Annotated in this window: 50 protein-coding genes and 3 riboswitches (1 of these 53 running past the window's edge); of the genes, 15 read left to right on the top strand and 35 right to left on the bottom strand. The window is 67.2% G+C overall.

Features of this window, described 5'->3' with window-relative positions; genetic code table 11:
* The 10 genes from ACFRAH_RS02055 to ACFRAH_RS02010 form a co-directional block, all read right to left on the bottom strand.
* Positions 1-2,834 carry the 5' portion of an alpha-mannosidase gene (locus ACFRAH_RS02055; protein WP_377989252.1) on the bottom strand. 193 nt of this gene lie to the left of the window's left edge, so the window shows 2,834 of its 3,027 coding nt (coding positions 1-2,834); its start codon is at positions 2,832-2,834; its stop codon lies beyond the left edge, outside the window.
* Between the two features lie 174 nt (positions 2,835-3,008).
* Entirely contained in the window at positions 3,009-3,881 is an 873-nt protein-coding gene (gene fdhD / locus ACFRAH_RS02050; protein WP_377989251.1) for a formate dehydrogenase accessory sulfurtransferase FdhD, read from the bottom strand.
* Between the two features lie 94 nt (positions 3,882-3,975).
* Positions 3,976-5,547: a molybdopterin molybdotransferase MoeA gene (locus ACFRAH_RS02045; RefSeq protein ID WP_377989250.1), complete on the bottom strand. Its 1,572-nt coding sequence runs from the start codon at positions 5,545-5,547 to the stop codon at positions 3,976-3,978.
* Positions 5,544-5,891, bottom strand: a complete 348-nt coding sequence (locus ACFRAH_RS02040; protein ID WP_377989249.1) for a DUF6457 domain-containing protein — start codon at positions 5,889-5,891, stop codon at positions 5,544-5,546. The genes ACFRAH_RS02045 and ACFRAH_RS02040 overlap by 4 nt, the downstream gene beginning before the upstream one ends.
* A gap of 35 nt (positions 5,892-5,926) precedes the next feature.
* Positions 5,927-6,520 (bottom strand): molybdenum cofactor guanylyltransferase, encoded by a 594-nt coding sequence (locus ACFRAH_RS02035; protein WP_377989248.1) that lies wholly within the window; start codon positions 6,518-6,520, stop codon positions 5,927-5,929.
* A gap of 24 nt (positions 6,521-6,544) precedes the next feature.
* Positions 6,545-7,045, bottom strand: coding sequence for an HNH endonuclease (locus tag ACFRAH_RS02030; protein WP_377989247.1), 501 nt, complete (start codon positions 7,043-7,045; stop codon positions 6,545-6,547).
* Positions 7,046-7,268: 223 nt separating this feature from the next.
* Positions 7,269-8,045 carry an NlpC/P60 family protein gene (locus ACFRAH_RS02025; protein WP_377989246.1) on the bottom strand — a complete coding sequence of 259 codons (777 nt, stop codon included), beginning with the start codon at positions 8,043-8,045 and terminating at the stop codon, positions 7,269-7,271.
* Between the two features lie 102 nt (positions 8,046-8,147).
* A complete protein-coding gene (locus ACFRAH_RS02020; protein WP_377989245.1) occupies positions 8,148-8,858 on the bottom strand; it encodes a C40 family peptidase in 711 nt (236 codons plus the stop codon).
* Positions 8,859-8,910: 52 nt separating this feature from the next.
* A riboswitch (cyclic di-AMP (ydaO/yuaA leader) is annotated at positions 8,911-9,104 on the bottom strand.
* 112 nt (positions 9,105-9,216) lie between these two features.
* On the bottom strand, positions 9,217-10,038 hold the full coding sequence (locus ACFRAH_RS02015; protein ID WP_377989505.1) for a M23 family metallopeptidase: 822 nt from the start codon (positions 10,036-10,038) through the stop codon (positions 9,217-9,219).
* A gap of 11 nt (positions 10,039-10,049) precedes the next feature.
* Positions 10,050-10,294, bottom strand: a riboswitch (cyclic di-AMP (ydaO/yuaA leader).
* A gap of 151 nt (positions 10,295-10,445) precedes the next feature.
* A complete protein-coding gene (locus tag ACFRAH_RS02010) occupies positions 10,446-11,141 on the bottom strand; it encodes a metal-dependent transcriptional regulator (RefSeq protein WP_377989244.1) in 696 nt (231 codons plus the stop codon).
* Positions 11,142-11,489: 348 nt separating this feature from the next.
* On the opposite strand from ACFRAH_RS02010, the gene serC reads away from it, so the two are divergent.
* A complete protein-coding gene (serC, locus tag ACFRAH_RS02005) occupies positions 11,490-12,620 on the top strand; it encodes a phosphoserine transaminase (protein WP_377989243.1) in 1,131 nt (376 codons plus the stop codon).
* Between the two features lie 210 nt (positions 12,621-12,830).
* Here serC and ACFRAH_RS02000 read toward each other — a convergent pair whose 3' ends face one another.
* Together ACFRAH_RS02000 and ACFRAH_RS01995 are read right to left on the bottom strand one after the other, a co-directional pair.
* Entirely contained in the window at positions 12,831-13,358 is a 528-nt protein-coding gene (locus tag ACFRAH_RS02000; RefSeq protein WP_377989242.1) for a DUF3027 domain-containing protein, read from the bottom strand.
* Between the two features lie 8 nt (positions 13,359-13,366).
* Entirely contained in the window at positions 13,367-13,750 is a 384-nt protein-coding gene (locus ACFRAH_RS01995; protein WP_377989241.1) for a cold-shock protein, read from the bottom strand.
* Positions 13,751-13,933: 183 nt separating this feature from the next.
* Here ACFRAH_RS01995 and ACFRAH_RS01990 point away from each other — a divergent pair, with 183 nt between their 5' ends.
* The 6 genes from ACFRAH_RS01990 to ACFRAH_RS01965 all read left to right on the top strand — a co-directional run bounded on the left by ACFRAH_RS01990 (position 13,934) and on the right by ACFRAH_RS01965 (position 21,185).
* Positions 13,934-14,167 carry a hypothetical protein gene (locus tag ACFRAH_RS01990; RefSeq protein WP_377989240.1) on the top strand — a complete coding sequence of 78 codons (234 nt, stop codon included), beginning with the start codon at positions 13,934-13,936 and terminating at the stop codon, positions 14,165-14,167.
* A gap of 10 nt (positions 14,168-14,177) precedes the next feature.
* A complete protein-coding gene (locus tag ACFRAH_RS01985; RefSeq protein WP_377989239.1) occupies positions 14,178-16,670 on the top strand; it encodes a helicase-associated domain-containing protein in 2,493 nt (830 codons plus the stop codon).
* A gap of 13 nt (positions 16,671-16,683) precedes the next feature.
* On the top strand, positions 16,684-18,327 hold the full coding sequence (locus ACFRAH_RS01980) for a DNA repair helicase XPB (protein ID WP_377989238.1): 1,644 nt from the start codon (positions 16,684-16,686) through the stop codon (positions 18,325-18,327).
* Between the two features lie 61 nt (positions 18,328-18,388).
* Positions 18,389-19,102 (top strand): response regulator transcription factor, encoded by a 714-nt coding sequence (locus ACFRAH_RS01975; protein ID WP_214847153.1) that lies wholly within the window; start codon positions 18,389-18,391, stop codon positions 19,100-19,102.
* Positions 19,103-19,104: 2 nt separating this feature from the next.
* Positions 19,105-20,769, top strand: coding sequence for an ATP-binding protein (locus ACFRAH_RS01970; RefSeq protein ID WP_377989237.1), 1,665 nt, complete (start codon positions 19,105-19,107; stop codon positions 20,767-20,769).
* Positions 20,770-20,897: 128 nt separating this feature from the next.
* The gene (locus tag ACFRAH_RS01965) at positions 20,898-21,185 is read left to right on the top strand and encodes a WXG100 family type VII secretion target (RefSeq protein ID WP_377962360.1); all 288 of its coding nucleotides are present in this window, start codon (positions 20,898-20,900) and stop codon (positions 21,183-21,185) included.
* A gap of 27 nt (positions 21,186-21,212) precedes the next feature.
* On the opposite strand, the gene ACFRAH_RS01960 is transcribed toward ACFRAH_RS01965, so the two are convergent.
* From ACFRAH_RS01960 to ACFRAH_RS01935, 6 genes are all read right to left on the bottom strand, one after another.
* Positions 21,213-22,199 (bottom strand): RNase H family protein, encoded by a 987-nt coding sequence (locus ACFRAH_RS01960; protein WP_377989236.1) that lies wholly within the window; start codon positions 22,197-22,199, stop codon positions 21,213-21,215.
* Positions 22,200-22,303: 104 nt separating this feature from the next.
* Complete coding sequence (gene groL / locus ACFRAH_RS01955; RefSeq protein ID WP_377989235.1) at positions 22,304-23,932, bottom strand: chaperonin GroEL; 1,629 nt, start codon at positions 23,930-23,932, stop codon at positions 22,304-22,306.
* Between the two features lie 290 nt (positions 23,933-24,222).
* A complete protein-coding gene (locus ACFRAH_RS01950) occupies positions 24,223-25,497 on the bottom strand; it encodes an ABC transporter substrate-binding protein (RefSeq protein ID WP_377989234.1) in 1,275 nt (424 codons plus the stop codon).
* Complete coding sequence (locus tag ACFRAH_RS01945; protein WP_377989233.1) at positions 25,497-25,700, bottom strand: cold-shock protein; 204 nt, start codon at positions 25,698-25,700, stop codon at positions 25,497-25,499. The genes ACFRAH_RS01950 and ACFRAH_RS01945 overlap by 1 nt, the downstream gene beginning before the upstream one ends.
* Positions 25,701-25,858: 158 nt before the next feature.
* Positions 25,859-26,494, bottom strand: a complete 636-nt coding sequence (locus ACFRAH_RS01940; RefSeq protein ID WP_377989232.1) for a LytR C-terminal domain-containing protein — start codon at positions 26,492-26,494, stop codon at positions 25,859-25,861.
* 49 nt (positions 26,495-26,543) lie between these two features.
* Positions 26,544-26,918, bottom strand: a complete 375-nt coding sequence (locus tag ACFRAH_RS01935) for a DUF3263 domain-containing protein (protein ID WP_377989231.1) — start codon at positions 26,916-26,918, stop codon at positions 26,544-26,546.
* A 151-nt stretch (positions 26,919-27,069) separates the two neighbouring features.
* On the opposite strand from ACFRAH_RS01935, the gene ACFRAH_RS01930 reads away from it, so the two are divergent.
* Together ACFRAH_RS01930 and ACFRAH_RS01925 are read left to right on the top strand one after the other, a co-directional pair.
* A complete protein-coding gene (locus tag ACFRAH_RS01930) occupies positions 27,070-27,852 on the top strand; it encodes a uracil-DNA glycosylase (protein WP_377989230.1) in 783 nt (260 codons plus the stop codon).
* A 10-nt stretch (positions 27,853-27,862) separates the two neighbouring features.
* Positions 27,863-28,702, top strand: a complete 840-nt coding sequence (locus tag ACFRAH_RS01925; RefSeq protein ID WP_377989229.1) for a siderophore-interacting protein — start codon at positions 27,863-27,865, stop codon at positions 28,700-28,702.
* A gap of 39 nt (positions 28,703-28,741) precedes the next feature.
* Here ACFRAH_RS01925 and ACFRAH_RS01920 read toward each other — a convergent pair whose 3' ends face one another.
* From ACFRAH_RS01920 to ACFRAH_RS01910, 3 genes are all read right to left on the bottom strand, one after another.
* On the bottom strand, positions 28,742-30,238 hold the full coding sequence (locus ACFRAH_RS01920) for a threonine/serine exporter ThrE family protein (RefSeq protein ID WP_377989228.1): 1,497 nt from the start codon (positions 30,236-30,238) through the stop codon (positions 28,742-28,744).
* 60 nt (positions 30,239-30,298) lie between these two features.
* Positions 30,299-31,372: a lipid II:glycine glycyltransferase FemX gene (locus tag ACFRAH_RS01915; RefSeq protein ID WP_377989227.1), complete on the bottom strand. Its 1,074-nt coding sequence runs from the start codon at positions 31,370-31,372 to the stop codon at positions 30,299-30,301.
* Between the two features lie 108 nt (positions 31,373-31,480).
* Entirely contained in the window at positions 31,481-32,302 is an 822-nt protein-coding gene (locus ACFRAH_RS01910) for a DNA/RNA non-specific endonuclease (RefSeq protein ID WP_377989504.1), read from the bottom strand.
* 80 nt (positions 32,303-32,382) lie between these two features.
* Here ACFRAH_RS01910 and ACFRAH_RS01905 point away from each other — a divergent pair, with 80 nt between their 5' ends.
* Positions 32,383-32,973, top strand: coding sequence for a TspO/MBR family protein (locus ACFRAH_RS01905; protein ID WP_377989226.1), 591 nt, complete (start codon positions 32,383-32,385; stop codon positions 32,971-32,973).
* Positions 32,974-32,997: 24 nt separating this feature from the next.
* Here the strand turns inward: ACFRAH_RS01905 and ACFRAH_RS01900 are convergent, their stop codons facing one another.
* From ACFRAH_RS01900 to ACFRAH_RS01875, 6 genes are all read right to left on the bottom strand, one after another.
* Positions 32,998-34,410, bottom strand: a complete 1,413-nt coding sequence (locus ACFRAH_RS01900; protein ID WP_377989225.1) for an L-serine ammonia-lyase — start codon at positions 34,408-34,410, stop codon at positions 32,998-33,000.
* A 113-nt stretch (positions 34,411-34,523) separates the two neighbouring features.
* Positions 34,524-35,849 carry a serine hydroxymethyltransferase gene (glyA, locus tag ACFRAH_RS01895; protein WP_377989224.1) on the bottom strand — a complete coding sequence of 442 codons (1,326 nt, stop codon included), beginning with the start codon at positions 35,847-35,849 and terminating at the stop codon, positions 34,524-34,526.
* Positions 35,846-36,229 carry a glycine cleavage system protein GcvH gene (gene gcvH, locus ACFRAH_RS01890; RefSeq protein ID WP_377989223.1) on the bottom strand — a complete coding sequence of 128 codons (384 nt, stop codon included), beginning with the start codon at positions 36,227-36,229 and terminating at the stop codon, positions 35,846-35,848. The genes glyA and gcvH overlap by 4 nt, the downstream gene beginning before the upstream one ends.
* A gap of 598 nt (positions 36,230-36,827) precedes the next feature.
* Positions 36,828-37,988, bottom strand: coding sequence for a glycine cleavage system aminomethyltransferase GcvT (gcvT, locus tag ACFRAH_RS01885; protein ID WP_377989222.1), 1,161 nt, complete (start codon positions 37,986-37,988; stop codon positions 36,828-36,830).
* Positions 37,989-38,060: 72 nt separating this feature from the next.
* Positions 38,061-40,919 (bottom strand): aminomethyl-transferring glycine dehydrogenase, encoded by a 2,859-nt coding sequence (gcvP, locus tag ACFRAH_RS01880; protein ID WP_377989221.1) that lies wholly within the window; start codon positions 40,917-40,919, stop codon positions 38,061-38,063.
* Between the two features lie 189 nt (positions 40,920-41,108).
* A riboswitch (glycine riboswitch) is annotated at positions 41,109-41,207 on the bottom strand.
* A 241-nt stretch (positions 41,208-41,448) separates the two neighbouring features.
* Positions 41,449-41,988 (bottom strand): TetR/AcrR family transcriptional regulator, encoded by a 540-nt coding sequence (locus ACFRAH_RS01875; protein ID WP_377989220.1) that lies wholly within the window; start codon positions 41,986-41,988, stop codon positions 41,449-41,451.
* 67 nt (positions 41,989-42,055) lie between these two features.
* Here ACFRAH_RS01875 and ACFRAH_RS01870 point away from each other — a divergent pair, with 67 nt between their 5' ends.
* Positions 42,056-43,612 carry an MFS transporter gene (locus ACFRAH_RS01870; RefSeq protein WP_377989219.1) on the top strand — a complete coding sequence of 519 codons (1,557 nt, stop codon included), beginning with the start codon at positions 42,056-42,058 and terminating at the stop codon, positions 43,610-43,612.
* Between the two features lie 80 nt (positions 43,613-43,692).
* On the opposite strand, the gene ACFRAH_RS01865 is transcribed toward ACFRAH_RS01870, so the two are convergent.
* Positions 43,693-44,172, bottom strand: a complete 480-nt coding sequence (locus ACFRAH_RS01865; protein ID WP_377989218.1) for a Dps family protein — start codon at positions 44,170-44,172, stop codon at positions 43,693-43,695.
* Between the two features lie 245 nt (positions 44,173-44,417).
* Between ACFRAH_RS01865 and ACFRAH_RS01860 the strand changes: the two genes are divergently transcribed.
* From ACFRAH_RS01860 to ACFRAH_RS01850, 3 genes are read left to right on the top strand one after another with little or no spacing between them, the layout of a single operon-like run.
* Positions 44,418-45,467, top strand: a complete 1,050-nt coding sequence (locus tag ACFRAH_RS01860; RefSeq protein WP_377989217.1) for a nitrilase-related carbon-nitrogen hydrolase — start codon at positions 44,418-44,420, stop codon at positions 45,465-45,467.
* Positions 45,468-45,478: 11 nt separating this feature from the next.
* Complete coding sequence (locus ACFRAH_RS01855) at positions 45,479-46,489, top strand: agmatine/peptidylarginine deiminase (protein WP_377989503.1); 1,011 nt, start codon at positions 45,479-45,481, stop codon at positions 46,487-46,489.
* A gap of 12 nt (positions 46,490-46,501) precedes the next feature.
* Entirely contained in the window at positions 46,502-48,070 is a 1,569-nt protein-coding gene (locus ACFRAH_RS01850; protein ID WP_377989216.1) for an APC family permease, read from the top strand.
* A gap of 101 nt (positions 48,071-48,171) precedes the next feature.
* Here the strand turns inward: ACFRAH_RS01850 and ACFRAH_RS01845 are convergent, their stop codons facing one another.
* The 3 genes from ACFRAH_RS01845 to ACFRAH_RS01835 form a co-directional block, all read right to left on the bottom strand.
* A complete protein-coding gene (locus ACFRAH_RS01845) occupies positions 48,172-48,720 on the bottom strand; it encodes a hypothetical protein (RefSeq protein WP_377989215.1) in 549 nt (182 codons plus the stop codon).
* A gap of 312 nt (positions 48,721-49,032) precedes the next feature.
* Positions 49,033-49,335, bottom strand: a complete 303-nt coding sequence (locus ACFRAH_RS01840) for a DUF4193 domain-containing protein (RefSeq protein WP_377989214.1) — start codon at positions 49,333-49,335, stop codon at positions 49,033-49,035.
* 103 nt (positions 49,336-49,438) lie between these two features.
* Positions 49,439-49,666 (bottom strand): hypothetical protein, encoded by a 228-nt coding sequence (locus ACFRAH_RS01835; protein WP_377989213.1) that lies wholly within the window; start codon positions 49,664-49,666, stop codon positions 49,439-49,441.
* A 190-nt stretch (positions 49,667-49,856) separates the two neighbouring features.
* On the opposite strand from ACFRAH_RS01835, the gene ACFRAH_RS01830 reads away from it, so the two are divergent.
* Complete coding sequence (locus tag ACFRAH_RS01830) at positions 49,857-50,204, top strand: hypothetical protein (protein ID WP_377989212.1); 348 nt, start codon at positions 49,857-49,859, stop codon at positions 50,202-50,204.
* A 75-nt stretch (positions 50,205-50,279) separates the two neighbouring features.
* Here the strand turns inward: ACFRAH_RS01830 and ACFRAH_RS01825 are convergent, their stop codons facing one another.
* From ACFRAH_RS01825 to ACFRAH_RS01810, 4 genes are all read right to left on the bottom strand, one after another.
* The gene (locus ACFRAH_RS01825) at positions 50,280-51,773 is read right to left on the bottom strand and encodes an aldehyde dehydrogenase family protein (protein WP_377989211.1); all 1,494 of its coding nucleotides are present in this window, start codon (positions 51,771-51,773) and stop codon (positions 50,280-50,282) included.
* Positions 51,774-51,821: 48 nt separating this feature from the next.
* Positions 51,822-53,306 carry an alanine/glycine:cation symporter family protein gene (locus tag ACFRAH_RS01820; protein ID WP_377989210.1) on the bottom strand — a complete coding sequence of 495 codons (1,485 nt, stop codon included), beginning with the start codon at positions 53,304-53,306 and terminating at the stop codon, positions 51,822-51,824.
* A 3-nt stretch (positions 53,307-53,309) separates the two neighbouring features.
* A complete protein-coding gene (gene dapA, locus ACFRAH_RS01815) occupies positions 53,310-54,203 on the bottom strand; it encodes a 4-hydroxy-tetrahydrodipicolinate synthase (RefSeq protein WP_377989209.1) in 894 nt (297 codons plus the stop codon).
* Between the two features lie 64 nt (positions 54,204-54,267).
* Complete coding sequence (locus ACFRAH_RS01810) at positions 54,268-55,653, bottom strand: protoporphyrinogen/coproporphyrinogen oxidase (RefSeq protein WP_377989208.1); 1,386 nt, start codon at positions 55,651-55,653, stop codon at positions 54,268-54,270.
* Between the last annotated feature and the right edge of the window lie 359 nt (positions 55,654-56,012).

The raw sequence follows: 56,012 nt of genomic DNA, 5'->3' as shown, positions 1-56,012 counted from the left end.
ACGTCGCCGGAGCCATCTTCGGCCAGCTTCACCGCTTCAATGACCAGGGCAGGGTTGTCCACGGAGACCAGCGCCTCGGCGGGGTGCGCGCCGCGGACCGTCCTCAGTGCGAGGTTGGCGCGGTAGCCCTCCTCCACAGCCTCGGCGATTCCCGCTGCCGGCCTGACCCAGACGTCCAGAACGTGCAGTCCCCGGTCGGCCTCGGGGTCGGGGAACTTGGCCGCGCGCAGCAGGGAGAGCCGGACGGTGGTGGTGGTCCCGCCGTCGTCCCGGACAGACCGGGCGACGTCGTGCCCGTACGTGGAAGCGTTGGCGATGGCCACGCCGTATCCGGGTTCGGCGACGTGGATCCAGCGGTGCGCGCAGATCTCGAACTTCGCCGCCTCCCATGAGGTGTTCACGTGGGTGGGCCGGAAGACGTGGCCGAACTGGGTCTCCGCCGCAGACCGGTCAGCCCGCAGGTCCAGCGGGAAGCCCAGCTTGAGCAGCTTCTCGCGTTCCTGCCAATCCACCTCGGTGGAGATTCCCAGGGACGGGCTGCCAGCGGCCAGCGTGATGCGCTGGGTGATGCGGGAAACGCCGGTGAGCCGTTCCACCACGACGACGGCATCCCCGCCGTGCCGCTCCAGCCTCACCTCTGCGGCATCGACCAGCGAGACGACGTTCCGGCGGTAGAACTCGTCGATGTCCCAGGCATCCCATTCGTTGGGGGTGTCCCGGTGCAGTTCCAGGTGGTTTCCGAACTCGCCGGGGGCGATGGCCTCGCGGCCTGTCCCGTGATCCCGCAGGGAGGTCAGCAGGCCGTTGCTGTCCAGCACCGCACGGATGACGCCGTTGTCCAGCACAAAGCCGCCGTCGAGCGGAGTGGCCTGCACCCCATCCCGGGTTGGCACAGCGGCCGCGGCTGCGAGCGCCGGGACTCCGAGCCGGGCATGGGGGCCGGCATTCAGCAGAAATTCCTGTGTTCCCTCGCCCAGGAGGGCCGCCGCCGCCTCGCCGATGAGCGTTTCCAGTCCCTTGGCCACTGCCGCGTAGTTCCGTTCGGCGTCCTGGTGGACCCAGGCGATGGCGCTGCCGGGCAGGATGTCGTGGAACTGCTGCAGGAGAACGAGCTGCCACAGCCGTTTCAGCTCGGTCGCGGGGTAAGCGTACTCCCCGCCGGACCGTACGGCGGCGGTGGCGCACCAGAGCTCCGCTTCGCGCAGGAGGTGCTCGGACCGGCGGTTGCCCTGCTTGGTCCTGGCCTGGCTGGTGTAGGTGCCGCGGTGCAGCTCCAGGTACATCTCGCCCACCCAGACCGGCAGCGCGGTGTATTCGGCCTCGGCCTGCTCAAAGAAGCCGCGCGGCGTTCCGATCCGGACTTTCGGCGAGCCTTCCAGGTCGGCCGCGCGGTGCGCGGCGGCGAGCATTTCCCGCGTCGGTCCGCCGCCGCCGTCGCCATAGCCGAATGGGACGAGCGAGGTGGTGCCGTATCCGTGGTCCCGGTAGTTGCGCTCGGCGTGCGCCAGATCCCGGGCGCTGAGTTCGGAGTTGTACGTGTCCACCGGCGGGAAGTGCGTGAAGAGGCGGGTGCCGTCAATGCCCTCCCAGTTGAAGGTGTGGTGCGGCATCCGGTTGATCTGGTTCCAGGAGATTTTCTGTGTCAGGAACCAGCGGCTGCCGGCGGCCTTGACGATCTGCGGCAGGGCCGCGGAGTACCCGAAGGAATCCGGCAGCCAGGCTTCCCTGCACTCTACGTCGAACTCCTTGAGGAAGAAGCTCTTGCCTTCCACGAACTGCCGGGCCATGGCCTCGCCGCCGGGCATGTTGGTGTCCGATTCCACCCACATGCCGCCCACGGGAATGAACTGGCCGGACTTCACCTTTTCACGGATGCGGCCGAAGAGCTCGGGGTAGAACTCCTTGATCCAGGCGAGCTGCTGGGCCGAGGAGCAGGAGAACACGAAGTCCGGGTCCTCGTCCATCAGGGCCACAACGTTGGAAAACGTCCGGGCACACTTTCGCATGGTCTCCCGAACCGGCCACAGCCAGGCCGAATCGATGTGCGCGTGCCCGGTGGCGAGCAGCCGGTGCGCGGAAGCGTACGCGGGCCTGGCCAGCACCTCGGCCAGCGCCGCCCGCCCGGCGGCCGCCGTGCCGGCGACGTCGTCCGGGTCCATGGTGTCCATCATGCGTTCCAGGGCACGGAGGATCTCGTGCCGGCGCGGCAGTTCGGTGGGCAGTTCATGCATCAGGCCGCTGAGCATCAGCACGTCCTGCTGGAGTTCCCACACTGCGCGGTTCAGCTCGGCGATGGCGATGCTGCCCAGGCGGTACTGCGGTTCGCTGCCCGCGGTGGCCTTGTCCCCGTAGGGAGTGGGCGCGAAGCTCCAGCCTTGGGCAACGTCCGGATTGGCTGCAGCCTCGACGTAGAAGTCAACAGCGAGTCCGCTCCCCAGCAGCTTCAGCGGGATGTGCTGGTTGCGGGGGGAGATGGCCTTGATGATGCTGCCGTCCGGGCGCCACGCGATCCCCTCGCACTGGAAGCCGGGGATTTCCGTGGTGAAGCCGAGATCCACGACGATCTCCACTTCGGTGTCCGGCGCGGTTCCCCAGGCGTCCGGCACATCGCCCTGCAGCCGCAGCCATTTTGTGCTCCACGGGCGCCCCCAGGCGGCACCGTGTTCCTGCGGCACGAACTCCTGGCGCAGGGCTTCCAGTACCGGGACGGGTTCATCCGGAACGTCCCAGCTGCTGAGCTCCAGCGGCACGCTGCGCCCGTAGATGGCAGGGGTGATCCGTTCGCGGAGAAAGCGGTCCAGGCGGACTTCCGTGATCCGGCGGTCGTCGTGCAATGTGTACCTCTTCAGTACGTGAAAGCGGAAGCGGCTGTGCTGGCTTTCGTGCGGGCATGGGCGTCGCGGTCAGCTTGGGTCCGGGCACGTCAGCTGCGGCGCAGGCGGATCAATGCTTCCATTCGATGGATAAAATCTACTGCTTTGGCGTCCCGCCGCCAAGGGGCCACGCCCCTACCGCGCCACCGGGGCAGGAGTGGAAATGCGCCCGCGACCTGCGTAGACGTTCAGGCTGGTTCCGCGGCTGAACCCGGCAAGGGTGAGTCCCGTGGACTCGGCCAGCTCCACGGCCAGGCTTGAGGGGGCACTGACCGCGGCGAGCACCGGGATCCCGGCCAGCGCTGCCTTCTGGACGAGCTCGAAGGAGGCCCGCCCGGATACCTGGAGCACGGTGTTGGCCAGCGGCAGCCGCCGTTCGCGCAGTGCCCAGCCAACCACCTTGTCCACTGCGTTGTGCCGGCCCACGTCCTCCCGCAGGCACAGCAGCTCCGCACCGCCGTCGTCGTCGATCCTGAACAGCCCGGCAGCGTGCACTCCGCCGGTCACCTCGAACACGGCCTGGGCTTCCCGCAGCCGGTCCGGCAGGGAGGCAAGCGTTTCGACCGGAACGGTGAGCCGGTCCGCGGCGGGGTTGAAGTGCGAGGACTTCGTTACCGCTTCAATGGAATCGGTGCCGCAGATCCCGCAGGAGCTGGACGTGTAGACGTGCCGGCCGGTGTCCGGCAGCGGCACATCAGGCCGCAGCTGGGCCTCCACCACGTTGAATGTCTGGACGCCGTTCTCGTCCTCGCCGGCGCAGAACCTCAGCGAGATCAGCTGGTCGGCATCCCAGATGACACCCTCGGAGACGAGGAAGCCTGCGACCAGGTCAAAGTCGTCGCCAGGCGTGCGCATGGTGACCGAGTAGGAAAGGTTGCCCAGCCGGATCTCCAGCGGCTCCTCTACGGCGAGCACGTCCTCACGGTGCCGGACCGGGAACTCCAGGGCCGCGGCCGAACCGTCCAGGACGTAGCGGTGCACCTTGCGTCGTTGCGTTACACGGCCCATGCGGTACTCCGCGCTGAGTGGCTGTTCATGACTCCATCATTGCAAGCCGGTCCGGTGTACACCAACGCCTGTCCCACGGCCGGACCATGTCCCCTCAGTCGAGCAGGGCGCTCCAGTCCACCGGCCCGCTTTGGGCTGCCTGCTTGGAGGTGCGGGAAGCGGGCTTCCGCCCCGGGCTCTTGGGTTTGGACTCGGCTGCCTTTGGTTCGGGGATGGCCGGGCCCCAGGGCAGCGCGAAAGCCGGCACCGTCTCCCCCAGCTGCACGCCGTGCGGCGGCACCACCAGGACACCGTCGGCCGACGCCAGCCCCCGCATCATGCCCGGGCCGGTGTGCTGCGCCGGCGAGGCCATGCCGTAGAGGAGCCGGAAGGGCATCAGCCGCGTGCGGCCGGGCTCGGGTTCGAGCACGGTGCCGCAGGGGACTTCCCGGACCGGCGGCAGCTGGCCGTGTCCGAGGGCGGCCAGGAGCGGTGCGCCTACCGTGGAGAGGGCCATCATGGCGGCCAGCGGGTTGCCGGGCAGCCCGAGCACGAAGCGCCCGTCCGGCAATTCGGCGAGGACGGCGGGGTGCCCCGGCCGCATTGCCACGCCGTCGATGATCAGCCGTCCGCCCAGCTCAGCCACTGCACGCCGGAAGTGATCGGTTCCCGAGACACCCGTTCCGCCGGTGGTGATGACGACGTCGGCCGGCAGGTTTTGTGCCTCGGGGATGCCCGAGTCCTCGAGCCCCTCCAGCCATTCCGTGTAGCCGTCCCCGATGCGGAGCTGTTCACGGCACAGGCCGCCGAGCATCTCCACCACGGTTGCCAGCTGCGGTCCGAACGTGTCACGCACCCGCCCGGGCTCGGGAAGTCCCTGCTCCACCACCTCGGAGCCTGTCAGCAGCAGCTTCACCACCGGCTTGCCCAGGACCTCAACCTCGTCGTGCCCGGCCAGCGCGGCGAGCGCCACATGGGCGGGATTTAGCACGACGCCGGCCCTGACCAGGACGTCCCCGGCCGTTGCCTCCTCAGCAGCCTTCCGGATGTGCTGGCCGTTACGGGGCTCGCCGGGACGGGCAGTGCCGCCCAGCGCCAGGACAGGCAGCCCGTCGTCGTCCTCGGCGATCACGCCGCTCTCTTTGCGCAGCACTGCCTTGGCACCTGGCGGAATGAGTCCGCCCGTCACGATCACGCTCGCCTGGTGCGGGGCCAGCCGCTGCCCCGGTTCGGCCAGGATCCAGGGACCCGCTCCGTTAACGGCCCAGCCGTCCATGGCAGAGGACGCATAGTGCGGCATGTCCTGGCGGGCGGTGATGTCCGTCGCCAGCGTCCGGCCGACGGCGTCGCGCAGGGGCACAGGCGCCGCCGGGATCGGCGTGGCACAGTCGAAGGCCGCCTGCCGGGCCTCCTCCCAGGTGTGCGCCAGGTGCTTGGCATGCCCGTCACGCTCCGCTGCGGCGACGGGTTCAGCTTCGGCTTCTGGTTCAGTCTCGGCTTCGGGTTCAGCCTCGGCGGCAGACTCGCCGTCCGGGGAGGGGTCGGCGTCCGGGTCCGGCTCAGCGTCGGGGAAGGTTCCGTCCCCGGCGGCAGGGCTGGCGTCCCCCGCGGGGCTAACCTCTCCTGCGGAGCTTGGGGTGGCAAAGGAGCCGAGATCGTCGGAGCGGTGCTCGGGCGCGGCTGTCATTCCCCCGGTGTCCCGGTGGGCACCGAAGCTCCGGCGGAGCCCACGACCGGGGAACCTGCCGCAGCCTGCGCCTCGTCGGCCGCATAGGCCTTGGCCACAGAACGCGCCACGTCCATGGCGTTCTGCATGGATGAGGCATCCGGCGCGTGGCCCGGACCGGAGGCCAGTCCGACGGCGAGACCGGCTATGAAGGTGGTCAGCGGCGCCGCGGGACGCACCACGGAGTGCGCGGCAACTCCTGCTACGGACAACACCTCGTTGATGTCCACGTCCACATCCTCGAGCTCAAAGGCCCGCAGCAGCAGACGGCACCATTCCTCAAGCGTCTCGTCCTGGCTTTTCATGCCTGCCTCCAATTCACGGCGGCCCGGAATGCGGCTCATTGCTCCCGGACAGCTACTCCCAACGCGGCCGCATCATCCCAGGTGTCCACGTCGTCCGTGGAACCGGCAGGGACAGTTACAGCCTGCACGTCAAGACTAGCAAGGAGGGCGAACACCGAGCCGTGCACCAAGGCGTTGCGCGCGGCGGCATCCTGCACCGCGCGTTCCAGCACAGCTGTGCCATAAAAACCGGCGAGCGGCTGGAGGCGCCCATCCGCCGATGCCGCCATGACGCCGTCGGCGCCCGCACCGGGGAGAGCATCCCGGAGGGCCCGGACGGCATCCGCAGCCCGCGGCATGTCGCAGGCGAGGACCATTACCATGTCCGCCGGACCCGCACCGCGGAGGGCGTCAAGGCCGGCGGCGATGGCCGCAGCCGGGCCCGCGAAGGGCGGATCCTCTCGGCAGGTGAGCACACCGGCGGGGAGGCCCGCGGCCTCAGGCCCCACCACGACGGTGCGGCGGGCACCAGCGGCTGCCGCGAGCGACCGCTCGAGGAGGGTGGCGCCGTCGAACATCAGGGCAGACTTGGGCGAGCCGCCCAGCCGCGACGAGCGGCCACCGGCCAGGATTATTGCGTCAAAGTCCACACACCCAGCGTAATGCTGGATGGGTCAGGCTGCTCTTTCCGGAAGCAGGAACGGATCCCACGCCGGTGTGGGCTTCTCCAGTTCCTTGATCTGCCACATGGTGCCCACCGGAGGAGCCGGATCGAACCTGAGCTTCCAGCCCATCTCACCGGGCGTGTGGTCACCTTTGACGTTGTTGCAGCGCAGGCAGGCCGCAACCAGGTTCTCCCAGGAGTCAGCACCGCCCCGGGATTTAGGCTGGACATGGTCTATGGTGTGGGCTGCCTTGCCGCAGTAGGCGCACCGGTGGCCGTCGCGGCGAAGTACGCCCCGCCTGCTCACCGCGGTGACCATGTTGTACCGGGGGCGGATGTAGCGGTTAAGGAGAATCACGGACGGACGGCCCATGATGTCCTGCGGCCCGACGACAGGATCGTCGCCTTCGGCCACCACGCTTGCTTTTCCGGTGAGCACAAGGACCAGCGCCCGGCGGAAGGTCACTACCGCCAGCGGTTCATATCCAGCATTCAGAACGAGTGTGCGCATGCACATACCTCTTCACGGCCGCACCCGGCAGAGGCGCGAGGGCCGGCTGCCCTCTGCATGTCCGGGCTATGGATCGACACCATAAGAGTAAACACTCACTAGGCAGATGAGCGAATCGAACACAAGCTTCGTCATGGCGTGTCACCAAAAATTCATGCGCGCGCAAGGCAAAAAAGGACCCCCGCCAGGCGGCGGGGGTCCTTCTGTGATGCTTCGGGGTGTCTTAGCCGCCGACGCGGATGAAGACCGGGCCGGAGCCGACGTTCACGCTGAACAGTGCGGTGGTTCCGCCGTTCCAGCCGCCGTGGACAGCCATGCCGTTGCCGACGTACACAGCGATGTGGGCCAGGCCCATGCCGCCGTTCTGGTAGTAGGCGAGGTCGCCCGGCTGAGCTTCAGCAGCGCTGACGGTGCGGCCCAGGGACAGGTAGCCGGCCGGCCAGCCGTGGTAGTGGATACCCACAGCGGCGAGTGCATTGGTGGCCAGTGCGGTGCAGTCCTGCGAGACACCGAGCTGCGCGTAGGCGGCAGCAGCAATCGCAGCACCCTTGCCGCTGGCGGCAGCGGTCTTCGGAGCAGCAGTCTCGACGGAGGCGGTGGCCTGGACAGCCGGAGCGGTCTCAGTAGCCGGAGCCTCAACGGCGGGGGCGGATTCCTGGACCTTGACGACAGGCTTGGGTGCCTCGACGACGGGGGCCGGGGTGGTGGAGACAGCAGGCTTCTCGTAGGAGATGGCAATGCTGGAAGCTGCGGAGATGTTGGCCGGGGCAGCGGACTGGACTTCCAGCGTGGAAGCCGGAGCGGATTCGCGCTGGACGTTGGTCTCGGCGGCGTTGGCGGCGATGCCGCTGGTCAGGACGAGACCGGAAGCCGCTGCGATAACTGCAGCCTGGCGGCCCATGCCACCGGCGTTGTCGCCGACGGCCTTGGCAATGACAGCCAGCGAGCTGGTCTTGGTGACCTCGGCGCGGTGCCGTGCAATAGTCGCACGTGTAGTCATTAAAGTTTCTCTCTTTCGTGTTCCACGGACCGCGGTAGCAGGACGTGGGTTATCGACGCGCCGGCATCTTGGGGGTAAGCCGGCCCGCCTCGAATCGGATTCTTAGCGAAGGGTGTAGAAAGCAGACGTGCCCGTTGCGGACACCGCGTGCAGGAGAGTGCCGTCGGCAGGGTTCAGCGCGCTGATCATCATGCCGTTGCCGACGTAGATGCCCACGTGGGCGCCGCCGTTCTGCATGACCAGGTCGCCGGGGGCAGGCGTGGAAGTGGGCTTCATGGCGTTCCACGCGTTGACGCGGGGAATGCTGATGCCAGCCTGGGCATAAACCCACTGGGTGAAGCCCGAGCAGTCCCAGCCGTTGGGGGTGGTGCCGCCCCAGACGTACGGGTGGCCGATACCGGTGTACGCGATTGCAGCCAGCCCGGACGCCGCGGCGGAGGCCGCACCATCAGTGGCCTTTGCGGTGACGGCCAGGGCCGCACCGGTGCTCTCGTCGCCGGCCTGGCCTGCGTCGGCCGCCTTGCCCTCATCGTTCGACTGCGGAGCGATGGTTTCGGCGACCGGGGCTGCCACCGTGGTGACGGCAGGACGCTCGAAGGAGACGGTAGCGGTGGGCGCGGCGGTCACAGCAAGCTGTGCGGCCTGGGATCCGGTCTCCGAGGAGGCGGAAACACCAATATTGGCGTCGGCTGCGTTAGCCGGCAGGCCAACGCTCAGGATGAGTCCTGAAGCAACTGCGATAACAGCTGCCTGGCGACCTACTGTGCCGGCATTGGCGCTAACCGCCTTGGACACGGAGTCCAACGGGTTCATACGAACCGTCTGCGCGCGGTGGCGCGCGGCATTGTGGCGTGAAGACACGAAGGTAGCCTCTCCCAATGCCTACGAGGTGAGCTGTCGGATTCGGATGGGAGTCACCCGGCCGCGCTGCTTCCTGGGAAGCTTTGCGACTTAACCCCAAGGCCTTCTTGCGAAGACCAAAATTGGTTCCCCCGCCCCTGCCAGACGATGTAATGCGAACGGACCTTGAGCGGTGGCAGAGTTAGGCAATCCACTCAAGAGCGTCAACTTCGGCGAAGTTGACGCGGTTTAGACGGTACAGCAGTTCGGAGCGAAAGTCACATTCAGGTCACGGCGTGTCACAGGAATGAGAGTGCTCACTCGGCTTGGCTCAGAGCCAGCCCATGGGATCAACGACTTCCCCGTTGACCATCACCTCGAAGTGGAGGTGGCAGCCGGTTGAGGCGCCGGTGGTCCCGCTGAGGGCGATTATTTCGCCCCGGGTGACCTTCTGGCCAACCTGGACGCTGGAGGACGACAGGTGGTTGTACGTGGTTTCCAGGCCGTTGCCGTGGTCGATGACCACGCGGTTGCCTCCCCCGTACGGGTGCCACCCCGAGAACGTGACTGTGCCGCTGGCCGCAGCAAGGACCTCCGTGCCGCACTGGGCGGCAAAGTCCTGGCCGCGGTGGAACTCACCGGCACCGCCGGTGATCGGGCTGACCCGGTAACCGAACGGCGAAGACTTGACCAGCGTGGTCAGTGGCCCACCCAGGGTGCCGGCCGAAGCCGCACGGCTGATGCTGCCGGCCGACTGGGCACTGAGGAGCTGCTTGAGCTTTCCGTCCGGGTCTCCGGTGGTGGAGACGGACGTGCGGCTGAAATCGATCTTGGCTGCCGCTTCCGCCGAGACCTTCGGCTGGGCCGGTGAGGCTGCAGAAGCGGATGCCCCTCCCTGCTGCTCTCCGGCAGCCAGTACAGGGCCGGTGGCAGGGACGGTAACAGTCAGCAGCAGGCCGGTGGCCGCAAGGGCAACGCCGGCTTTCTGCCCGACGCCACTGGCCGAAGCGAAATCCGTAACCTGCCGGAACGGACCCCGGCGGCGGCGCGCTTCACGCTGGGCGTCCCGGGGACGGTCCGCGGCAATGGCCTCCGCGGGGCGCGGCTCCGGAGCGGGACCGGACGCGCGGCGGCGGCCCCGGGCATTCTGCATGGACAAGTACTGCTTCCTCTCTGGATAGCCTGCGAAGTTAGCTGTCGGATTCGGGTCAGAGAGTGCATAGACCCGGTCCGCCGTGACAGGCCCCATCCGGCACAGGGGTATCCAGGGAGGATTCCTTCTGCGGAAAAGACTTGCTGCTGCGGACTTCACCCCAAGGCTGCTGAAACAGCCGGTTGTGGTTCCCCCGCCCCTGCCAGTGGGTGACTCGCGCTACTGATCTGCTGGCAGGGTTCGGCTCCAGATCAGGTAACGCTTTTGTATCGGCGCTGCCGTTTAACTATAGGCGATTAAAGAACGCAGTAATAATTCCGTTATATTCACTGTGCAAAAGTGGTAGGTCATCCTGCCTGCAGATGTCTGACAAGAAGCGACGCCCGCCCCGAAGGGGCAATTTGAAGTCAGTCCACGCGGACGAACACGTGCGCCGCGACTTCCGGCGGCAGCTCGAGAGCGCCCTCGAAGCCGGGAACGCGGACGGAGATGTACTCCCCCACGCGTTCCAGCGACACGGCAGCGCCGGGCCGGATCCCGCCCTCATCCAGCTGGACGAGCAGTTCCGGCTCCACCTGGATGGGTTCTGCCAGGCGGCTGACGGTGACCTTGGAGGCGGGGCCGTAGCCGGTCATGGCATCGAGCAGGTTCAGCACACCGTCCGCGAACGGCCGGGCCGGCTGGCCGCCGAGTGCCGCGAGGCCGGGAATCGGGTTGCCGTAGGGCGACTCGGTGGGGTGGTCGAGCATTTCGTAGATCCGGCGCTCCACCCGTTCGCTCATGACGTGCTCCCAGCGGCAGGCCTCGTCATGGACGTACGCCCAGTCGAGTCCGATCACGTCGGCAAGGAGGCGCTCCGCGAGCCGGTGCTTGCGCATCACCTCGGTGGCGCGTTTGCGGCCCACTTCGGTCAGTTCGAGGTGGCGGTCGCCGGAGACGACGACGAGGCCGTCGCGCTCCATCCGGCCGATGGTCTGCGAAACGGTGGGGCCCGAATGGCGGAGGCGTTCGGCGATGCGTGCCCGAAGCGCCACGATGTTCTCTTCCTCCAGCTCCAGGATGGTGCGAAGGTACATCTCCGTGGTGTCGATCAGATCCGTCATTCAGCTCAGCTCCTCGAGCACAGTATGTGTGTCCGTCCCACCGTACCGCGGGCCCGCCGCACCGGGAGCCGGCTGGCTGCAGCGGCGGTCGCAATAACCGACGGCGGCGCAGCACCGGCTGTCTGCCCGTACGTCCACTGCAAGCTTAGCCTATTTTGAATTAGTCCGAATAATTCGCAGGTCCTGTGACGGGCACAATCTCAATGACTGGACTATGACGGAGGCATGTACCCGACGTATCCGCGCTTCGGGCAGAATAAGGAGGGTCTTCGTGGCGGTCACGGTTGCCTGCCGGCCCCCGCCCCGACCCAGCCGAACCGCACTTCCATGCCGAAAATTGGAGCCATTGTGAGCGACACCAGCATCACTATCCCCGCAAACCTCCTGCCCAAGGACGGACGGTTCGGCGCCGGCCCCTCCAAGGTCAGGCCGGAGCAGATCGAGGCGCTCTCCGCAGCCGCCACCACGCTCCTGGGCACGTCCCACCGCCAGGCTCCGGTGAAAAACCTCGTGGGCTCCGTCCGCGAAGGCCTCAGCACCTTCTTCCGCGCCCCCGAGGGCTACGAGGTGGTTCTCGGCGTCGGCGGCTCCACCGCCTTCTGGGACGTCGCCAGCTTCGGCCTGGTGGAGGAGAAGGCACAGCACCTGTCCTTCGGCGAGTTCGGCTCCAAGTTTGCCGCTGCCACAAACAAGGCACCATTCCTTGCGGAATCCAGCATCATCAAGTCCGAGCCCGGCACCTGCCCCGCACCCAGGGCCGAGGCAGGCGTTGACGTCTACGCCTGGCCGCAGAACGAGACCTCCACAGGCGTTGCCGCCCCCGTCCAGCGCGTGAACGGCGCCGACGAGGGCGCGCTGGTTCTCGTGGACGCAACCTCCGCTGCCGGCGGGCTGGACGTCGACGTCGCCCAGACGGACGTCTACTACTTCGCGCCGCAGAAAAACTTCGCCTCCGACGGCGGGCTGTGGCTGGGCCTCTTCTCCCCGGCCGCGCTTGAGCGGGCCGAGCGCGTCAAGGCCAGCGGACGCTGGATCCCGGACTTCCTGGACCTGAAGACCGCCATCGACAACTCCAAGCTCAACCAGACGTACAACACCCCGTCCCTGTCCACGCTCGTCACGCTGGATGCCCAGGTGCAGTGGCTCAACGCAAACGGCGGCCTGGACTTCGCGGCCGGACGCACGGCCGACTCGGCCGGTCGCATCTACAAGTGGGCCGAAGCCTCCGAGTTCGCCACGCCGTTCGTCGCCAACGCCGCCGAGCGCTCCAACGTCATCGCCACCATCGACTTCGATGACTCGATCGACGCCGCCGCCATCGCCAAGGTGCTCCGCGCCAACGGCATCGTGGACACCGAGCCCTACCGGAAGCTGGGACGCAACCAGCTGCGCATCGCCACCTTCGTGGCGATCGAGCCGTCCGATGTCTCCGCCCTGCTGGACTGCATCGACTACGTGGTGGGCGAGCTGAAGAAGTAGCCCGCCGGCGTGGATTTTTTGTCCAGATAATCGGGGTTCGACGGCCGTCAAGCCCCATTATCTGTACAAAAACTCTTCACCTGATGTTCGACGGCGTCGTCCGGGCTTGTGTCCCGGCCGGCGCCGTCCGCCGTTTAAGCCTTAAAGGAATTTGCCCCGCGTTCGAAAACGCGGGGCAATTGAATATTCGGACCGGGTGGATCCGGCGGGTCAGCCGTGCTCCTGGCCGGCGGATGTTGATTCGCTGTCGGCAGCAGTTTCAGCGTCAGGCTCCGTGCCGGCGTCGGACTCTTCTTCGGTGGCCGCCGCAGCGGCGCCTTCCGAGCCTTCGTCCTGGGCTTCGTCGTCCTGGGCGTCTTCCGGTCGCACGCGCTCGGCCCACGGCACCCATTCCGGGGCGAGGATCGAGTCTTCGGACGGCAGCAGGCCAAGCTCGTTGACCGTGATCACCTTGGAGCGGGAATTGCGGGTCAGCACCGCGTACCACTGCCAGCCGAGGTACCCCGGCAGGCGTGATTCGAAGAGGTGCGTCACCACGCGGTCACCCTCGGTGCGGGCGGCGAGGTGGTCGCCGATTTCGGATGCCTTCGCAATGCCTTCGACGGCGGTCCGTGCGGTGTCCACGGCAGCGGCCAGCACGGCGTCGGGCTTCCCCGTCCGCCACACCGGGACCCCGGCGCGCCTCTTGGCGGCCTTGGGTTCAGCCTTGGATTCAGCCTGTTCAGGTTCCGGGTTCATGGGCAGGCCTAGGCGTCCAGCTCGTCGGCAACCTTACGCAGGGCAGCGGCAATGGCCTTGCCCTTGTTGCTGTCCGGGTACTTGCCGGAGGACAGCGTCCCGGACAGGTTGTCCAGGACCGTCACCAGGTCCTGCACCAGCGGGGCAAGATCCCTCGCGCTGGGTCGCTTCGCCTTGGCGATGGACGGTGTCTTTTCGAGGACGCGCAGGCCGAGGGCCTGGGCACCCTTGCGCCCGTCGGCGACGCCGAACTCAACCCGGGTGCCGGCCTTCAGTTCCGATACTCCGGCGGGCAGCGCGGACTTGGGAAGGAACACTTCCTGCCCGTCCTCGCCCGCGAGGAAACCGAAACCTTTGTCCTTGTCGTACCACTTGACCTTGCCGGTAGGCACCTAATCAACCTTCTTCGTTCTGACGTTCTGGGACATGGCCGGCCGCCACCGCATCCGCACTGATGTGCGGGTTCAGGGTATGACTGCCTGGTCCATGTTGGTCTGCTCCTTCAAGGTTATCCTGACTGGCAGGCTAATCCCGCTTTGAGGCGCCGCCGCGGCGCTGCTGTTAGCGTTACGTTTATGACATCCGCGCGTATCCGGCGGCCGCTGATGGCCGCCGCAGTGCTTCTTGCAGTTTTGTCCGTCGCCGCCGTCGGCGCGGTCATGGCCTTGGCCGCTGCGGGCCATGCTGCGCCGCAGTGGGTGACGTCAACAGCGCTCTATGGCCTTCCGGCGGCCTTCCTGCTGATGCTCGTGCCGGTGGTCGACGGCGTTGCCGCCCGCCGCCGGGCAGGAACCTCCGGCGGGCGGTAACGTTGGACTGATGTCCCTCATTCGTGCGCTCAGCAAGGAACTGGAGGCACGCAGCGACGAGTCGCTGCGGGCTCTGTTCGCTGCGCGGCCGGACCTGATCTCCCCAGGCGTTCCGGACTTCCCGGCCCTGGCCGCCCGCGCCAGCGCGCGGGTGAGCGTGCAGCGCGCCCTGGAGCGCCTGAACCGTCCCCAGATGCAGGTCCTGGAAACCCTGCACCTGTGCACCAACACCGACAACGGGCACAGCGCCTCCGCTGCGGTGCTGAAGAAGGCGATCGCAGGCTCAACGGTGGCTGCCATCGAGCAGCTCCTGCAGTCGCTGCACGACCTCGCCCTGATCCAGCGCGCGGAGCCGCCGCACGGCGCCGGCCCCGGCGCCCAGCGGCAGCGCTTCTACCTTCCGGTAAGCAGCCTGAAGGACGTCGTCGGAATCTACCCGGCCGGACTGGGCCGCAGCTACACCGAGCTGGTCAGGCTGCAGCCGGCATTCGCACAGCGCGTCGTCCAGCTTGTCGGGGAGCTGCACCGCAGCGGTGCCGCCGTACGGGCGGCGACCACCCCGATGGAGGCAGCACTGGCGCTCCAGCAGTGGACGTCCTCCCCGGAGGGACTTCACGCGCTCCTCGCCACCGCCCCGGAACGGACCACGGCACTGCTTGCCCGGTTCAGCAACTGGGCCATGGGTGCTGTACCCCCGGCCCAACGGAAGGCTTCCGTTACTGCTGAAGGTCACGACGTCGGGCCTGTCGACTGGCTGCTGGCCCGGGGCCTGCTGGTTCCGCTGGACGCCGCCCACGTCGAACTTCCGCACAGCGTGGGCATCTCATTGCGCGGCGGCGCCATCATCGACAACTTCTCCCTGACTCCCCCGGCACCGACGCTCGGCGTCACCACCGCCGCCCTCCGCCGCAACGCCGCGCTCGGCGCCATCGCCGAGAGTCTGCGCCTTACGGGTGAGGTGCTCCATGCGGTCAGGGACCAGCCCCTGGCCACCCTGCGGAGCGGGGGCGTGGGCATCCGCGAAATGCGCCGGCTGTCCGAGGCCCTCCGCGTGGACCACCGCACCACCGCCGTGCTGCTGGAGCTGTGCGCCCTGTCCGGCCTGATCCGGCTGGACGTGGACAGGTCGTGCTGGGTGCAGCCGCCCCAGCTGGAGTGGCTCGGACTGCCGCGGCAGGAGCAGTGGCTGTGGCTCGTCAACGCCTGGCTGGCCAGCGAGCGCGCCCCGTCGCTCGTGGGGCAGCCCATCAACGGCCAGCCTGCGGGGCCCGCCAACCACCGTGCCCCCGCTGTGGCCACCGTCAACGCCCTGTCCGCCGAAGCACAGCGGTCCGACGCGCCCGTCGTCCGCAAGCGGATCCTGGAAATCCTGCGGGAGCTGACGCTGGAGGCGGAAATGCCCGACGGCGCCGCACCGGTGCTCAACGCGGAGGCCGTGCTGCAGCGTGCCGAGTGGTCGCAGCCCCGCATGGCGCGGCGGTTCAGTTCCCTGATCAGCGGCGTCCTCGCCGAGGCCGAGCTGCTGGGGCTGATCGGGTCCGGCGCACTGAGCCAGCTGGGTGCCGCCATCGCCGCGGACGCGCCCGACGACGCCATGGACCTCCTCGGCGAACACCTGCCCGCGGCACTCAACCACGTGCTCCTGCAGGCAGACCTGACCGCCGTCGCGCCGGGATACCTGGCTCCCGACCTGGCCGAGCAGCTCCTGCGGATGGCCGACGCCGAAGGGCAGGGCCCGGCCACGACATACCGGTTCTCCGTGGAGTCCATCCGGCGCGCCCTGGACTCCGGCCAGGATGCCGCAGCCATCCTCGACTTCCTGCGCCGCCACTCCGCCACCGCCGTGCCGCAGCCGCTGCAGTACCTCGTGGAGGACACTGCAGCCAGGCATGGCAAGCTGCGGGTCGGGGCCGCCGCCAGCTTCATCCAGAGCGACGACGAAGCCGCGCTCAGTGAGCTCTGCCGGGAGGCTGCGGCCTCGTCGCTGGCCCTGGTCCGGATCGCCCCTACCGTCCTGGTCTCCATGGCCTCGCCCCGGCAGACGGCCCTGGTCCTGCGCGGGCTGGGACTGTCACCCGCCGTCGAAGAGGCCGGATCCGCCGTCGTCCGCCTTAACCGCACCCCGCCGCTTCCGGGCAGCGGGCGCCCCGTCTACAGCGCACCGCGCACCGCCCTTCCCGACGCCGACGTGACCGCCCAGCTGGCCGTCCTGCGCAGCCATGCTCCGGCCGGCATGAGCCCCAACGGCTCCCGCCCGGCCGCCGCCGGCAGCGAGGAGGCAACCCAGCTGGGGCTGGAGACCCTGCACAAGGCCATCCGGCTCCGGCAGAAAGTCGTCATGAACGTCGTGGACAGCATGGGGAATGCGAAACTGGAAACGGTTGTTCCGGTCTCCGTGGCGGGCGGACGCGTCCGCGTGTTCGACCCCGCGAAGGACACGGAACGGGTGCTTTCCATCCACCGGATCATCGACATCGAGGCAGCAGAGGAAATGCAGCAGTGAAGGTTGTACCTGCGTGAATGACGGCCCGCTGATTGTCCAGAGCGACAAAACCATCCTCCTCGAGGTGGACCACGAGCAGGCGACGGAGGCCCGGCACGCCATCGCGCCCTTCGCCGAACTGGAGCGCGCACCCGAGCACATGCACAGCTACAGGCTCACGCCGCTGGGGCTTTGGAATGCCCGGGCCGCGGGGCTCGACGCCGAGAAGGTGCTGGATACGCTGCTGAAGTACTCCCGGTTCCCCGTGCCGCACTCGCTGCTGATCGACATCGAGGAAACGATGTCGCGGTACGGGCGGCTGCGGCTGGAGAAGGACCCGCAGCACGGGCTGGTCATGCGCACCAGCGACTACCCGGTGCTGGAGGAGGTCAGCAGGGCCAAGAAGATCCAGCCGCTGCTGGGCCCGCGCATCGACGCCGAGACCGTTGTGGTCCATTCCTCCCAGCGCGGCCAGCTGAAGCAGCTGCTGCTCAAGATCGGCTGGCCGGCGGAGGACCTGGCCGGCTACGTCGACGGCACGCCCCACCTCATCATGCTGAACGAGTCGGGTTGGAAACTGCGCCCGTACCAGCGGCTGGCCACGGAAAACTTCTGGGCAGGCGGCAGCGGCGTCGTCGTGCTCCCCTGCGGCGCCGGCAAGACGCTCGTGGGCGCCGCGGCGATGGCCACCGGCTCCACCACAACCCTCATCCTTGTCACCAACACCGTCTCTGCACGGCAGTGGAAGGACGAGCTGCTCAGGCGGACCTCGCTGACCGAGGACGAGATCGGCGAATATTCTGGCGCCGTCAAGGAAGTCCGGCCGGTGACGATCGCGACCTACCAGGTCCTCACCACCAAGCGCGGGGGCGTGTACCCGCACCTTGAGCTCGTCGACGGCCACGACTGGGGCCTGATCATCTACGACGAAGTCCACCTGCTCCCGGCGCCGATCTTCAGGATGACGGCGGACCTGCAGGCGCGGCGCCGGCTTGGCCTCACGGCAACCCTGGTGCGCGAAGACGGCCGGGAAGGCGAGGTCTTCAGCCTCATCGGCCCCAAGCGGTACGACGCACCGTGGAAGGACATCGAGGCCCAGGGCTACATCGCCCCCGCGGACTGCGTGGAGGTCCGCGTCGATCTCCCCAAGGACGAGCGCGTGGCATATGCCATGGCCGAGGATGCCGACAAGTACCGGCTGTGCGCAACGTCCGAGACGAAGACCCTCGTGGCCGAACAGCTGGTGGAACACCACCGGGGCGAGCAGGTTCTTGTGATCGGGCAGTACATCGACCAGCTCGACGAGCTCGGCGAGCGGCTGGACGCGCCGGTCATCAAGGGTGAAACCCCGGTCAAGGCCCGCCAGAAACTCTTTGACGCCTTCCGCGCAGGCGAAATCCAGACCCTCGTGGTGTCCAAGGTGGCCAATTTTTCCATCGACCTTCCTGAGGCCTCCGTGGCCATCCAGGTTTCCGGGTCCTTCGGTTCGCGCCAGGAGGAGGCCCAGCGCCTCGGCCGGCTGCTGCGGCCCAAGCAGGACGGGCGGGCGGCACGGTTCTACTCGCTCGTGGCACGGGACACCCTGGACCAGGATTTCGCCGCCAAACGCCAGCGTTTCCTGGCCGAGCAGGGCTACGCCTACCGCATCATGGACGCCAAGGACGTCGAATCCTGCTGACCCAAGCAACACACAACATTCATCCAGAAAACTCCCAGATTCTGGGAGCATCATGGGAAACATGAAAAAGAACAGCGCCGAAGCGAAGCTCCTCGTGGTTGATGACGAACCGAACATCCGCGAGCTGCTCTCCACGTCATTGCGCTTCGCCGGGTTTGAAGTGGTTTCCGCCGGGAACGGGCGGGAGGCGCTGGCCGCCGTCGAGGCACACGCGCCCGACCTCGCGGTGCTGGACGTCATGCTTCCGGACATGGACGGCTTCACCGTCACCCGCCGGCTGCGCGCGGCCGGCAAGCATTTCCCTGTCCTCTTCCTGACCGCAAAGGACGACACCGAGGACAAGGTCACCGGGCTGACCGTGGGCGGGGACGACTACGTCACCAAGCCTTTCAGCCTCGATGAGGTGGTGGCCCGCATCCGTGCCGTGCTCCGCAGGACGCAGCCGCTGCTGGAGGATGACGAGGCCGTCATCCGGGTGGACGACCTGGAGCTCGACGACGACGCCCACGAGGTGCGCCGCGGCGGCAAAGTGATTGAGCTGTCCCCCACCGAATTCAAGCTGCTGCGTTACCTGATGCTGAACCCGAACCGGGTCCTGTCCAAGGCGCAGATCCTGGACCACGTCTGGGAATACGACTTCAACGGTGATGCCTCCATCGTCGAGTCCTACATTTCCTACCTGCGGCGCAAGGTGGACATCGACCCGGACGCCCCGGCCCTCATCCAGACCAAGCGCGGCGTCGGGTACGTGCTGCGGACAGCCGAAAAGCGCTGACCTTGCTCGAACGATGGGAGGCCGCGCTGGAGCGCTGGAAGTCCGCCACCCTCCGGTCCCAGCTGGTGGCCATCATGATGGCCCTCCTGCTGGCGGCCCTGGCCGTGACCGGTACGGTGGCACTGACGCTGCTGCGCGGCTACCTCGAGGGCCAGGTGGACGACAAGCTGCGGGCCGCAGTTGCCGCCGCCCAGTCGCAGCGCTCCATCTCCCCCATCGCCAACCCGGCGGTCCCCACGGACTACGCGGTGACGCTCTACTATCCGGGCACGCAGCGGGACCCCATCGACGACAAACTGGCCCGCCCCGACATTGCCTCGATCTCCGTTGACGAGGCCCGCGAGCGCGACTTCCGCCCCTACCAGGTGCGTGGCACCGACGGAAAGAACTGGCGCGTGGTGGCTGTTCCCGTTGTTGTCGGCAGCGAACAGCAGCGAGCGGTGGTGGTCATCGGGCTGCCGCTGTCCACGGTGGATGAGGTGCTGCGCCACATCAGCCTGGTTGGAGTGGGTGTTGGCGTGCTGACGCTCATCCTCGCCTTCTTCATCGCCAACTGGACCGTGACCAGATCCTTCCGCCCGCTGGCCAGGGTGGAGAAGACCGCCGCCGCCATTGCCGCCGGAGACCTGTCGCGCCGCGTCGATGTGGAGAACCCCTCCACGGAAGTGGGCCGCCTGGGCAGGTCCCTGAACGCCATGCTCGCCCACATCGAGGCGGCCTTCGCGGCCCGGATGGCCTCCGAGGACCGGATGCGCCGGTTTGCCGCCGACGCCTCGCACGAGCTGCGGACCCCGCTGGTGACCATCCGGGGCTATTCGGAGCTGTACCGGCACGGCGCGCTGCAGTCGCCGGAGGATGTGGCCAGCGCCATGGGCCGGATCGAGAGCGAAGCCAAGCGGATGGGCTCCATGGTGGAGGACCTGCTGTTGCTGGCACGGCTCGACGAGCAGCGGCCGCTGCAGCGCAAGCCCATCGACCTGCAGCTGCTGGCGCACGACGCCGTGGTGGACACCCAGGCCAGCGACCGGAAACGCACCATCACCCTCACCGGCCTGCACAACGGCAGCGCCGAACCGGCCCCGGTCCTGGGCGACGAGGCGAAGCTGCGGCAGGTCATCGGCAACCTTGTGGGCAACGCGCTGCGGTACACCCCCGGAGGAACACCCATCGAGCTCGCCGTTGGCGTCCGGCGGTCCGACGACGGTTCCGCCCAGTCGGTCCTGGAGGTCCGGGACCATGGCCCCGGCATCTCCGACTCAGAGGCGCCCAAGGTATTCGAGCGCTTCTACCGGGCCGATACGTCGCGTACCAGGGATACGGGCGGCAGCGGGCTGGGTCTGGCGATCGTGGCCGCCATCGTCGGCTCGCACGGCGGCTCCGTCCGGGTGGAAGGTACCGACGGCGGCGGCGCAACACTCGTGGTCAGCCTCCCCGTCCGCGAGGACTCCCCCGGGACTGACGCCCATGAGGCGGTCAGCCCCGAAGCGGACGGTATCGGAACGTTCTCGGACATCGCCGCCGGGGACCAGCCAGGCCAGGACCGCGGTGAAGGGGATCGTGCTGAAGGGGACCGTGCTGAAGGCGACCGCATTGCCGGGGAGCGTACTGCCGGGAACAGGTCCTCGGGCGGTGGCCGGGCCACCGGCGGGAACCGGTTATCCACATAGCGGTACCCGCCGTGGCGCCGCGTGCCGGCGGGTTCCTAGGCTGGACGTAGCGGACCGGAACGGCCGGTCCGCCAGCCATAGCGACTGTCCTGCCAGGGCAGTCCCCCGAAGTAGTCGAGAGGCCCGCCATGAGCATCATTTCCGTCGATACCGACCTGCTGCAGGTCAAGTCAGCCAACGTCAAGGCGACCGTTGACCGGATCAGCGCCGACGTCCAGGCCATGAAGCACGGCCTCGACGAACTGCAGGCCACATGGCGCGGATCGGCCGCCACCAACTTCCAGGCGCTCGTTGCCGAGTGGACACTGACGCAGGGGAAGGTTGAGGCCTCGCTCGCCTCCATCAACCTTGCCCTGTCGTCGGCCGCTGACACCTATGCGCAGGCGGAGCTGGGCAACGCGCAGCGCTTCAGCTGACGCCGGCAGGGCACCGGCGGGGCGGGCTCAGGCTTCGGGCGTGCCCTGGTGAAAGCGCAGCCGCCACTGTCCGCCGTCCAGCACCCACAGGGAGCTCCGCAGGGCCGAGCCGGCGCGGGAGTAGCTCCGGTAGGTCAGCAGGACCGTGTCGGCACCGATCCGGTCGGCGCTGAGCACGTCCAGGTCAACTGGACCGCCCGGGCTTTCCTCGAGGGACATCATCATGGCGTCGCGGGTCCAGAGGCGGCCGGCCGTACCGATCTCCGTGAAGTCCGGGTGCAGGAGCTGTCCTGTGCGGCCGATGTCGCTGCGGACATCCGGGAGGAGGAGCTCGCGTTCCAGGGCCTCAACAATCTCTTCGGGCTTCGCGCCCGCCGGGGGTTCGGCGAACGCCTCGGCGCCCAGTTCGTTCAAACCGAGTTCGCTGAAGAGATCAGGCTCGCCGGATCCGAAGAGCGCCGGGGATTCCTGCTCGGGCTCGAAGAGCGGCGGGACACCGCCCTCGCCGCGGCCCTCCTTGACGGGCCGCCGGCCTGCTGCCGGCTCCGCGTCGGGGAACCCCGGACCTGAGCGGGCGGCTACGCCCTGCTGGTAGGCGAGCGCCACGGCCCTGGCGCGTTCGTCCGCAGCCTCGTTCAACTCGTGCCCGGCGTGGCCCTTGACCCATTCGAACCGGTACTTGCGCCCGGCGAGCTCCCGGTCGATGTCCTTCAGGATGTCCACGTTCAGCACGGGCTTGCCGTCTGCCTTGCGCCACCCTTTGCGCTTCCATCCGGGCATCCACTTTGTCACGGAGTTGATCACGTACTGGCTGTCGCAGAGGATGTGCAGGTCCTCGTCGGGCATGTGCGCGGTGGAACGGAAGAGGTCCAGGACGGCCATCAGCTCACCCTGGTTGTTGGTCCCGTGCGGCCAGCCGCCGGCCCGCCAGCAGTCGTCGTTCACATACCAGGCCCACCCTGCGGGACCCGGGTTTCCCAATGCCGAACCGTCGGCTGCTGCAGTAATCGTCACCGAACCATCCTGCCAGACCGCGGGGACAAAAATGCGCAGACAAAAAGTGCGGCCCCCTCCGTGGAGGGAGCCGCACTCTTTAGCCAGCTGGGATCAGCGGGAGGCTAGAAGCCGCCCATGCCGCCCATGTCGTCGCCGCCGCCGACGGCCGGAGCAGACTTCTCCGGCTTGTCGGCCACAACGGCCTCGGTGGTGAGGAACAGGCCGGCAATGGAAGCCGCGTTCTGCAGGGCAGAGCGGGTTACCTTGACGGGGTCGTTCACACCGGCAGCCAGCAGGTCGACGTATTCGCCGGTTGCTGCGTTCAGGCCGTGGCCGGCGGGCAGGCCGCGGACCTTGTCCACCACAACGCCGGGCTCGAGGCCGGCGTTGAAGGCGATCTGCTTCAGCGGGGCGTCGATGGCAACGCGGACGATGTTCGCACCGGTTGCTTCGTCGCCTTCGAGCTGCAGGTTGGCGAATGCCTTGGCGCCGGCCTGGATGAGGGCCACGCCACCACCAGCAACGATGCCTTCTTCGACGGCAGCCTTGGCGTTGCGGACAGCGTCCTCAATGCGGTGCTTGCGCTCCTTGAGCTCAACCTCCGTGGCGGCACCGGCCTTGATGACTGCAACGCCGCCGGCCAGCTTGGCCAGGCGCTCCTGCAGCTTCTCGCGGTCGTAGTCGGAGTCGGAGTTTTCGATCTCGGCGCGGATCTGGGAAACGCGGCCGGCGATCTGGTCGGCGTCGCCTGCACCCTCGACGATGGTGGTCTCGTCCTTGGTCACGACAACCTTGCGTGCCTTGCCCAGGAGGTCCAGGCCCGCGGTCTCAAGCTTGAGGCCGACTTCCTCGGCGATAACCTGTCCGCCGGTGAGGATGGCGATGTCGGCCAGCTGCGCCTTGCGGCGGTCACCGAAGCCCGGAGCCTTGACGGCGACGGACTTGAAGGTGCCGCGGATCTTGTTGACGATCAGGGTGGCCAGGGCCTCGCCCTCGATGTCTTCAGCGATGATCAGCAGCGGCTTGTTGGACTGCATGACCTTCTCGAGGACAGCAACCAGTTCCTTGACGTTGGAGATCTTGGAGTTGACGATCAGGATGTACGGGTCCTCGAGGACCGTTTCCTGGCGCTCAGTGTCCGTGACGAAGTACGCCGAGATGTAGCCCTTGTCGAAGCGCATGCCTTCGGTGAGCTCCAGCTCGAGGCCGAAGGTGTTGGACTCCTCGACCGTGATGACGCCTTCCTTGCCCACCTTGTCGAGGGCTTCAGCGATCAGGGCGCCGATTTCGTCGTCACCGGCGGAGATGGAAGCCGTGGCGGCGATCTCTTCCTTGGTTTCGATTTCCTTGGCGGAGTCCAGCAGTTCGGCGGTGACGGCCTCAACGGCCTTCTCGATGCCGCGCTTGAGGGACAGCGGGTCAGCGCCGGCCGCGACGTTGCGCAGGCCTTCCTTGACCAGTGCCTGGGCCAGGACGGTGGCCGTGGTGGTGCCGTCGCCAGCGACGTCATCCGTCTTCTTGGCAACTTCCTTGACCAGCTCGGCGCCGATCTTCTCGTAGGGATCGTCCAGCTCGATCTCCTTGGCGATGGAGACACCATCGTTGGTGATCGTGGGGGCGCCCCACTTCTTTTCGAGGACGACGTTGCGGCCACGCGGGCCGAGGGTGACCTTGACGGCGTCGGCGAGGATGTTCAGGCCCCGCTCAAGACCGCGGCGTGCCTCTTCATCAAATGCAATGATCTTGGCCATAACGGCAGTAGTCCTTTCGGGACAGTCGTTAAGAAGGAACCTCGCTGCGGTGCCCGCGACGGACGATCCCTCCCGCAGGCCTCTGTACGCCCAACAGTCCGGATCTCACCCCAACCAGGTGTTTCTTTCGCTCCTTGCGCCGCCGCCGGGGCAGTACCGGCCGGAACCGGACGACCCTTTAGCAGTCGGCACGCTGGAGTGCTAATCAATAATTAGCACTCCCCCGGGGAGAGTGCAAGCAGATGCCTCTTCTTTATCCCGCACTACGGCGCAGTATTCGCTGCCAGCGATCAGCCCGCGGACCTGCCGGCGGCCTCACTGCCCGTGAGGGTGGCCTTGTTGTCGGCCCCATAGGTGAACACCATGTACTTCGCCGCGGTCACGTCCCCGCTGGTATCGAAGCGGACGGGGCCCGACTCGCCGTCGTAGTCGATGGCCTTTCCGTCCCGGATGGCCGCCAGGCAATCCTTGTACGTCGTGCAGGCAGTCGGCTTGCCTGACGGCGATGCGGACCCACGGCTGCCGGACGTGCCGCCGGAGACGGAGATGAGCGTCCCGGCGATGGAGGCACCGGCGTCGTCCTCCGCCGCGGCGGCGGCCAGGGCCGCGAGGTTCACGGCGTCATAGGTCTCCGCCGCGAACGTCATGTCCTTGAGTCCCGGATCGACGGCCACCAGTTCAGCCTGGAAGTGCGCGGACGGGAAGGCGCCGGGCACCAGGGCGCGTGCGCCCTCCAGCGCCTTGGAGCCGAGGTCGGAGCCGTACTGCCTGAAAGCGCCGTCGGCCAGGATGAGCTTGTTGCCCGGCAGCCCGGCGTTGGCGAGCTCGGCAATGGCGCCCTGCGCACCGTCCCGGGCAATGACGACGACGGCGTCCGGCGCCGCGTCGCGGGTGGCCGACGCCGCCGTCCGGGCCTCGCCAGCCTTGAAGCCGGTGAGCGTCACGGGGTCCAGACCACCGGCCTTGGCGGAAGCGGAAACCGCTGACGATAATTCCTGGCCGTAGGTGCCGTCCTCGTAGACCACCGCGAGTCGCTTGGCTCCGGCGTCCTTGGCGATTTTCACCAGAACAGGCGCCTGGGCGGTGTCCGCCGCCGCTGTGCGGAAGTAGTAGCCGCCGCTCTTGTAGCTGCTGAGTTCCGGGGCCGTGTTGGCGGGAGAGATGAGTGTGATCCCGGCCTTGGACAGCACGTCGATGGCGGCCGGGGCGCGGCTTGAATCGGTGGGGCCGATGACGGCATCAGCCTTGGCGTTGACGAGCTCCCGGGCCTGCGCGGCGGTGTCGCCGCCGGTGGTTTCGGGCAGCAGCTCCACGGGCCGGCCCTTGTGCCCGCCTGCAGCGTTGATCTGCTGGACGGCGAGCTTGGCCGCGGCCAGTTGGGCGGCGTTCAGGAAGGCCTGGGACCCGGTGTTGTCGAGGATCAGCCCGATCCGCAGGGTTCCGTCGCCGCTGGCCTCAACGGGAGCCGTCCGGGCATTGTCTCCGGATCCGGAGCAGGCGCCGAGTGCCAGCACAACGGCGGTGCCCCAGACAGCAGTACTCCGGAAACCTGTGCCGCGTGCCACTAGACGGGCCGGACCATTTCTGCCTGCGGACCTTTTTCGCCTTCGCCCAGTTCCAGCTCCACGCGCTGGCCTTCCTCAAGGGAACGGTACCCGTCGGTCTGGATGGCCGACCAGTGCACAAAGACGTCGTCGCCCGAGTCGTCAACAGTAATGAAGCCGTAGCCTTTTTCCGCGTTGAACCACTTCACGGTTCCCAATGCCATGATCCCCACACTTTCAGCTTGCTCCCGTAAGGCCCACGTCGGTGTGTGCCGTGAATTACGCCTTGAAGCCTGCCTTCACTCTATCCAAACAGGACCTCGGCGGCGCAGGCCGGCTGCCCCGGGCGGAGGCAATAGTTATTCAGGCGTAACCGGGATGGCTACTGGTAGCCGGGGCCGAGCACCACGGCAACGGACGTCGGGAAGTCCGCGCTTTCCACGAGCGTGGGGATGTTCAGCAGTGCACTGAGTGCCTCGGCGTTGGCGCGGTGTGCGGCGTCGGAGTAGAAGATCACGGACTGCTGCTGGGGCGACCCCTGCCAGTTCGCCACCTCGCCGAGCACCCAGCCATCTGACTGGACCGTGGCGCCCACGCGTCCGGCCAGGCCGGAGGTCAGCGTTCCGTTGAAGATGTCGACCGGCTGCGACTTGTCGAGGGCCGCAGGGGCGATGGTTTCAGAGGTGGCGGGCTCCAGCGTGGAGGGGGAAGCCGGTTCGGAGGCAGCCGTGGACTGCGACGCCGTGCCGGTGCTGCTGGGCGTCGCACTTCCGGAGGCCGTTGCGCTGGCCGACGCCGGGGTGCCGGCTGCCGCGGCGGACGGCGGTGTGATGGCGGGCTGGAAGCCCAGCTGCGGCAGCAGGAGGAATGCAACAAGGCCCACGGCGAGGGCCCCGATCCCAACGGAAAGGATCGGCCACAACTTGGGGCGGGACGGCGCGGAGACAGCGCGGTGTACGCCCTGCCGGGAGGAGACCTCAGGCACCCTGTCGAATTCGTCCCGAGCAAAATTAGTCATGGTAAACAGGCGTCCTTGTTGGTTTTCGCCGGCAGTGCGGCACTAGCAATTACGCGTCAGATCCAAGGCGGCGTGCAGTGCGGGCCCGCTGACGTGACGTACGTAGTCTACGCAATCTCTTCACCAGCATGGGGTCGTGCGCCAGCGCGTGCTCTGTATCGATCAGCGCGTTGAGGATCTGGTAGTAGTGCGTGGCGGACAGGTCAAAGAGTTCCCGGATGGCCTGTTCCTTGGCGCCGGCGTACTTCCACCACTGCCGTTCCAGGGCGAGAATCTGCTGCTCCCGCTCTCCCAGTGGCGAGTCCCGGAGCTTGAAGTCGTCCAGCAGGGAGCCGCTCCGCAGACCGTGCTCCAGCAGTGAATCCTGCCCCGAACCCTGCTCGGAATCTTGCGCGGCGAGGTGGTCCTGCAACGGCTCGGCCACTGCGCTCTCCTTAGCTGAATCCGGTCAAAGTACCTCCCCTATGTTACGGAGGAATAACAGCGTTGTCATTTGCGGCGCGGATGCTGCGGCGGCCCTTCCACGATTTTGCGCCGCGGGCCCATGACTGCAGTGCGGAAGAATGGACGGCGTGATGGAACCTGAACCCCTCTTCGATCTGGAACCAGCCGGGATAGCCGGCCCGGATTTTGCCGAGCTCTCCGGACTGCCGTTCAGCGAGCTGATGGCACCCGACTGGGCAGCTGCCCTGGCCGGGGTGGAAGCCGACTTGAGGTCCGTCCTGTCTTTCCTGGCCGGCGAGGAGGCCGCCGGGCACCGGGTGCTGCCATCGGCGTCGAACGTTCTCCGGGCATTCCGGCAGCCGTTGAACGGTGTGCGGGTCCTGATCGTGGGCCAGGATCCCTACCCCACCCCCGGACATGCTGTGGGGCTCGCCTTTTCCGTGGACGCCGGCACCCGCCCCATCCCGCGCAGCCTGGCCAACATCTACAAGGAGCTTGAATCGGACCTGGGCCTGCCGCCGCGGGTCCACGGGGACCTCGGCGCCTGGGCGGACCAGGGCGTCCTGCTCCTCAACAGGGTGCTGAGCGTGCGTGAGGGCGCCGCCGGCTCCCACCGCGGCAAAGGCTGGGAAACGGTCTCGACGGCGGCCGTTGCCGCCGTCGCCGGGCGCCGGACGGCGGAGGGAAACCCAGCGCCGCTCGTCGCCGTGCTGTGGGGCAAGGACGCCGAGGGCGTCCGGCCACTGCTGGGCAACACGCCCGTGGTGTCCAGCGCCCACCCCAGCCCGCTGTCCGCCTCGCGCGGGTTCTTCGGCTCCCATCCGTTCAGCCGCGCCAACGCACTGCTGACGGAGCAGGGCGCGGGCCCCGTGGACTGGGCACTTCCGGCAGTCCCGTCAAGGAGCTCAGGCTAGGCTTACCTGCATGACTTCCGTTCCGGCCGCCACCTCCGCCACCAAGAAATCCCGCCCGCAGGTCACCTTGACTGTGCTTCGGCGCGAGCAGCTTTCCGCGCACATGGTGCGGATCGTCGCCGGCGGCCCGGGATTCGCTGATTACATCAACAACGACTTTGTGGACCGGTACGTCAAGATCGTCTTTCCGCAGCCTGGCGTTGAGTACCCGGAACCCCTGGACCTGTGGGCCGTCCGGGAAACGATGCCCCGGGAGCAGTGGCCCTACACCAGGACCTACACGGTCCGCTGGGTGGATGCGGCAGCAGCCGAACTGGCCATTGATTTCGTGGTCCACGGTGACGAGGGCCTGGCCGGCCCCTGGGCGGCCAGGGCCGAACCGGGTGACAGCCTCATCTTCACCGGCCCGGGCGGCGCCTACAACCCCGATCCGGCCGCGGACTGGTACCTCCTGGCCGGGGACGAGGCCGCCTTGCCGGCCATGGCCGCCGTCATCGAGTCCTTGCCGGAGCACGCCCGGGGCGTTGCGTTCATCGAGGTGGGCTCGGACGCGGACGTGCAGGAGATCGCTGCGCCGGCCGGGCTCGAGCTGGTCTGGCTGCAGCGCGGCGGCGTCCCGGCCGGCGAGAGCGGCCAGCTCGTGGAGGCGGTGCGCAACGCCGCCTGGCCGGAGGGCCGCGTGAACGTGTTTGCGCACGGCGAGCGCGGCTACATGAAGGGCCTGCGGGACGTCCTGTTCCGCGAGCGAGGCCTGGACCGCAGCCAGGTTTCGCTGTCCGGCTACTGGGCCAAGGGCCGGGTCGAGGACGACTTCCAGGCCGAGAAGAAGCTCCCCATCGGCCAGGTCTAGCTGGCCGGATTTAGCCGGGAGGACCAGGCGGGAACAGCTCTAGCGGCGTCGTGCGCGCCGCCGCTCATTGCTGGCGAGGTTCCGCGTGAGCGGCCGTGCCAGCGTGTCACCCAGCACAATGCCGCCGGCAACGCCGAACACGATGGCCCCGGCGCTGAGCATCCCGCCGGCCCCGAGCAGGATCTCGGATTCCTCGATGGTCAGGACGTACATCGACCGGAAAATGGTGAGGCCCGGCAGGAGTATCAGACCGGCCGGCACGGCGACCACAAGCTGCGGCGCACCCAGCTTCAGCGCCACCACACGGGCCAGCAGGCCGATCACCACGGCGGCGAGCGCCGGCGAGAACCTCGGGCCAACGCCCACCGCCTCACCGCCGATCAGGGTGAGATGCCCCACCACGCCGACGGCCGCCGTCGGAAGCAGCAGCTTCCAGTCCGTCTGTTCCGTAATGCCGATCGCCACGACCGCGACGGCAACCAGGATCACCTGCACCCAAAGGAAGTATGCCGGCGGGAAGGTTTCGGTGACGTCGATCGGCTCCATCCCGATCCTGTCCCCCACCACAAAGGCGACGGCGATCCCGGCGACCACGGCCCCGAACGTCAGTAGGGTGGACAGGAACCTGCCGGCCGCCGTGACGGGAAAGCCGTTGATGGCGTCCTGGACCGAGGACACGAGCCGCCCGGTGGGAAGCAGCAGCAGAATGCCGCCCACCACCACGATGGCGGGGGCCAACCGGATCCCGACGGGACTGCCGAACCGCCACAGCAGCAGCGCGATGACCGTCACCACAAACGAGCAGGCCGCCGTGATGAAGAAGTCTGGCGTCCGCCAGCGGCCCAGCTTCCGGGCCACCAGGCTGATGAGCAGGTTGGACGCGAACGCGACGGCGGAGGCGCCGGGGCCGCCGCCGATGACGGCGACAAACACGGCCGAGAACACAGCGAATGCGACCGTCACCATCCAGCGCGGGTACGGCTTGGGGCGGCGGACAATCTCGTCGAGCCGGCGGACGGCCTCCTCCCGGCCCACGCCTCCGGCGACGATGTCGGTGACCAGCTGGTGGACCTGGGCAAGCCCGGCATAGTTGTTTGTCCAGGAACGGACCACCCGCAGGAGAGTGATGGGGGTCTGGTCCTTGGCTGCGTAGTTGATGCCCACTGACTGGTTGGTGATGTCCACCTCGATGTTTTTCAGCCCCAGCGCAGCTGTGACGGCGATGATGCTGGTTTCCACCTCGAGGGCGCCGGCGCCGTACCGGAACATGGACTCGGCAAGGTGCAGCGCAAAGTCCATCGTCTTGCGGGCGGACTCGTCGATCCCGCCCACCTGGATCATGGGATTGGCATAGGGGCTCCCGGCGAGCCGGTCCACGATGCTCAGCGGCGCCGTCGGCGGGTTTTCCCCCTGCACCAGGCGGCGCAGCATGCGCTTGGCCGCCGCGTTCTGGTGCATCTGCGAGGCGGTGAGCGGCTCCGTCTTGGGCAGCCCGTCCGTGGGCGGCCGGTTGGCGCCGCGGGGTTGTTTGGTCATTCAGGGCTCCCCTCTGTCAGTGCCTTAGCCGTTCAGTGCCTTAGCCGTTAAACGTCCCGGTCAGTAAAACTGTTGCCCGGTGCGGCGCGTGTACAGCTGCCGGGCGATACGTTCGCCGGCAGCTATCCATGCCCTGTACTTCAGCGGGCTGATGACCTGGTCATAGCAGCCCACGAAGTCCGTGACGGTTTTGCTGAAGCTGGTCTTGAAGAGCCCCAGTCCGTGGAAGGGATTCGACGTGTCCTTGAGCTTGTCGCTGGGTGGCGTTCCGCAGAAGTCGTATTCCGTGCAGCCCAACTCCTTGAGCTGGTTGATGGCGGTCCACTGCACCAGGTGGGAGTCGCCGTACTGGCCGCGCTTCTGCAGGGACCCGCCGTCCTTGTACGTGCCCTTGCGGCCATAGTTGATGACGAAGGCACCGACTGAGGGCACGCCGTTTTCGTACACGAACATGAGCCTGCCCTGGCTTCGCTTGATGAAGTTGGTCCAGAACTGGCGGTAGTAGTCGTATTCGCGGACGCGGACCTGCGACTTCGCCTGGACCGTGTCGGTCATGAGGGCGTACATGGCCTTGAAGTTTTCCTCGCTGGGGTCCACGTTGTGAACCTCGACGCCTTCCCGGATGGCGCGGCGGACGGCGTTCCGTCCCCGCGAGTGGAGGTTGCGCAGCAACTGGTTCTCCTCGGGGGAAATATCCAGCAGGGCCGTGGAGTCGTTGGGCTGCAGGTTGTGCGTCTTCACCAGCCCGGCCCCCTCGATGACCGCGCGGGCGGCGTCGCTGAGGATGATGTCCGGCTCGATCTTGATGGCGAAGACGCCCAGCCGTGCCCGCTTGACGAATTCGGCATTCGCCGCGGCAATGCCCGGAATGTCCTCGACGGCGGCCACGTCCGGCCCCTTGATCAGGTACCAGAGCTTGCCGAGCACCGGGAAGCTCTTTTCCAGCACCAGGTTGTAGCTGGTGTAGTCGGCCGTCTCGTAGACGAGGTGCAGGGTCTTCCAGCCGAAGTGCTGTTTGACCTCGGCGAAGGCCTCCGACTGCAGCAGGTTTCCGCCGTTCGGATTCGCGGTGACGTGGGAGTCCCAGTTGGCGACCTCTTCGGAGGTGGCAAAGCGGGCAGTGAATTCTCGCAAGTGTGCCGTATCCAATCTTCGCTTACGTTTCGTGCAGATGCCGGAGAAGCAGCCTCAAGTCTATCCGTCAGGCCTCCCCGCCTGCTCGCGCCGGGCACGTGATCCTCGTCAGAGCCGCACCTGCCGAAGGTCCGTCAGTGCCAGCGCAGCCCCGCCCGGCGCGCCCTCCGGAACGCCCGCGGCGAGCCGGTCGGCGTCGGCTAGGCGCGCCAGGTCAATCCCGGTCAGCGCGGCAATGTTCGCGATGGGGACCTGGAAGGTGCGGAAGGGTCCCAGCGGCGGGGGCTCCTCGGCGAGCAGGCGTTTCCTGACCATCCTTGCCAGTTCCTCCGGGCCCAGCAGCGGGGACTGGTCCAGCAGGAAGCCCGCCGCGGCCAGCACTCCGTCCATGGTCCAGGCTGCGATCTTCCAGAATTTCCGGGGTATCTGGACGCCCCGGTACGGAAGGTCACCGGCATCGAGGACAGGGCCGGTGAAGACGCTGATTCGGGCGTCGTATTGGCTGGCATGGCGTAGCACGTGGTCTTCCAGGCCGGCCCAGAGTTCCTTTCCCTGGTTGAATGCGGCAGCCTGCGGTGCCGCGTTGGGGTAGGAGAAGGTGTCCTGGTTTGCGGTCAGCGCCGTGCTCCCGTCACCCCAGACGGGGTCGAGGCGGCGGACGAGGTGGCCCCGGTCCAGGTCATTGTGCTGGTACACGTCCGGTCCGGTCTGGAGCCCCTGCGGCACCCGGGGGTCGAAGTGCCAGGTTCCCTCGCGCTCCAGCGGCACCAGTGTTTGTCCGTTGATGTTGACGCCGGTCACGGCGGCGAGCCTGCGCGCCGGGGACAGCCGCACCGAGAAGTGGGTGTAGTCGAGGAGGAGCGTGGGCGCGTCCGGACCGGGCAGGTCAAGGGCCGCATGCAGGAAGCCGGGATCGTAGCCTTCGCCCATGGTTTTCATGGTTGCACGTCCGGCTGGGAATCCGCCCGTCATGCCTTGACTCTGGCTGCGCCGTTGGCAACTGTAGAGCAATGGGAAGCAGGGACAGCGCGCCGGCCGCTCGAGCCGGGAACGGCACCAGCGCCGGGAAGGGCACCAGCGCCGCCGGTGACGGCACGCATCCCGCGCCGCGGCGCACCGCCGTCGAACTGGCCGCGCTCCTGGGGTTCTTGGCGGCCTCGGCCCTGGTGGCCTGGCTGGGCTCGCAGGCAACCATCAGCAACGTCACCGGCTGGTACGCCGCGGCGGACAAAGCTCCGTGGTCACCGCCGAACTGGGTGTTCGGGCCGGTCTGGACCGTGCTTTACACGGCCATGGCCGTGGCTGCCTGGCTTGTCTGGCGCAGCCGCAGCCCGAACCGCAGGGCCGCGCTCACGGTCTACGGCGTGCAGCTTGCCCTGAACCTGGCGTGGACACCCGTGTTCTTCGGGCTCTATCCGGTGTGGGGTTCGGCAGCGCTCTGGCTGGCGCTGGGCATCATTGTTGCGCTGGCACTGGCTGTGGCCGCCACCGTGCTCCTGTTCGGGCCGATCCGCCGCACGGCCGGTGTGCTGATGCTGCCGTACCTGTCGTGGGTGGTCTTTGCGTCGAGCCTGAACCTCTGGGCCGCTGCCAACAACTAGGTTCCGACGGACTCAACCATCGGGTCAGCACTCGACGACGTTGACGGCGAGGCCGCCCATCGCGGTTTCCTTGTATTTCGAGCTCATGTCCTTGCCGGTCTCGCGCATGGTCACGATGACCTCGTCGAGTGAGACCCGGTGCGAGCCGTCGCCCCACAACGCCATCTTGGCGGCGTTGATGGCCTTCGCGGCAGCGATCGCGTTGCGCTCGATGCAGGGCACCTGCACCAGCCCGCCGATCGGATCACAGGTCAGCCCGAGGTTGTGCTCCATCGCGATTTCCGCGGCGTTCTCCACCTGCGCCGGCGAGCCGCCCATCACCTCCGCAAGCCCGGCCGCCGCCATCGACGACGCCGAACCCACCTCGCCCTGGCAGCCCACCTCCGCCCCGGAGATCGACGCCTGCTCCTTATACAGCACCCCGACGGCGCCGGCGGCGAGCAGGAAACGGACCACCACGTCGTCGCGGTCCTCCTGCGTCGCCCGGTCCATGCCGGGCGCGAAATGCAGCGCGTAGTACAGCACGGCCGGGATGATCCCGGCGGCGCCATTGGTCGGGGCGGTCACCACACGCCCGCCCGAGGCATTCTCCTCGTTGACCGCCAGGGCGATCAGGTTCACCCACTCCTGCCAGTACTTCGGGTCCCGGTGGTTCCCTCCGTGGTCACCGCCTTCCTTCAGCAGGCGTTCGTGCCAGTCAGGAGCACGACGGCGGACCTTCAGCCCGCCGGGCAGCAGCCCCTCCCGCTTCAGGCTGGTATCCACGCACCCCTCCATCACCGAATAGATGTGCAGCAGGCCCTCGCGGATCTCCGCCTCGGAGCGGGACGCGCACTCGTTGACCAGCATGATGTCCGCGATCGACAGGCCCTGGGCACGGCAATGCTCCAACAGCTCCGCCGCGGTCCGGAACGGCAGCGGCAGTTCGTTCTTCGACGCCTCCAGCTCCTGCTGCGCCGCCTCCTCCTCGCCCTCCCGGACAATGAACCCGCCGCCGACGGAGAAGAACGTCGCCTGGTGAAGCACGTTCCCTCCGTCGTCGAACACCGTGAACGTCATGCCATTGGTGTGCCGCGGCAGCACAGTCAGCGGCCGCAGCACCATGTCCTCCACCCCATACGGCAACGGCACCGAACCGGCCAGCTGCAGGGTCCCGGTCTCCGCGATCGACGCCAGCCGTTCTTCGACCTCATCGGGAAGGATCAGCTCGGGGTGGTACCCCTCCAGGCCCAGCAGAACCGCCGTCATGGTGCCATGCCCGTGCCCGGTGGCAGCGAGCGAACCGTACAGGTCCACCCGCAGCGACGCCACGCTGTCCAGTTTGCCGGAGGATTTGAGCTCCCCGGCAAAGACGGCAGCGGCACGCATCGGCCCAACGGTGTGCGAACTCGAGGGCCCGATCCCAATGGAAAAGAGATCAAAGACTCCAACGGCCATAAAACAATCCTAACTAGACACGGGTGAGGGTGAGGGCGGAGTTTTTGTACAGATAATGGCCGCTAAAGGGCCTCGAACCCGCGACATCTGTACAAAAACTCCACCCTCGGGGGTCAGCCGAGGTTCGCGACGCCCGGGTAGAGGGGGTGGGCTTCGGCCAGTGCCTCCACGCGGTTGCGCAGCCCGGACAGGTCCACGCCGGCGTCGGCGGTCAGCGCCTCGGCGATGATGTCCGCAACCTCGGCGAAGGCGGCTTCGCCGAAGCCGCGGGTGGCCAGGGCCGGGGTGCCAATTCGCAGCCCGGAGGTGACCATCGGCGGGCGCGGGTCGAACGGCACGGCGTTGCGGTTGACGGTGATGTCGATCGCCGCGAGGCGGTCCTCGGCCTGCTGCCCGTCGAGCTCGCAGTTCCGCAGGTCCACCAGCACCAGGTGCACGTCCGTTCCGCCGGAGACCACGGAGATGCCCTTCGCGGTGACGTCGGGCTGGACCAGGCGCTCGGCCAGGATCCGGGCGCCGGCGAGCACGCGCTCCTGGCGCTCCTTGAACTCCTCGGACGCGGCGATCTTGAAGGCCACGGCCTTGCCCGCGATCACGTGCTCCAGCGGACCGCCCTGCTGGCCCGGGAACACGGCCGAGTTGATCTTCTTGGCGACGTCGGCGTCGTTGGTCAGGATGATGCCGCCGCGGGGACCGGCGAGGGTCTTGTGCGTGGTGGACGTGGTGACGTGCGCGTGCGGGACCGGGGACGGGTGCAGCCCGGCGGCGACGAGCCCGGCGAAGTGCGCCATGTCCACCATGAGGTAGGCCCCCACGGAATCGGCGATCCGGCGGAATTCGGCGAAGTCCAGCTGCCGGGCGTACGCGGACCAGCCGGCCACGATGAGATGCGGCTTGTGCTCCTGGGCCAGGCGCTCCACCTCGGCCATGTCGATCCGGTGGTCATCCTCGCGGACCCGGTACGGGATCACGTTGTAGAGGCGGCCGGAGAAGTTGATCCGCATGCCGTGGGTCAGGTGCCCGCCGTGGGCCAGGTTCAGGCCCATGATGGTGTCGCCCGGCTTGATCAGGGCGTGCATCACCGACGCGTTCGCCTGCGCACCGGAGTGCGGCTGCACGTTCGCGTATTCGGCGCCGAACAGGGCCTTGACCCGGTCGATCGCCAGTTGCTCGATCACGTCGACATGCTCGCAGCCGCCGTAGTACCGCTTGCCCGGGTAGCCCTCGGCGTACTTGTTGGTCAGCACCGACCCCTGCGCCTGCATCACCGCGGCAGCGGTGTGGTTCTCCGACGCGATCATTTCCAGGCCGGTGCGCTGGCGGCCGAGTTCGTCGTCGATCTTTACCGCGATCTCAGGATCCAGCTCCGCCAGGTCAGCGTTCAGGCTTGGGGACACGACCTGCTCAAACACCGCGGCCGCGGCCTGTGCCGCGCTCACAGCTCGCCGCCGTTCTTGGCAGCGTAGTCCTCGGCCGACAGCAGCGGGCCCTCGGACTCGGCTGCCACCTTGAACAGCCAGCCGGCACCGTACGGGTCGCTGTTGATCAGGGCGGGATCCTCGATGACCGTCGCGTTGATCTCCGTGACCTCTCCCGTGACCGGGGCGTACAGGTCCGAGACCGACTTGGTGGACTCCACCTCGCCGCACGTCTCGCCCGCGGTCACGGCCGAGCCGATCTCGGGCAGGTCCACGTAAACAATGTCGCCGAGGGCGTCTGTGGCCACGGCGGAGATGCCAATAGACACCACGTTCCCATCCTCCCGGGAAACCCACTCGTGCTCGTCGGAATACTGCAGTTCAGCGGCAACTTTTGCCATGTTTTTTCCTAACTGTTGGAATCTGTTGTCTGGTACAGCGCCTGGCTTGGGTGGCGGCTGAGGGAACTCCTCCGCGTGCTCGGTCGCGTAGGCGCCCGCTGAGCGGACGCGACGCTCCCTTAGACGCACGCTTCCGGAGACCCCTCACCCGCCGCAATCAAGTTCAGTTATGGGGCCAACAGTTCTTCGAAAAGAACCCGTGGCAATCGCCTTCTGACTCCAGCGGCCGTCAGGCTCAGCAACCTCAACCCCCAATGATCGAGCTTGGCGAGGGTACAACTCAGCGGTCTGGTTTCGAGAGGACTCAACCGACGGCGCCCCCTCCCCCAGCACCTTTGGCTTACGAAGGCGCTGGCCCGGGACAGTTCCTACCCAACATCGAAAGTGAGCAGCCGGCCCCCTTAGGGGCTGGCATCCGGAAACGTGCTCCCCACCGTCTCCCTAACCTCGCAAGCTCGGCCAGGGAACCCTGACGGCGTGGGCCCATAAGGGAGCGTCACGTCCGCTCAGCGGGCGTCTACGCGACCGAGCACGCGGAGGATGTCAGCCCCGACGGAGCCGGTGCCGGGAACGGCACTAGGGGGCAGGACTGGTTGGGCTACTTGGAGCGCTTGTAGAAAGGCAGTGCGACGACTTCGAACGGCTCCGCCTTGCCCCGCAGGTCGATGTCCAGTGCCGTGCCGGGTTCGGCGTAGGCGACGTCGACGTAGGCCATGGCGACCGGGTAGCCAAGGGTCGGGCTGGGCTGGCCGGAGGTGACTTCGCCGACCACGTTGCCGTCCTTGAGCACCGGATAGTGCCCGCGGCCGGCGCGGCGGCCCAGGCCCTTGAGGCCCACGAGCTTGCGGCCCGTGGTGGAGCCGGCTCCCGCTTCCTTCTTGGCGGCCAGCGCGGCTTTGCCCACGAAGTCGCCTTCCTTGGACAGCGCGACGACGGGGCCCAGGCCGGCGGCGAACGGGTCGCCCTCGAGGGACAGCTCGTTGCCGTACAGGGGCATCCCTGCCTCGAGGCGGAGCGAATCACGGGAGGCGAGTCCGGACGGCGTCAACTCCCCCTCGTCCGCAATGGCGACGATGGCCTGCCAGAGTCCGGAGGCGCCGTCGTTCTCCACGAAGATCTCGAAGCCGTCCTCACCGGTGTAACCGGTGCGTGCCAGCAGCAGGTTCCGGCTGGCGCCGCCCACCAGGAAGGGAACCTCGACGGCGGCGTAGTACTTCAGCCCGGTCACAAGCCCGTGCTGGGCTGCCGGGACGAGGCGCAGGAGGATCTCCTCGGCCTTGGGACCCTGCACGGCGATCAGCGACGTCTCGGCGGAAGCGTCCTCCACGGTGACATCAAAGTTTGCGGCCCTGTCCGCGAGGGCCGCGGACACCACCTTGGCGTTGCCGGCGTTCGGGACCACCAGGAACCTGTCGGTGCTGTTTTCTGCGCCCCCAGCCGCAGACGGGCGGCGGTACACGATGAGGTCGTCGATGATGCCGCCGTCCTCGTTGCAGATCAGCGAGTACTTGGCCTTGCCGACGGCCATGGCGGAGATCTTGCCGGCCAGGGCGTAGTCGAGGAACGCGGCCGCATCAGGGCCGGTCACCCAGACTTCTCCCATGTGCGAGAGGTCGAAGATGCCGGCCGAGTTACGGACGGCGTGGTGCTCGGCCAGTTCGGAGCCGTACTTGAGCGGCATCTGCCAGCCGCCGAAGTCGGTGAAGGAGGCGCCCAGCTTCTTGTGCTCCTCGAAGAGGGCGGTGTAGTTCTCAGTCATTGAGGAATCCTTTGGGGGTGCTGGTTGGGCAGGCCGAAGTCCGGCTTCGGCCTGCCCAACCACCGGACAAATCTAGTTCTCGAACGCTTCGATCGGAGGGCAGGAGCAGACCAGGTTGCGGTCACCCGCGGCGCCGTCAATGCGGCCCACGGGCGGGAAGTACTTGTCCTGCTTGTGGGTGTGCCCGGGGAAGACGGCCTGTTCGCGCGGGTAGGCGCGGTCCCAGTCGGAGCTGATCGCAGCGGCCGCGGTGTGCGGTGCGTTGCGCAGCGGGCTGTTCTCCACCGTGAAGTCGCCGTTGGCCACCTGGTCGATCTCGCCGCGGATGGCGATCATGGCCTTGATGAACCGGTCGATCTCGCCCAGGTCCTCGGACTCGGTGGGCTCCACCATCAGGGTGCCGGCCACCGGGAACGCGAGCGTGGGCGCGTGGAAGCCGTAGTCGATGAGGCGCTTGGCCACGTCCTCGGCGGTGACCCCTGTCTTCGCGGTGAGTTCTCGCAGGTCCAGGATGCACTCGTGTGCCACGAGACCGCCTTCGCCGGTGTAGAGGACGGGGAAGAAGTCGTTCAGGCTGGCTGCAACGTAGTTGGCGGCGAGGAGCGCGGACTTGGTGGCTTCGGTCAGGCCGGCCCCGCCCATCAGCTTCACGTACGCCCAGGAGATGGGCAGAACGCCGGCGGAGCCATAGCGCGAGGCGGAGATCGGAACGTCGTTGCCTTCGGTCCAGGTGGTCGCGTCGCCTGGCATGAACGGGGCAAGGTGCGCCTTGGCCGCGACGGGGCCGACGCCGGGTCCGCCGCCGCCGTGCGGGATGCAGAAGGTCTTATGCAGGTTCAGGTGCGAGACATCGCCGCCGAACTTGCCCGGCTGCGCCAGCCCCACCAGCGCGTTGAGGTTCGCACCGTCAACGTAGACCTGGCCGCCGGCCGCGTGGACAGCGTCGCAGACCTCGCGGACATCGCCGTCGTACACCCCGTGGGTGGACGGGTAGGTGATCATGATGCACGAGAGCGCATCCTTGTTGGCCTCGATCTTGGCGTACAGGTCCGTGTGGTCGATCGTGCCGTCTGCGGCGGTGGCCACCACCACCACCTTCATGCCGGCCAGCACTGCAGACGCGGCGTTGGTGCCGTGCGCGGAGGCCGGGATCAGGCAGATGTTGCGCTGGTCGTCACCGCGGGAGAGGTGGTAGCCGCGGATCGCCAGCAGTCCGGCGAGCTCACCCTGCGAGCCGGCGTTGGGCTGGATGGACACCTGGTCGTAGCCGGTGATCTCGGTCAGCTGCGCCTCAAGGTCGGCAATCAGTTCGCGCCAGCCCTCGGTCTGGGAATCCGGGGCGAACGGGTGGATCGAGGTGAACTCCGGCCAGGAGATGGCCTCCATCTCTGCGGTGGCGTTCAGCTTCATGGTGCACGAGCCCAGCGGGATCATGGTCCGGTCCAGCGCCAGGTCACGGTCGGAGAGCTTCCGGATGTAGCGCAGCAGCTGGGTTTCGGAGCGGTGCGTGTTGAAGACCGGGTGCTGCAGGTACGCCGAGGAGCGCTCGACGGCGGCCTCCAGGGCGAAACCGTCAGCCGCCTCCACTGCGGTGGCGCCAAAGACGGCCAGGACCCCGGCGACGACGGCCGGCGTCGTGGTTTCATCCGCGGAGATGCCAACGGTGTCGGCATCGATGCTGCGCAGGTTGATGCCCTTCTGCTCGGCCGCGGCGATGATGCCGGCGGCCTTGCCCGGGACGGAAACCGTCACGGTGTCGAAGAAGCTGGTGTGCAGGACTTCCAGCCCGGCAGCGGCAAGCGACGCGGCGAGAACCCTGGCGTGGCCGTGGGCGGTTTCAGCGATCGCCTTCAGGCCCTCCGGCCCGTGGTAGACGGCGTACATCGAGGCGACGATGGCCAGCAGTGCCTGCGCCGTGCAGATGTTGGACGTGGCCTTCTCGCGGCGGATGTGCTGCTCGCGCGTCTGCAGCGCCAGGCGGTACGCCGGAACACCGGCGTTGTCCTTGGAGACGCCCACGAGGCGGCCGGGCAGGGAGCGTTCAAGCCCCTTCTGCACGGCCATGTAGGCCGCGTGCGGACCGCCGAAGAACAACGGAACGCCCAATCGCTGGGCGGAGCCGACGGCGATGTCGGCACCCTGCTCGCCCGGAGGCGTGATCAGGGTCAGGGCCAGCAGGTCGGCGGCAACCGTCACCAGCGCACCGCGCTCCTTGGCGGCGGCGATCACGCCGGAGTGATCGAAGACCCGGCCGGAAACGCCGGGCTGCTGGAGCACGACGCCGTTGATGTCGCCGTCGGGAAGCCCCTGGGAAAGGTCAGCCACTTCCACCTCGAAGCCGAGGGCCTCGGCGCGCCCCCTGACGATCGCAATGGTCTGCGGAAGGCAGTCGGCGTCCAGGACGGTCTTGCCGTCCTTGGCATCCTTGTTCTTGTTCGCCCGGCGCATCAGCAGCACAGCCTCGGCCACGGCCGTTGCTTCGTCCAGCAGGGAAGCGTTGGCGATGGGCAGGCCCACCAGGTCCTGGACCATGGTCTGGAAGTTCAGCAGCGCCTCGAGCCGGCCCTGGGAGATTTCCGGCTGGTACGGCGTATAGGCCGTGTACCAGGCGGGGGCCTCGAGGATGTTGCGGCGGATCACCGGCGGCGTCACGGTGTCGTAGTAGCCCTGGCCGATCATCTGGACCGCGGTCTTGTTCTTGGCCGCCAGCTTTCGGAGTTCGGCGAGCACCTCAACTTCGCTCAGCGCCGGGGCGAGCTCCAGCGCGGAGTCCTGCCGGATGTCGTTGGGCACTGCCGTATCAACCAGCGCGTCGACGGTGTCGTAGCCGACGGCCTTGAGCATTGCTTCGACGTCGGCCTGGCGGCGGGCGCCAATATGCCGGTCGACGAAGGACGAGGAGGCTGAACTAACGGTCAAAAGGAACTCCATAACTAAGGCGGCGCAGGGTACGCCACATTGATTCGGGTTCCTCCCCGCTCTGTATTGGACCTGAGAGTTTCCGCGTAGCCGCGCCTTCGCACAGCCTCGCTTGCACCGTCGGTGAGCACAGCACGCCCTGAACCGTCCGCGCCGAGGCGGGACACTCCAAGCGGGCAGCCTGCTGCTCTCCAGAGTTGCCTTGCCGCGGCGGTACGTGGGCCTGAGAGATTCCTGGGGAGGTTTTGCTCCTACGGCGCCTGCTTGTACCTACTTGCAGGACTCTCCCGCCGCAGATCAAAGGCATATTAAATTGAGCGGTGACAGCTGTCACAGAGGCTATTGTCCTACGCCGGGTTCGCGTCTGCAAACTGTGTCGGCACAGGGCTGACGCGCCCCGCGGCCGGCCGCCACGGCAGGCCTCGATCGAGATCGCCGGAACACTTCCCAGTCGCCGGAACGTTCCGGCGACTGGGATGCTTTCCGGCGATTTCGACGGCGGGCGGCGGGCCCCGCTCCGGCCCGCGCCCACTCGGGAGGCCTACCCCCGCAGCCGGTCAAGGGCGGCAAGGAGGCTCTCGACGTCGGCCGCGGTCTCGGACGGCGTCGCTGCCGGGCCGATGGACAGCATGGCGTTGAAGTAGAGCCCGTCACCCATGTACAAAACGGCCTTGGCCAGGCCCGGTCCCACATCGCGGGCGATCTCGTCGAGCCACCGCTGCTGGATGTGGGCAAACCGGCGCCGGGTCCCCTCATGCGCCACCTCGGCGAGCCTTGTGGCGGCGACGATGGCGCGGTCCAGTGGCGTGTCCGCCCAGACCGACGACTTGATGAAGTAGGCCGCAGCACCCTCGGGAGCCTTAGCCATGGCCCGGGCGTCGGCCTCCGCGAATTCGTCCAGCCGGTCCAGAAGGACGCCGATCAGCGCTTCCTTGTTTGGAAAGTGGTACAGGAGCCCGCCCTTGGAGACGCCGGCGCGCGCGGCCACGGCGTCCAGGGTGGCGGCCCGCTCCCCCACCTCGATCAGCAGGGATTCGAAGGCATCGAGGACTGCGCCGCGGGCGACCGGTTTTCTGGGCATGGCCTCCATCATGCCCCGTTCCGTCGGCAGGTTTATAACTGTACCGTCTAGACGGTACAGTTATTTCATGACCATCCACTCCGTCGCCACCCCGAAGCCCGCCGACGCCGGCCGGGCGTCACACAAGAGCCGCGACTGGTTCGCCCTGGCCCTGCTCATGTTCCCGGTCCTGCTGGTGGCCGTGGACAACACGGCGCTGACGTTCGCCCTTCCTGCGATCGCCCGCAGCCTGGACCCCTCGGGGGTGCAGCTTTTGTGGGTGGTGGATGCCTACGCACTTGTCCTCGCCGGACTCCTGGTGGCCATGGGCAGCCTCGGCGACAGGATCGGGCGCCGCCGGCTGCTCCTGATCGGCATCTCGGGCTTTGCGGCGGTCTCCGCGGCCTCCGCTTTCGCGCCGAACGCCGAATGGCTCATTGCAGGCCGCGCCGCCCTCGGATTCTTTGGCGCCATGCTCATGCCATCCACGCTGTCCCTGATCCGCAACATCTTCCAGGAGCCGGGCAGGCGGAGGCTGGCCGTGGCCATCTGGGCCGCCGGTTTCTCCGGCGGCGCAGCACTGGGGCCGATCTTTGGCGGCTGGCTGGTGGAGCATTTCTGGTGGGGCGCCGTCCTGCTCGTGGCAGTGCCCATCATGCTGCCGCCGCTGTTCCTGGGCCGCTTCCTCATTCCGGAATCCAGGGATCCGAAGCCGGGACGGGTGGATCCGGCCAGCGTTGCGCTGTCGATGCTGACAATGGTGCCGATGGTATACGGCATCAAGGAACTGGCGACGCACGGCCCCGGCCTGGCCTCGTTCGGCGTGATAGCGTTCGGCCTGGCCATGGGCTTTCTCTTCGTCCGCCGCCAGCACACCCTGGCATCCCCGCTGCTGGACATGACCCTTTTCGGGAACCGCGTGTTCAGCACGGCGATCACTGCAAACATCCTGTCACTGTTCTCCTACAACGGCTTCATCCTGTTCCTGGCACAGCACCTGCAGCTGCTCGAAGGCATGTCCCCGTCGGAGTCCGGCACCGCCATGGTGCCGGCACTGACGGCCATGGTGGTGGCCGGGCTGCTGGTGGTTCCGCTGGTCCGGAAGGTGCGGCCGGGCTTTGTGGTGGCGGCGGGACTGGCGCTGAGCGCCACCGGCTACGGCCTCGTCACGTTCGGGAATCACGACGGCGGCCCTGCCGCGCTGCTTGCCGCCCTCCTCGTGCTGGCCCTGGGCGTGGGATCCGCCGAGACCATCTCGAACGACCTGATCCTGGGAGCGGTGCCGGCGGAAAAATCCGGGGCCGCCGCCGCGATCTCCGAAACCGGTTACGAAGTGGGCTCACTGCTCGGCACGGCAGTCCTGGGGTCGATCCTGACCGCGTCCTACCAGCAGCAGCTCGCCCTGCCGGAGGCCGTTGCGCAGACGGTCCCGGCAGCGTCGGCGGAGCAGGCCACGGAAACCCTGGCCGGCGCGGTGGAGCTCGCCGGAACGCTGCCGGCACCGCTGGCAGAGGCACTAACGGCTGCCGCCGGCGCCGCCTTTGATTCCGGAGTCCACATCACCGCGGCGATTGCGCTGGGACTGATGGCCGGAGCGTCGGTGCTTGCCGCCGTCGTACTCCGCCGCATCCCGCGCGCAAGGTAGCCCGCACAAAAGCGGTCAGCCCCGGAGGAATCCCTCCGGGGCTGACCGCTGCAACCGGCGCGGGTGATCCCGCCGGCCGGCTACTTGGTGTCAGGCTGGGTGACGCTGGCCGACGCCTTCATGTTCTCGGCACCGGTCATCCACGCGAACTGCTCAAGCTTTTCAATAAAGGTGTGCAGCAGGTCCGCAGTGGTGGGATCTTCCTCATCCACCTCGTCATGGACTTTGCGCATGGTGCCGACGGCCGCCTCCAGCGCCGCCACAATGCGGTCGATCGCATCCTTGGTGTTGATGAGGCCCTCCGGGAATGCGGGAAGGTTGGTGGCCTTCGCCACGGTGGCGCTGCGCCCGTCCGGCAGGGCATGCAGGGCCCGCATGCGCTCGGCGATGTCGTCGGCAAAGAGCCGGGCGGCGTCGACGATCTCGTCCAGCTGGAGGTGCAGATCCCTGAAGTTGGTTCCAACGATGTTCCAGTGCGCCTGCTTGCCCTGGATGTGCAGCTCGATCAGGTCCGCCAGGACGGCCTGCATGTTGTTGGTCAGTGTCGGTGAAGCCTTCATGAATCCTCCTCGAATGGTCCAGTGGTTTCGACGCTACCGCAGCCGCCCGGACACGGGGAGCTGCGGACCGCAAATTTCACGATCAGCTTACTTACTACTTTGCCCGGCCCCACCTTCGGGACACCAGCCGGTCGGGTCATAAATGATCGGCATTCAAATAACCCTTGCCACAACCGCGCCGTGCATGCATACTAAATGAACGTCATTCATTTAGTGACGGTCGTCTCAATGGAGAAATCATCATCATGATCGAAATAACCTGCCTCAACGCGCCTGCTTCGCTCGCCCGGACAGCGCCGTCCGGACGTCCTGCCCTGAGGGTCGGCGTCGTGCAGCACCGCTGGCACAGCAGCGACGCCGACCTCCGCGCGGAGCTCAACGACAGCATCGACCGCGCCGCCCGGCTCGGTGCCACGGTGGTTTTCCTGCCCGAGCTCACGCTCTCCCGCTACCCCGCCGACCAGGTCCCGGAGAATGACCTGGCGCTGCAGGGCCAGCACCGGCCGCGTCCCTCCGACGAAGCCGAGGACCTGCTGACCGGTCCCACCTTCCGCTTCGCTGCCGAGGCCGCCCGCCGGAACGGCATCACCGTCCATGCCTCGCTCTACCAGCGCGCCGCCAACCCGGACGGATCGGATGACGGCCTGGGCCTGAATACCTCCATCCTGGTGTCCCCGTCCGGCGAGCTCCTGGCCCGCACGCACAAACTGCACATCCCGGTGACCGCCGGATACTACGAGGACAAGTTCTTCCGCCAGGGTCCCGAAGCAGAGGACGCCTACCGGGTCCACGCGCCGGCTGAGCTCGGCGGTGCCCGGCTGGGCATGCCCACCTGCTGGGACGAGTGGTTCCCCGAACTTGCCCGCATGTACTCCCTCGAAGGTGCCGAACTGCTGGTGTACCCGACGGCGATCGGTTCCGAACCGCTGTTCCCGGACTTCGACACCCAGCCGCTGTGGCAGCAGGTCATTGTGGGCAACGGCATCGCCAACGGCCTGTTCATGGTGGTCCCGAACCGCTGGGGCCAGGAGGGCAGCCTGAACTTCTACGGCTCGTCCTTCATTTCGGATCCCTACGGCCGCATTCTGGTCCAGGCGCCCCGGAACGAGTCGGCGGTCCTCGTGGCCGACCTCGACCTGGACCAGCGCAAGGACTGGCTGACGCTCTTCCCGTTCCTGGCCACCCGCCGCCCGGACACCTACGCCCGGCTCACCGAGCCGGTCCGCGCCGGGGAGCCGTTCGGGTCACCCGACGCGTTCCCCAGCCGCTCCCTGACCACCGGGGTGCACGCGTGAGCACGTGGCGGATGCCGGCGGAGACGGCACGCCAGGAGCGGCTCTGGATGGCCTTCCCCACCGGGGGCTACACCCTCGGGGACACCGCCGAGGAGGCGCACGCCGCCCGGTCCGTCTGGGCCGCCGTCGCGAACGCCGCCGTCGAGTTTGAACCGGTCACCGTAGTGGTGGACCCGTCCGACGTCGAAACCGCCGCCCGCTATCTGTCACCTGCTGTCGAGGTGCTGACGGCGGAACTCAACGACGCCTGGATGCGCGACATCGGCCCGACGTTTGTCCTGGACGGCAACGGCACCCTGGGCGCAGTGGACTGGGTCTTCAACGGCTGGGGCGCGCAGGACTGGGCCAGCTGGGACAAGGACTCGCTGGTTGCCGCGGAGGTGGCCGGCCGCTCGGGCGCGCGGCACCGCGTGTCCGAGCTGGTCAACGAGGGCGGCGGCATCCAGGTGGACGGCGAGGGCACGGTGCTGGTCACCGAAACGGTGCAGCTGGACCCGGGCCGCAATCCCGGACTCAGCAAGGCCGACGTCGAGGCCGAACTGGCCAGGACCATCGGCGCCACAAAGGTGATCTGGCTGCCGCGCGGGCTCACCCGTGACTCCGAGCGCTTCGGAACCCGCGGGCACGTGGACATCGTGGCGGCCATCCCGTCCCCGGGCACCCTGCTGGTCCATTCCCAGCAGAATCCTGCCCACCCGGACTATGAGGTGAGCCGGGAAATCATCAGCTTCCTGTCCTCCGCCACGGACGCTGCCGGCCGGGAATGGAACATCATCGAAGTCCCGGCGCCCGTTGCCCTGACGGATCAGGAGGGCTTCGTGGACTACAGCTACATCAACCATGTGGTGGTCAACGGCGGAGTCATCGCCTGCACGTTCTCAGACCCCAATGACGAGAAGGCGCTCCGCATCCTCGCGGACGCCTATCCCGGACGCAGGGTTGTGGGCATCGACGCCCGCGAACTCTTCGCCCGTGGCGGGGGGATCCACTGCATCACCCAGCAGCAGCCCGCTGCCATCTAGAAAGGGCCACCCATGAGCCAAACCACGCGTGAAAGCATCCAGCCGGGCGGGAAGAGCGCGTCCCCGGCCGGCGAAGCAACACACGGCATCACCGGAAAGGGCCTGAAGGGCGGGCAGCTGGGACTTCTCGCCGTCGTCGTCCTGGGCATTTCCTCGGTGGCTCCGGCCTACAGCCTCACCAGCTCGCTGGGGCCCGCCGTCGGGACCGTGGGCGTGCAGCTGCCGGCGATCTTCATCCTCGCGTTCATCCCGATGATCCTCGTGGCCTTCGCCTACCGCGAACTGAACGCCGACTCCCCGGACAGCGGCACCACGTTCACCTGGACAACAAAAGCGTTCGGCCCGTATGTCGGCTGGATGGGCGGCTGGGGCCTGCTCGCCGCCAACATTATTGTCTTGTCCAATCTGGCAGGCGTCGCGGTGGACTTCTTCTACCTCTTCCTGGCCCAGGTGTTCAACAAGCCCGAACTCGCGGACCTGACCTCCAACACGGCACTCAACATCGCCACCTGCCTCACGTTCGTGGCTCTCGCCGTCTGGGTCAGCTACCGCGGCCTGCACGCCACCAAGCTCGTGCAGTACAGCCTGGTCGGTTTCCAGGTCCTGGTCCTGGGCGTCTTCATCGTCATGGCCCTCGCCCACGCAGCATCCGGCGACGCCGGCCCGTCGCTCGCCTTCAGCTGGGACTGGTTCAACCCCGCCAGGATCGAGAGCTTCGAGCAGTTCACCGCCGGCATGTCACTTGCCGTCTTCGTCTACTGGGGCTGGGACGTCTGCCTGACAGTCAATGAGGAAACCAAGGGCGGCAGGGGCACCGCCGGCAAGGCGGGAACCACGACGGCGGTCGCCGTCCTGGCCCTCTACCTCGCCGTGATCGTGGCCACCATGATGGTGGCCGGCACCGGCGCCGACGGCATTGGCCTGAACAACCCGGACAACCAGTCGAATATCTTCGCCGCGCTGGCCTCGCCGGTCATGGGTCCGCTGGCCATCCTGATGTCGCTCGCCGTGCTCTCCGGCACTGCCTCGTCGCTGCAGTCCACCATGGCCTCGCCGGCACGCAGCCTGCTGGCGATGGGTCATTACGGCGCCCTGCCGCCGCGCTTCGCGTCGGTCAGCAAGCGCTTTGGCTCCCCCGGCTTCGCCACGCTGACCGCGGGCGTGATCTCCGGCGGCTTCTACGCCGTCATGAAGGTGGTCAGCGAGAACGTCCTCAATGACACCATCCTGGCGCTGGGGCTGATGATCTCCTTCTATTACGCCCTGACGGCATTCGCCTGCACGTGGTACTTCCGGCACAGCCTGTTCTCCAGCGTCCGCAACTTCTTTATGCGGCTGCTGTTCCCCATGCTGGGTGGACTGGTGCTGACCGTCGTCTTCATCCAGACCGCCATCGACAGCTGGGCGCCCGAGTTCGGCAGCGGTTCGGAGATCTTCGGCGTGGGCCTCGTGTTCGTGCTCGGGGTGGGGATCCTGGCCCTCGGGATCGTCTTCATGCTGGTAATGGCACGGCTGCGGCCGGGCTACTTCCGCGGCGATACCATCCGCAAGGACACCCCGGCGCTGGTGGTGCCCGAATAGCAATCGCTTCCCTGCAGCAGCGGCGATGCCCCGCCTCCCGGCCTGAACTCGTCCGGTGAGGAGGGGCATCGCTGCGGCTCTGCTGCCCTATGGCAGGCATCTCACCAGTAGTGGGCGACGTCGACGACGAGCCGTGAGCCGGTGCCGGGACCGTCCAGCGTGTACACCTTGAACGGCAGCCGGGCGCGGACGCCCAGGCCAAGGGTGGTGTAGCCCTCGAAGCTGCCGGCCCATGCCACCTGCCGGAACGTGTGGTACCCGGACACGTTGGTCACCTCGTTCCGGTTGGCGGGAATGAATGTGGCCTTACCGGTGGCATTGTCATATGCCGGGGAGTTGATGGTGAGCTGCAGGAATGCGCCGCCACGGAGCTTCAGCGGCAGGCCGGAGCCTTCCTGGGCCACCTCGGAAACGTAGCGGACGTTGTAGCCTTTGGCCTTGCCCTTGAGGTCAATCACGAGGCGGTCGAAGCAATAGTGCTGCCCTGTGCGGACATTGGTTATGGCAGCGGTGCTCATGGTCTGGTCTGCCTTCGCCAGCGAGCCCCACACCTGCCCGCAGTAGGAGGCTGCCGAGGCGGAACCCGGAGCCAACAGGCCCAGTCCCACAGCCATGAGGATGACTGTGAGCCAGGCGGGGATTTTTTTCATTTGGCCACCCCTTTCGAGTGAGTGATTCGGATAGCTCCAGAGTAGGAGCACCAAAAGCCCTAAACGAGGGATGTGGCCGGTTCGGGGCGCAACCGTTAATCTCGCAAAAAGCGGGTCACGGGGCCGTAATTACCGCGGCCTTTTTGAGGGCACCGAGAGACGTTCGTACCCCATTCTCCATGCTTCCGTTACCGCTCATAACGGGCCCTTTGCGGGCACAAATGCCGGTATCAGGAAAGCAGGCCGCAAAACGCGAGGCGCCGGCTTCCCAATGGGAGCCGGCGCCTCGCATGGCTTGCGCAGTGGGCTGTCCTAGCCTTCGCAGTCGTGGCAGTACTTCATGCCGTTCTTTTCACGGGCCACCTGGGACCGGTGGCGGACCAGGAAGCAGGAGCCGCAGGTGAATTCGTCGGACTGCTCGGGAACGACGATGACCGTGAGTTCCTCGTTGGAAAGATCGGCGCCCGGAAGGTCGATGCCCTCGGCGGTGTCATTCTCGTCGACGTCGATAACGGCGGTCTGGGCACCGCCGCCGCGGGACGCCTGGAGTGCCTCCAGAGATTCGGAGGGAGACTCTTCTTCTGTCTTGCGTGGGGCGTCGTAATCGGTAGCCATAGCGTTGTTCACTTTCGTTGCTGCACAGCGCCATTCAGGCACCTCAGTGAAGCAGTTTAGGTCATAAAGCGGCAACGTCAAGAATACTGTGGCCAACGCGACACTAATTGGTCTTTTCCGCCTGTTTCAGGGCCTTGCCACCGGCATTTGCCTGGGTTGGAAAGCCACGGTCTGCAGCGACGGCCACCCCGCTCAGCGGAGGCAGCCAGGCCCAGCGCGTGACGTCCTGGAGGGCATCGTTGGCCTGTTCGGCGGTGGCAGGAACCGGCGGGAAGAACAGGGCTTCGGCGAGCGCCGCGCGCATCCGGGTGAGGAACTCTGTCATGGTCATGGCGCCAAGCTATGCGCCAGGTGTTGTGAACAGGTTTCGGCGGCGTCTCCGGTCAGTTAAGTCTCTGTGCAGTTAGTCAGGGCTGCTCAGCCTCCGGGCAGTAACCGCACCTAATCGCGGGACTGGCGGGGCGCCGTCGTCGGTCTTAGCCTTGAGCTGTTCATGGATCCGACCACCGGAGGCACCGCACATGGCGACGAAACTGAACCGCAAGGCATTGGAGCACGCACGCAGCCTCGTTAAGAAGGGGAAAGTGGAAAGGGATGTCCGGGACGACTGGAGCGAACATGCTCCCTCGACAGACGACGAGAACTCCTTCATCGACAAGCACGGCTTTGATGAGTTCTCGAAGTGGCACCTTGGCATCGATAAGGAGAAATCCGAAGGCACCAAGGGCAGCGTGAGCTTTCCGTTCGGGGACTTCAAGAAGGTGCACCGCTGCGCCATTGTTTCCCTGGAAAGCCGGGCGGCGCAGTACAGCCACGATGACATCAGCAAGGCAGCCAAGGACCTGCTGGAGGAGATCGACGCCGATTAGCGGTCTGGCCACGACGAATACCCCTCCGTTCCGGTGATCCGGAACGGAGGGGTATTGGGGTGCCTTGGACGCAGCTCAGCCGCGGTTGTACATAACGTGCTTGGTGCGGGAGAAGTCCTCCAGTGCGTAGATGGAGAGGTCCCGGCCGTAGCCTGAGCCCTTGAAGCCGCCCCAGGGCACTTCGTTGGCGATGACCAGGTGCGAGTTGACCCAGACGGTGCCGAAGTCGAGCCGGCGCGGAACGGACAGCGAGCGGGAGGAGTTGCTGGTCCACACGGAGGCGGCCAGCCCGTAGACGGTCTCGTTGGCCCGGGTGACGGCTTCCTCATCGGTGCTGAAGGTCTCGACAGACACCACCGGGCCGAAGATCTCGGTACTGGTGATCGGGGCGCCGGCGGGCACGTCCGTGACGACGGTGGGCTCGATGAAGTAGCCCGGGCCCTCCAGGGCGTTGCCGCCGACGGCGATCGTGTGGCCTTCCTTGCGGATGTCCTCCAGTGCCGCCAGGACCCGTTCGTAGTGGGCCTTGGAGATCATGGAACCGATCTCGACGTCGTCTCCCGCGCCGGGAGCACCGATCGAAATCTCGCTCACCTCGCGGACCAGCAGCTCGGTGAACCTGGCTGCGACGGACTCGTGGACCAGGACGCGGCAGGCCGCACCGCATTCCTGGCCGCCGTTCCAGAACCCGGCCTCGCGTACGCCCTTGGCCGCCGCTTCCAGATCGGCGTCCTCGAACACGACGACCGGTGCCTTGCCGCCCAGTTCCAGGTGCACGCGCTTGACGGTGGCGGCGGCGCTTCCGGCAACCTTCTGGCCGCTGCCGACGCTGCCGGTGATCGCGACCAGGTCCACATCGGGGTGCTCGGAAATCCGGTTGCCCACCACCCGGCCGGAGCCGGTGACGATGTTCAGGACACCGACCGGAACCTCGTCGGCGATGAGCTCGGCCAGCTTGAGCGTGGTCAGCGGCGTCTGCTCCGAGGGCTTGAGCACCAGGGTGTTGCCGGCAGCCAGGATCGGGGCAATCTTCCACGCGGCCATCAGCAGCGGGTAGTTCCAGGGCGTGATCACGCCGACGACGCCGACCGGCTCGCGGAAGATCACCGAGGTGTGGTTCTCGGCGTAGTCGTCCGCCCCGAGCGTGGTAAAGGCCCGGGCGGCGCCGGCCGAGAACCTGAAGGTGTCGACCGCGCTGGAGATGTCGTCCTCGGCCACAGCAGCGGGCTTGCCGGTGTTGGCAGCTTCGAGGGTTTCGAGCAGCTCGCGGTTGTCCTCGATGATGTCCGCGATGCGAAGCAGTACCGCCGAGCGGTCCTTGGGCGTCTTCGCAGCCCAGTCCGCCTTGGCCGCCACGGCAGCGGCGACGGCGGCGTCGACGTCCTCAACGGAACCGGAGGGAACCTGCATGATGGTTTCCTCGGTGGCCGGGTTCACCACGTCGGCGGTTGAATCCGTCGTCGAAGCGACGAACGCCCCGCCGATGAACTGGCCGAATGGAGGCAGGGAGGGCGCGGGGGCGTCTCCCGTCCGGCGGACGGTGAACTGTGCTGTTTCTGTGGTGGTCATGTTTTCCTTCAGTCCTGTCTTAGCCAGGGATGTGCCTGGTTGGCGTGCCTACTTGACGGCGGCAGTGATTGACTTTTCGGTCTCGTGTTCCCAGAACTCGGCCCCTTCGATGCCCAGTGCCTTGGGGTCGAAGGTGGGGTTCAGTCCCAGCTTCCGCTGGCGTTCGTAGTCGCGGTAGATCTTGCGGACCAGCGGGAACAGGAAGGCCAGGCAGATGAAGTTGACCCAGGCGATGAGGCCCAGCCCGATGTCGCCTGCTGCCCAGACCAGCTGCGCGTTCACTACGGATCCGAAGAACACGATGGCCATGGTTCCGACCTTAAGGACGGTCTTCCATCCATGCCCGTTCCTGCCATCCAGCAGGTAGAGGAGGTTGGAGTTGGCGACGTAGAAGTACGCCAGCAGGCAGGTGAAGCCGAAGAGCAGAACGGCGACCGAGACGAAGCCGGCTCCCCAGCCCGGCAGCAGTGTGTCGATGGCTTCCTGCACCCAGTTGGCGCCGACGGGCACGCCCGGCATGTTGTTGACGATGTAGCCGCCGGAACCGTCCGAGACGTTGTACTTGCCGGAGACCACCATCATCAGGCCGGTGGCCATGCAGATCAGCAGCACATCGATGTAAATGCTGAACGTCTGGACCAGGCCCTGCTTGCCCGGGTGGGAAGTTCGCGCAGCAGCGGCCGCGAACGTTGCTTCACCCAGGCCGTTGGACGAGGCGAAGACTGCCCGGCGGACGCCCCAAGCCACGGCAGCGCCGGCGATGCCGCCCAGGACCGGGTGGATGCCCACCGCGGACTGGAAGATCAGGGCAACGGCCTGCGGAACGCTGCCGATGTTGATGCCAATGACCGCCAGCGCCAGGATCAGGTAGCCGATGGCGAGCATCGGGACCAGTGCCTGGGTGACCTTCACCAGGCGCGTGGTGCCGCCAAAGATGACCAGGGCGATCAGCACGGTGACGAGCACGGCGGGGATCCAGCTGTCCAGGCCGAAAGCCAGTTTGGCACTGGCCGCGATGGTGTTGACCTGCAGTCCGGGGAAGACGAACCCGTAGCCGATGACTCCAAGCACTGCGACGAGCGCGCCCACCTTGGGCAGCTTCAGTCCGTACTTGATGTAGTACGGCATGCCGCCGATGTCCTCGTTGGCATTGCGGCGGTCCTCGTCCTGCACCTGGCGCTTGAACGTCTGGGACAAGGCTGCCTCCGCGTAGCCGACGGTGCATCCGACCAGGCCGGTGACGGCCATCCAGACGAGCGCCCCCGGGCCGCCGGCGCTGACGGCGGTGGCAACGCCGGCGATGCTGCCGACGCCCACCCGGCTGGCGAGCGCCAGTACGAGGGCCTGGAATGAGGACAAGCCCCCTTCGCCGCCTTCGCTTTCCTTGAGCTGCCGGAGCATGTCCGGGATCCGCCTGAACTGCACGCCCTTGGTGGCAACCGAGTAGGCGATCCCGAGCCCGAGCACGACGTAGGCCATGGGGGCCCAGATCGCGTCGGAAACGCCGGACAGGAACTCCGCGAAGTCACCCATCGCTTATCCCACCGGCTGCTTCAGGGCGGCCAGGGCCTGCTGGACCTGTGCGAGGTCTTCGGCGTTGAGATCAGCCGTGGGGCGCCGGGGCGAGCCCGCCGGAAGGCCCTGCAAGGTAAGGCCGGCCTTGACGGCCGGGATGAAGGGCACGGAGAGGAGGGCGTCGATGACCGGATAGACCTGCTTCCACAGCTCCAGGGCCCCGGTGAGGTCGCCTTCGGCGATCAGGCGGCTGACGGCGACGATTTCGTTGGGGACGACGTTGGCGGTGCCTGCCATGACGCCGGCTGCGCCTTCGACAAGGGCGCTGTAAAGGTAGACGTCCCAGCCGATGAAGGTGCCGATGACGTCGGAGTGGTGGTGGATCAGCTGCAGTGCCTGTTCCCAGTTCGCGCTGGAGTCCTTGATGTACTTGATGTTCTCGACGTCTTCGGCCAGGGCGCGGACGGTGGCCGGGTCCAGGTTCACGCCGGTGACGGCCGGGATGTTGTAGAGCATGACCGGGATGGTGACGGAGCGGGCGACGTCCTTGATGTACGTGACCGTTTCCTCCAGGGACAGCGGCTCGTAGTACGGGGTGATCAGCATCAGCACGTCAGCGCCGGCCTTCTCGGCGGCCTGGGACAGGCGGATGGCCTCGTCCGTCGAGGTGGCGCCGGTGTTGGCGATGACCGGGACGCGGCCGTTCGCCTGCTCGATGACCGTGGTGATGAGCAGCAGCCGCTCCTCGGAGGACAGCGCACCGACCTCGCCAGTTGAGCCGGCAGCGACGACGCCGTCGACGCCGGCCTCGATGGAGCGGTCAACGATGCGGCGCAGGGTGTCGACGTCGATGGAGCCGTCCTGGGCGAAGGGGGTGGAGAGTGCGGTCAGGACACCGCGGAGGTCGTTGGACATGAAATGGTTCCTCTTCTTAAGTACGGGGTGGAAAACGAAGGTCGGGTTTAGGCGGCTGTCGGATTCAGGCGACGATCGAGAGGCCGGAATGCGGCGCCGCCTGGCGGTGCGTGGCCAGCAGGCTGGCGGCTTCCTGTGCTGCCGAGAACCCGGTGGTGATGGAGCTTTCGGTGTAGAGGGTGCCGAGGTAGTCGCCCGCCAGGAACACGCGGTCGGTGCCGCGCATGAGGGTGGACTGGATCTTGGCCCGGCCGGGGAAGCAGTAGGGGGAAGCGACCTTCCACCGGTCGGTCTTGGCCTCGACGACGCTGTCGGCGAACCCGTGGCCCAGGACCTGGTCAAGGTCGGTGAGGTGGGTCTTGATGACTTCCTCGTCACTCTTGTCCAGCAGGGCCTTTCCGAGGCTGGCCGGTGAGAAGGTCATGAAGCTGCCGCCGGGCTTCCGTACCGATTCGGTGCCACGGACGATGCTTGCCTGGTTCAGGGCGATCGCGAAGGAGCGCTTCGGGGCCGCGATGGCGTAGATGTCGTCCCAGGGCCGCGCCGAGGTCTCGTTGGTCAGGAAGGCCGTGCTGACGTGCGGGCCGTATTTGATCTGGCCCAGCGCACCGCGCAGGTCCTCCGGCAGGTCCACGCCAATCCGGTGCGTCACATCTGCCGTGGTCGCCAGCACGACGGTGCGGGCTTCCACCTCGTGCTCCACGCCGCCCTGGATGTACCGGACTACGACGGATTCTTTCTTGTGCACGACCTCCTGCACCGCGGCGCCGAGCTGGACGCGGTCTCCAAGGGAGGCCGCGACCGATTCGGTCAGGGTGGACGGGCCGCCAACGATGCCCTGGCTGAGGCCCTGGCCGATGCCAAGCACCAGGCTGAAGTAGCCGATGCCCGCGCCTGCGGAGATCTGGTCCATGTCACCGGCCGAGCGGGTGACGGTGGTCTTGAACAGTGCGGCCGCGTCCTCGGACAGGTTTCCGATGAAGTCCTGGAACGAGCTGTTGTTTTCGAAGTCATAGATGCGCTGCTGCCGCATTGCGCCGGACTCCCCCGCGCGCTTCCGGACCACGCCGGTGTACTTGGCGACGCCGCTGACAACCTTCATGCCGGCCCGCAGGGTGTCAATGCGGGAGGACAGCGACATCGGAATGCGGAACGGGTAGGTGGCGATGTGCCCCTTCCGGATGAACTTCCCGTTCATCGACAGGGCCTGCAGCGAGCCCGGAATGTTCACGGAAGTCACGCCGACCTCGTTGAGCAGGGCATCGGTGGAAGATCCGGGCCCGGCGAAGACGTGTCCGCCCCAGTTGAGCCAGTAGGCACCGCGGCGCTCCGAGCGGATCCGCCCGCCGACACGGTTCTCGGACTCCAGGACCACGGTGTCCCAGTGCCGCAGCCGCCATGCTGCCGACAGGCCGGCGAGTCCGGCACCGACGATGACTACATCTTTCATGATTTGAACCTTCTTACTCAGGGAATCCAGGTGCCGGCCGGTGGGGGCCAGGAGGCATCCGGTGTGGAACGTATGCGGTGGCGGCCGCCTGAACGCTTCTTCCTTGGCAGCGCTGGCGGGCTTCGCCGGGTGTTGGGTAACCGTTTGTACTCAGGAGCGGGGTGTGCCCCTAGTCACACCATTAAAGATACATCATTGTATGATTAATGCAATAGCATTTTTGCGGACGCACCAAAGTGCCACGAGAGAACGCCGGAGGGGTCGGACCAACACGATTGGCTGTGGCCTACGGCGTGGCGGCAGATCCGCCAAAGTGCACCACAACGACGCCGGCCGGTCACCTCACAAGGTGACCGGCC

Source organism: Arthrobacter sp. NPDC056727 (assembly GCF_042790555.1).
Classification (GTDB): Bacteria; Actinomycetota; Actinomycetes; order Actinomycetales; family Micrococcaceae; genus Arthrobacter.
Note: the sequence above shows the minus strand (reverse complement) of the source record. Positions and strands in the feature narration are given on the sequence as shown.

What these genes read in the sequence shown, in the direction of transcription:
- fdhD (WP_377989251.1), bottom strand. Translation starts at nt 3,881, where the DNA reads ATGGGCCGTGTAACGCAACGACGCAAGGTGCACCGCTACGTCCTGGAC.
- ACFRAH_RS02045 (WP_377989250.1), bottom strand. Translation starts at nt 5,547, where the DNA reads ATGACAGCCGCGCCCGAGCACCGCTCCGACGATCTCGGCTCCTTTGCC.
- ACFRAH_RS02040 (WP_377989249.1), bottom strand. Translation starts at nt 5,891, where the DNA reads ATGAAAAGCCAGGACGAGACGCTTGAGGAATGGTGCCGTCTGCTGCTG.
- ACFRAH_RS02030 (WP_377989247.1), bottom strand. Translation starts at nt 7,045, where the DNA reads ATGCGCACACTCGTTCTGAATGCTGGATATGAACCGCTGGCGGTAGTG.
- ACFRAH_RS02025 (WP_377989246.1), bottom strand. Translation starts at nt 8,045, where the DNA reads ATGACTACACGTGCGACTATTGCACGGCACCGCGCCGAGGTCACCAAG.
- ACFRAH_RS02020 (WP_377989245.1), bottom strand. Translation starts at nt 8,858, where the DNA reads ATGAACCCGTTGGACTCCGTGTCCAAGGCGGTTAGCGCCAATGCCGGC.
- ACFRAH_RS02015 (WP_377989505.1), bottom strand. Translation starts at nt 10,038, where the DNA reads ATGCAGAATGCCCGGGGCCGCCGCCGCGCGTCCGGTCCCGCTCCGGAG.
- ACFRAH_RS02010 (WP_377989244.1), bottom strand. Translation starts at nt 11,141, where the DNA reads ATGACGGATCTGATCGACACCACGGAGATGTACCTTCGCACCATCCTG.
- ACFRAH_RS02000 (WP_377989242.1), bottom strand. Translation starts at nt 13,358, where the DNA reads ATGAACCCGGAACCTGAACAGGCTGAATCCAAGGCTGAACCCAAGGCC.
- ACFRAH_RS01990 (WP_377989240.1), top strand. Translation starts at nt 13,934, where the DNA reads ATGACATCCGCGCGTATCCGGCGGCCGCTGATGGCCGCCGCAGTGCTT.
- ACFRAH_RS01985 (WP_377989239.1), top strand. Translation starts at nt 14,178, where the DNA reads ATGTCCCTCATTCGTGCGCTCAGCAAGGAACTGGAGGCACGCAGCGAC.
- ACFRAH_RS01975 (WP_214847153.1), top strand. Translation starts at nt 18,389, where the DNA reads ATGAAAAAGAACAGCGCCGAAGCGAAGCTCCTCGTGGTTGATGACGAA.
- ACFRAH_RS01965 (WP_377962360.1), top strand. Translation starts at nt 20,898, where the DNA reads ATGAGCATCATTTCCGTCGATACCGACCTGCTGCAGGTCAAGTCAGCC.
- groL (WP_377989235.1), bottom strand. Translation starts at nt 23,932, where the DNA reads ATGGCCAAGATCATTGCATTTGATGAAGAGGCACGCCGCGGTCTTGAG.
- ACFRAH_RS01945 (WP_377989233.1), bottom strand. Translation starts at nt 25,700, where the DNA reads ATGGCATTGGGAACCGTGAAGTGGTTCAACGCGGAAAAAGGCTACGGC.
- ACFRAH_RS01940 (WP_377989232.1), bottom strand. Translation starts at nt 26,494, where the DNA reads ATGACTAATTTTGCTCGGGACGAATTCGACAGGGTGCCTGAGGTCTCC.
- ACFRAH_RS01930 (WP_377989230.1), top strand. Translation starts at nt 27,070, where the DNA reads ATGGAACCTGAACCCCTCTTCGATCTGGAACCAGCCGGGATAGCCGGC.
- ACFRAH_RS01925 (WP_377989229.1), top strand. Translation starts at nt 27,863, where the DNA reads ATGACTTCCGTTCCGGCCGCCACCTCCGCCACCAAGAAATCCCGCCCG.
- ACFRAH_RS01920 (WP_377989228.1), bottom strand. Translation starts at nt 30,238, where the DNA reads ATGACCAAACAACCCCGCGGCGCCAACCGGCCGCCCACGGACGGGCTG.
- ACFRAH_RS01910 (WP_377989504.1), bottom strand. Translation starts at nt 32,302, where the DNA reads ATGGGCGAAGGCTACGATCCCGGCTTCCTGCATGCGGCCCTTGACCTG.
- ACFRAH_RS01905 (WP_377989226.1), top strand. Translation starts at nt 32,383, where the DNA reads ATGGGAAGCAGGGACAGCGCGCCGGCCGCTCGAGCCGGGAACGGCACC.
- ACFRAH_RS01900 (WP_377989225.1), bottom strand. Translation starts at nt 34,410, where the DNA reads ATGGCCGTTGGAGTCTTTGATCTCTTTTCCATTGGGATCGGGCCCTCG.
- gcvH (WP_377989223.1), bottom strand. Translation starts at nt 36,229, where the DNA reads ATGGCAAAAGTTGCCGCTGAACTGCAGTATTCCGACGAGCACGAGTGG.
- gcvT (WP_377989222.1), bottom strand. Translation starts at nt 37,988, where the DNA reads ATGACTGAGAACTACACCGCCCTCTTCGAGGAGCACAAGAAGCTGGGC.
- gcvP (WP_377989221.1), bottom strand. Translation starts at nt 40,919, where the DNA reads ATGGAGTTCCTTTTGACCGTTAGTTCAGCCTCCTCGTCCTTCGTCGAC.
- ACFRAH_RS01875 (WP_377989220.1), bottom strand. Translation starts at nt 41,988, where the DNA reads ATGCCCAGAAAACCGGTCGCCCGCGGCGCAGTCCTCGATGCCTTCGAA.
- ACFRAH_RS01870 (WP_377989219.1), top strand. Translation starts at nt 42,056, where the DNA reads ATGACCATCCACTCCGTCGCCACCCCGAAGCCCGCCGACGCCGGCCGG.
- ACFRAH_RS01865 (WP_377989218.1), bottom strand. Translation starts at nt 44,172, where the DNA reads ATGAAGGCTTCACCGACACTGACCAACAACATGCAGGCCGTCCTGGCG.
- ACFRAH_RS01860 (WP_377989217.1), top strand. Translation starts at nt 44,418, where the DNA reads ATGATCGAAATAACCTGCCTCAACGCGCCTGCTTCGCTCGCCCGGACA.
- ACFRAH_RS01855 (WP_377989503.1), top strand. Translation starts at nt 45,479, where the DNA reads ATGCCGGCGGAGACGGCACGCCAGGAGCGGCTCTGGATGGCCTTCCCC.
- ACFRAH_RS01850 (WP_377989216.1), top strand. Translation starts at nt 46,502, where the DNA reads ATGAGCCAAACCACGCGTGAAAGCATCCAGCCGGGCGGGAAGAGCGCG.
- ACFRAH_RS01845 (WP_377989215.1), bottom strand. Translation starts at nt 48,720, where the DNA reads ATGAAAAAAATCCCCGCCTGGCTCACAGTCATCCTCATGGCTGTGGGA.
- ACFRAH_RS01840 (WP_377989214.1), bottom strand. Translation starts at nt 49,335, where the DNA reads ATGGCTACCGATTACGACGCCCCACGCAAGACAGAAGAAGAGTCTCCC.
- ACFRAH_RS01835 (WP_377989213.1), bottom strand. Translation starts at nt 49,666, where the DNA reads ATGACCATGACAGAGTTCCTCACCCGGATGCGCGCGGCGCTCGCCGAA.
- ACFRAH_RS01830 (WP_377989212.1), top strand. Translation starts at nt 49,857, where the DNA reads ATGGCGACGAAACTGAACCGCAAGGCATTGGAGCACGCACGCAGCCTC.
- ACFRAH_RS01825 (WP_377989211.1), bottom strand. Translation starts at nt 51,773, where the DNA reads ATGACCACCACAGAAACAGCACAGTTCACCGTCCGCCGGACGGGAGAC.
- ACFRAH_RS01820 (WP_377989210.1), bottom strand. Translation starts at nt 53,306, where the DNA reads ATGGGTGACTTCGCGGAGTTCCTGTCCGGCGTTTCCGACGCGATCTGG.
- dapA (WP_377989209.1), bottom strand. Translation starts at nt 54,203, where the DNA reads ATGTCCAACGACCTCCGCGGTGTCCTGACCGCACTCTCCACCCCCTTC.
- ACFRAH_RS01810 (WP_377989208.1), bottom strand. Translation starts at nt 55,653, where the DNA reads ATGAAAGATGTAGTCATCGTCGGTGCCGGACTCGCCGGCCTGTCGGCA.